The 57,671-nt window shown below is 50.9% G+C and carries 52 protein-coding genes (2 of these 52 cut by a window edge); 39 read left to right on the top strand and 13 right to left on the bottom strand.

Annotated features, from left to right (window positions below; translation table 11 throughout):
• From sigW to glmS, 6 genes are all read left to right on the top strand, one after another.
• A protein-coding gene (sigW, locus tag PJDR2_RS28270; RefSeq protein WP_015847179.1) for an RNA polymerase sigma factor SigW crosses the window boundary here: on the top strand, positions 1-384 show its 3' portion. Its footprint begins 183 nt before the window's first position; the window shows 384 of its 567 coding nt (coding positions 184-567); its start codon lies off the left edge, out of view; it ends in the stop codon at positions 382-384.
• A gap of 137 nt (positions 385-521) precedes the next feature.
• On the top strand, positions 522-1,154 hold the full coding sequence (locus PJDR2_RS28265) for a zf-HC2 domain-containing protein (protein ID WP_015847178.1): 633 nt from the start codon (positions 522-524) through the stop codon (positions 1,152-1,154).
• Between the two features lie 207 nt (positions 1,155-1,361).
• Complete coding sequence (gene cdaA, locus PJDR2_RS28260) at positions 1,362-2,216, top strand: diadenylate cyclase CdaA (RefSeq protein ID WP_015847177.1); 855 nt, start codon at positions 1,362-1,364, stop codon at positions 2,214-2,216.
• Entirely contained in the window at positions 2,209-3,681 is a 1,473-nt protein-coding gene (locus tag PJDR2_RS28255) for a YbbR-like domain-containing protein (RefSeq protein ID WP_015847176.1), read from the top strand. Before cdaA ends, PJDR2_RS28255 begins: the two co-directional genes overlap by 8 nt.
• A gap of 127 nt (positions 3,682-3,808) precedes the next feature.
• Positions 3,809-5,149, top strand: a complete 1,341-nt coding sequence (glmM, locus tag PJDR2_RS28250) for a phosphoglucosamine mutase (protein WP_015847175.1) — start codon at positions 3,809-3,811, stop codon at positions 5,147-5,149.
• A gap of 675 nt (positions 5,150-5,824) precedes the next feature.
• Positions 5,825-7,657, top strand: coding sequence for a glutamine--fructose-6-phosphate transaminase (isomerizing) (gene glmS / locus PJDR2_RS28245; protein ID WP_015847174.1), 1,833 nt, complete (start codon positions 5,825-5,827; stop codon positions 7,655-7,657).
• A gap of 97 nt (positions 7,658-7,754) precedes the next feature.
• Here glmS and PJDR2_RS28240 read toward each other — a convergent pair whose 3' ends face one another.
• Positions 7,755-8,465 carry an SDR family NAD(P)-dependent oxidoreductase gene (locus PJDR2_RS28240; RefSeq protein WP_015847173.1) on the bottom strand — a complete coding sequence of 237 codons (711 nt, stop codon included), beginning with the start codon at positions 8,463-8,465 and terminating at the stop codon, positions 7,755-7,757.
• Between the two features lie 102 nt (positions 8,466-8,567).
• Here PJDR2_RS28240 and PJDR2_RS28235 point away from each other — a divergent pair, with 102 nt between their 5' ends.
• From PJDR2_RS28235 to PJDR2_RS28180, 12 genes are all read left to right on the top strand, one after another.
• Positions 8,568-8,927 (top strand): MerR family transcriptional regulator, encoded by a 360-nt coding sequence (locus PJDR2_RS28235; protein WP_015847172.1) that lies wholly within the window; start codon positions 8,568-8,570, stop codon positions 8,925-8,927.
• 69 nt (positions 8,928-8,996) lie between these two features.
• Positions 8,997-9,863 carry an RCC1 domain-containing protein gene (locus PJDR2_RS28230; RefSeq protein ID WP_015847171.1) on the top strand — a complete coding sequence of 289 codons (867 nt, stop codon included), beginning with the start codon at positions 8,997-8,999 and terminating at the stop codon, positions 9,861-9,863.
• Between the two features lie 17 nt (positions 9,864-9,880).
• Positions 9,881-10,585: an SMI1/KNR4 family protein gene (locus PJDR2_RS28225; protein WP_015847170.1), complete on the top strand. Its 705-nt coding sequence runs from the start codon at positions 9,881-9,883 to the stop codon at positions 10,583-10,585.
• A gap of 28 nt (positions 10,586-10,613) precedes the next feature.
• Positions 10,614-10,961 (top strand): VOC family protein, encoded by a 348-nt coding sequence (locus PJDR2_RS28220; protein ID WP_015847169.1) that lies wholly within the window; start codon positions 10,614-10,616, stop codon positions 10,959-10,961.
• Positions 10,962-11,236: 275 nt separating this feature from the next.
• Positions 11,237-12,088, top strand: a complete 852-nt coding sequence (locus PJDR2_RS28215; protein WP_015847168.1) for a helix-turn-helix transcriptional regulator — start codon at positions 11,237-11,239, stop codon at positions 12,086-12,088.
• Positions 12,089-12,151: 63 nt separating this feature from the next.
• Positions 12,152-13,960 (top strand): cache domain-containing sensor histidine kinase, encoded by a 1,809-nt coding sequence (locus PJDR2_RS28210; protein ID WP_015847167.1) that lies wholly within the window; start codon positions 12,152-12,154, stop codon positions 13,958-13,960.
• Entirely contained in the window at positions 13,960-15,609 is a 1,650-nt protein-coding gene (locus PJDR2_RS28205) for a response regulator transcription factor (protein WP_015847166.1), read from the top strand. The genes PJDR2_RS28210 and PJDR2_RS28205 overlap by 1 nt, the downstream gene beginning before the upstream one ends.
• 111 nt (positions 15,610-15,720) lie before the next feature.
• Positions 15,721-17,319: an extracellular solute-binding protein gene (locus PJDR2_RS28200; RefSeq protein WP_015847165.1), complete on the top strand. Its 1,599-nt coding sequence runs from the start codon at positions 15,721-15,723 to the stop codon at positions 17,317-17,319.
• Positions 17,320-17,361: 42 nt separating this feature from the next.
• Entirely contained in the window at positions 17,362-18,315 is a 954-nt protein-coding gene (locus PJDR2_RS28195) for an ABC transporter permease (protein ID WP_265525217.1), read from the top strand.
• A 14-nt stretch (positions 18,316-18,329) separates the two neighbouring features.
• Positions 18,330-19,217, top strand: a complete 888-nt coding sequence (locus tag PJDR2_RS28190) for a carbohydrate ABC transporter permease (protein ID WP_015847163.1) — start codon at positions 18,330-18,332, stop codon at positions 19,215-19,217.
• 35 nt (positions 19,218-19,252) lie between these two features.
• Positions 19,253-21,268, top strand: coding sequence for an alpha-L-arabinofuranosidase C-terminal domain-containing protein (locus tag PJDR2_RS28185; RefSeq protein WP_015847162.1), 2,016 nt, complete (start codon positions 19,253-19,255; stop codon positions 21,266-21,268).
• A gap of 16 nt (positions 21,269-21,284) precedes the next feature.
• Positions 21,285-23,048, top strand: coding sequence for a glycoside hydrolase family 2 protein (locus PJDR2_RS28180; RefSeq protein WP_015847161.1), 1,764 nt, complete (start codon positions 21,285-21,287; stop codon positions 23,046-23,048).
• Positions 23,049-23,507: 459 nt separating this feature from the next.
• Here the strand turns inward: PJDR2_RS28180 and PJDR2_RS28175 are convergent, their stop codons facing one another.
• Complete coding sequence (locus PJDR2_RS28175) at positions 23,508-25,043, bottom strand: sulfatase (RefSeq protein WP_015847160.1); 1,536 nt, start codon at positions 25,041-25,043, stop codon at positions 23,508-23,510.
• Between the two features lie 105 nt (positions 25,044-25,148).
• Here PJDR2_RS28175 and PJDR2_RS28170 point away from each other — a divergent pair, with 105 nt between their 5' ends.
• Positions 25,149-26,027: a helix-turn-helix domain-containing protein gene (locus tag PJDR2_RS28170; protein ID WP_015847159.1), complete on the top strand. Its 879-nt coding sequence runs from the start codon at positions 25,149-25,151 to the stop codon at positions 26,025-26,027.
• Between the two features lie 87 nt (positions 26,028-26,114).
• Here PJDR2_RS28170 and PJDR2_RS28165 read toward each other — a convergent pair whose 3' ends face one another.
• The 4 genes from PJDR2_RS28165 to PJDR2_RS28150 are packed head-to-tail and all read right to left on the bottom strand — an operon-like array spanning position 26,115 to position 30,250.
• Positions 26,115-27,191: an acyltransferase gene (locus PJDR2_RS28165; protein WP_015847158.1), complete on the bottom strand. Its 1,077-nt coding sequence runs from the start codon at positions 27,189-27,191 to the stop codon at positions 26,115-26,117.
• Positions 27,184-28,035 (bottom strand): D-alanyl-D-alanine carboxypeptidase family protein, encoded by an 852-nt coding sequence (locus PJDR2_RS28160; protein ID WP_150106573.1) that lies wholly within the window; start codon positions 28,033-28,035, stop codon positions 27,184-27,186. The genes PJDR2_RS28165 and PJDR2_RS28160 overlap by 8 nt, the downstream gene beginning before the upstream one ends.
• Positions 27,987-29,156 (bottom strand): alanine racemase, encoded by a 1,170-nt coding sequence (gene alr, locus PJDR2_RS28155; protein ID WP_015847156.1) that lies wholly within the window; start codon positions 29,154-29,156, stop codon positions 27,987-27,989. The genes PJDR2_RS28160 and alr overlap by 49 nt, the downstream gene beginning before the upstream one ends.
• Positions 29,157-29,170: 14 nt before the next feature.
• Positions 29,171-30,250, bottom strand: a complete 1,080-nt coding sequence (locus tag PJDR2_RS28150; RefSeq protein ID WP_015847155.1) for a D-alanine--D-alanine ligase family protein — start codon at positions 30,248-30,250, stop codon at positions 29,171-29,173.
• A 191-nt stretch (positions 30,251-30,441) separates the two neighbouring features.
• On the opposite strand from PJDR2_RS28150, the gene PJDR2_RS28145 reads away from it, so the two are divergent.
• Genes PJDR2_RS28145 through PJDR2_RS28135 form a run of 3 tightly spaced genes read left to right on the top strand, consistent with a single transcriptional unit; the run spans position 30,442 to position 33,275 of the window.
• On the top strand, positions 30,442-31,143 hold the full coding sequence (locus PJDR2_RS28145) for a response regulator transcription factor (protein WP_015847154.1): 702 nt from the start codon (positions 30,442-30,444) through the stop codon (positions 31,141-31,143).
• Positions 31,133-32,263: a sensor histidine kinase gene (locus PJDR2_RS28140; protein WP_015847153.1), complete on the top strand. Its 1,131-nt coding sequence runs from the start codon at positions 31,133-31,135 to the stop codon at positions 32,261-32,263. Before PJDR2_RS28145 ends, PJDR2_RS28140 begins: the two co-directional genes overlap by 11 nt.
• 40 nt (positions 32,264-32,303) lie before the next feature.
• Entirely contained in the window at positions 32,304-33,275 is a 972-nt protein-coding gene (locus PJDR2_RS28135) for a Gfo/Idh/MocA family protein (RefSeq protein WP_015847152.1), read from the top strand.
• Between the two features lie 73 nt (positions 33,276-33,348).
• Here the strand turns inward: PJDR2_RS28135 and PJDR2_RS28130 are convergent, their stop codons facing one another.
• Together PJDR2_RS28130 and PJDR2_RS28125 are read right to left on the bottom strand one after the other, a co-directional pair.
• Positions 33,349-33,690, bottom strand: coding sequence for a nuclear transport factor 2 family protein (locus PJDR2_RS28130; RefSeq protein ID WP_015847151.1), 342 nt, complete (start codon positions 33,688-33,690; stop codon positions 33,349-33,351).
• A gap of 23 nt (positions 33,691-33,713) precedes the next feature.
• Entirely contained in the window at positions 33,714-34,511 is a 798-nt protein-coding gene (locus tag PJDR2_RS28125) for an SDR family oxidoreductase (protein WP_150106571.1), read from the bottom strand.
• Between the two features lie 276 nt (positions 34,512-34,787).
• Between PJDR2_RS28125 and PJDR2_RS33330 the strand changes: the two genes are divergently transcribed.
• The 8 genes from PJDR2_RS33330 to PJDR2_RS28090 all read left to right on the top strand — a co-directional run bounded on the left by PJDR2_RS33330 (position 34,788) and on the right by PJDR2_RS28090 (position 42,493).
• The gene (locus PJDR2_RS33330) at positions 34,788-34,937 is read left to right on the top strand and encodes a hypothetical protein (RefSeq protein WP_015847149.1); all 150 of its coding nucleotides are present in this window, start codon (positions 34,788-34,790) and stop codon (positions 34,935-34,937) included.
• Positions 34,938-35,135: 198 nt separating this feature from the next.
• Positions 35,136-35,513, top strand: a complete 378-nt coding sequence (locus PJDR2_RS28120) for a BlaI/MecI/CopY family transcriptional regulator (RefSeq protein WP_015847148.1) — start codon at positions 35,136-35,138, stop codon at positions 35,511-35,513.
• A 5-nt stretch (positions 35,514-35,518) separates the two neighbouring features.
• The gene (locus PJDR2_RS28115; RefSeq protein WP_015847147.1) at positions 35,519-37,300 is read left to right on the top strand and encodes a M56 family metallopeptidase; all 1,782 of its coding nucleotides are present in this window, start codon (positions 35,519-35,521) and stop codon (positions 37,298-37,300) included.
• Positions 37,301-37,940: 640 nt separating this feature from the next.
• Positions 37,941-38,294, top strand: a complete 354-nt coding sequence (locus tag PJDR2_RS28110; RefSeq protein ID WP_015847146.1) for a CidA/LrgA family protein — start codon at positions 37,941-37,943, stop codon at positions 38,292-38,294.
• Positions 38,287-38,973, top strand: coding sequence for an LrgB family protein (locus tag PJDR2_RS28105; RefSeq protein WP_015847145.1), 687 nt, complete (start codon positions 38,287-38,289; stop codon positions 38,971-38,973). The genes PJDR2_RS28110 and PJDR2_RS28105 overlap by 8 nt, the downstream gene beginning before the upstream one ends.
• Positions 38,974-39,181: 208 nt before the next feature.
• Complete coding sequence (locus tag PJDR2_RS28100; RefSeq protein ID WP_015847144.1) at positions 39,182-40,600, top strand: ABC transporter substrate-binding protein; 1,419 nt, start codon at positions 39,182-39,184, stop codon at positions 40,598-40,600.
• A 60-nt stretch (positions 40,601-40,660) separates the two neighbouring features.
• Positions 40,661-41,635, top strand: coding sequence for a carbohydrate ABC transporter permease (locus tag PJDR2_RS28095; protein ID WP_015847143.1), 975 nt, complete (start codon positions 40,661-40,663; stop codon positions 41,633-41,635).
• Between the two features lie 3 nt (positions 41,636-41,638).
• Positions 41,639-42,493, top strand: a complete 855-nt coding sequence (locus PJDR2_RS28090; RefSeq protein ID WP_015847142.1) for a carbohydrate ABC transporter permease — start codon at positions 41,639-41,641, stop codon at positions 42,491-42,493.
• 90 nt (positions 42,494-42,583) lie between these two features.
• Here PJDR2_RS28090 and PJDR2_RS28085 read toward each other — a convergent pair whose 3' ends face one another.
• Positions 42,584-43,135 (bottom strand): TetR/AcrR family transcriptional regulator, encoded by a 552-nt coding sequence (locus tag PJDR2_RS28085; protein WP_015847141.1) that lies wholly within the window; start codon positions 43,133-43,135, stop codon positions 42,584-42,586.
• A gap of 148 nt (positions 43,136-43,283) precedes the next feature.
• Here PJDR2_RS28085 and PJDR2_RS28080 point away from each other — a divergent pair, with 148 nt between their 5' ends.
• Positions 43,284-44,189 (top strand): ketopantoate reductase family protein, encoded by a 906-nt coding sequence (locus PJDR2_RS28080; RefSeq protein ID WP_015847140.1) that lies wholly within the window; start codon positions 43,284-43,286, stop codon positions 44,187-44,189.
• Between the two features lie 91 nt (positions 44,190-44,280).
• On the opposite strand, the gene PJDR2_RS28075 is transcribed toward PJDR2_RS28080, so the two are convergent.
• Positions 44,281-45,873, bottom strand: coding sequence for a response regulator transcription factor (locus PJDR2_RS28075; protein ID WP_015847139.1), 1,593 nt, complete (start codon positions 45,871-45,873; stop codon positions 44,281-44,283).
• 3 nt (positions 45,874-45,876) lie between these two features.
• The gene (locus PJDR2_RS28070) at positions 45,877-47,622 is read right to left on the bottom strand and encodes a sensor histidine kinase (RefSeq protein WP_015847138.1); all 1,746 of its coding nucleotides are present in this window, start codon (positions 47,620-47,622) and stop codon (positions 45,877-45,879) included.
• A 295-nt stretch (positions 47,623-47,917) separates the two neighbouring features.
• Between PJDR2_RS28070 and PJDR2_RS28065 the strand changes: the two genes are divergently transcribed.
• The 6 genes from PJDR2_RS28065 (at position 47,918) to PJDR2_RS28040 (ending at position 53,877) form a co-directional block, all read left to right on the top strand.
• The gene (locus PJDR2_RS28065; RefSeq protein WP_015847137.1) at positions 47,918-48,847 is read left to right on the top strand and encodes an ABC transporter permease; all 930 of its coding nucleotides are present in this window, start codon (positions 47,918-47,920) and stop codon (positions 48,845-48,847) included.
• Between the two features lie 60 nt (positions 48,848-48,907).
• Complete coding sequence (locus PJDR2_RS28060; protein ID WP_015847136.1) at positions 48,908-49,819, top strand: carbohydrate ABC transporter permease; 912 nt, start codon at positions 48,908-48,910, stop codon at positions 49,817-49,819.
• A 48-nt stretch (positions 49,820-49,867) separates the two neighbouring features.
• Positions 49,868-51,508, top strand: coding sequence for an extracellular solute-binding protein (locus tag PJDR2_RS28055; RefSeq protein ID WP_015847135.1), 1,641 nt, complete (start codon positions 49,868-49,870; stop codon positions 51,506-51,508).
• A gap of 76 nt (positions 51,509-51,584) precedes the next feature.
• Positions 51,585-52,319, top strand: a complete 735-nt coding sequence (locus tag PJDR2_RS28050; RefSeq protein ID WP_015847134.1) for a ThuA domain-containing protein — start codon at positions 51,585-51,587, stop codon at positions 52,317-52,319.
• 35 nt (positions 52,320-52,354) lie between these two features.
• Complete coding sequence (locus PJDR2_RS28045) at positions 52,355-53,404, top strand: Gfo/Idh/MocA family protein (protein WP_015847133.1); 1,050 nt, start codon at positions 52,355-52,357, stop codon at positions 53,402-53,404.
• Between the two features lie 143 nt (positions 53,405-53,547).
• A complete protein-coding gene (locus PJDR2_RS28040; protein ID WP_015847132.1) occupies positions 53,548-53,877 on the top strand; it encodes a hypothetical protein in 330 nt (109 codons plus the stop codon).
• A gap of 219 nt (positions 53,878-54,096) precedes the next feature.
• On the opposite strand, the gene PJDR2_RS28035 is transcribed toward PJDR2_RS28040, so the two are convergent.
• Positions 54,097-54,771: a hypothetical protein gene (locus PJDR2_RS28035; protein ID WP_015847131.1), complete on the bottom strand. Its 675-nt coding sequence runs from the start codon at positions 54,769-54,771 to the stop codon at positions 54,097-54,099.
• Positions 54,772-54,841: 70 nt separating this feature from the next.
• The gene (locus PJDR2_RS28030; protein ID WP_015847130.1) at positions 54,842-55,675 is read right to left on the bottom strand and encodes an alpha/beta hydrolase; all 834 of its coding nucleotides are present in this window, start codon (positions 55,673-55,675) and stop codon (positions 54,842-54,844) included.
• 160 nt (positions 55,676-55,835) lie between these two features.
• On the opposite strand from PJDR2_RS28030, the gene PJDR2_RS28025 reads away from it, so the two are divergent.
• On the top strand, positions 55,836-57,665 hold the full coding sequence (locus PJDR2_RS28025) for a cache domain-containing sensor histidine kinase (protein WP_015847129.1): 1,830 nt from the start codon (positions 55,836-55,838) through the stop codon (positions 57,663-57,665).
• Positions 57,658-57,671 carry the start of a response regulator transcription factor gene (locus PJDR2_RS28020; RefSeq protein WP_015847128.1) on the top strand. It continues 1,528 nt past the right edge of the window, so only the first 14 of its 1,542 coding nucleotides appear in the window; the start codon lies at positions 57,658-57,660; its stop codon lies beyond the right edge, outside the window. Before PJDR2_RS28025 ends, PJDR2_RS28020 begins: the two co-directional genes overlap by 8 nt.

Here is a 57,671-nt window from a genome sequence, read left to right as displayed (position 1 = left end):
CGATACGACGAGTCGCTCAAATTCTCAACGTGGATTTACCGAATTGCGACGAATCTTTGTATCGACCGGCTGAGGAAACGAAAGCCCTCTTATTCACTGGATGCGGAATCCACGGATCATGAAGGTCTGGATGGCTATTCCATGATCCCAAGCGATGACCGTACGCCGGAATCCGAGCTTCTGCTGTCGGAGACTCAGCGCATTATTCATGAATCGATCGAATCGCTTCCTCCGAAGTACAAGACGATTATGATGCTTCGCTATATTCAGGAGATGTCTCTGCAGGAGATTGGCGATGTGCTGGATATGCCGGTTACGACAATCAAGACGCGTGTCCACCGCGGCAGGGAGTTTTTGCGGAAAAAACTGGAGCACAAGCTATAGGGTGAGATATAAACCCGATTAGGAAATAGTTATACAATTTTATAGGTTAAAAAAGTGAAACATCTGATGCGAGCTGTACGTACTCTATAAATGTGAAGAGCTTATGCGCGAGCAAACGAAAGAAAGGACTGGCTGCTATGAATTGCAACGTCGCGGTTGTATGGATGCATGATTATTTGGACGGCGATCTTCCGCGTGAAGATGCGCAAGAACTAAAAAATCATTTGCACTCATGTCCCGCTTGCCTGGCCCGCTTTGAACAGCTGGAGAAAACGGAAGCGATGATGCTGGGTACACTTGAGCATACCGTTTCCATTCCCGATTATGATAAATCAGCTCTGACTGACCGTATTATGGCGCAGCTGCCAAAACCGGCAAAAACAAAAGAGCGTCGCGGCGTGCTCCGGTTCATCTATAAGTATCCGGGTCTTACGGCTGCCGCGTTGTTCGTGCTTGTCATGCTTGGCAGCTTCACTTCGATATGGGAACAGGATTCTAAGCTGATTGTATCCGGAGAAGATCTGCAGCAGGTTGTTATTAACGGAAACACGGTTACGGTACCGGAAGGTGCCCATGTGAAGGGGAATCTGGTTGTCGAGAATGGAACGGCTGATGTGAAAGGCGAAGTGGAAGGCAATGTAACGGTCATCGACGGCAGCCTCAATCTGGCATCAACTGGGTACATTGCAGGACAAAGCCGGACCATTGATCAGGCGCTAGACTGGTTCTGGTACAAAGTGACGGAAACGTTCAGCGGATTGGCTTCTTAGGACGAACTGCCTCTCTTGCAGAGAGGCAGTTATTTTTTTTATGAAAAAAAGGGTTTCGAAGTGCAATTCTAGAAAAGAATAAAGTTGAGTCCAAAAAAACGTATGATGGAGCGCAATACGTTTCGCGGGTGAAATATAGGCGGAAGATAGAGAAATCTTAGACTTACTTAAATGATGAGTTGTCGTCGGCAGTTTGGGGGTTGATCTATGAATTACTTCAATGATTTGACTTGGAATGGCTGGATAAAGGACATTATTGATATCGGCATCGTCAGTTATATTATCTATAAATTGATTTTGCTGGTGAGAGGCACAAGAGCAGTCCAGCTTTTGAAAGGGATTCTAGTCCTGGTTGGTACCTGGGCGATAAGTACCTGGTTTAATCTCTATACGCTGAAATGGCTGATGAACCAGATGTTTACTTTTGGCGTCCTGGCGGTATTTATTATTTTCCAGCCGGAGCTTCGGCGCGCGCTTGAGCAATTGGGACGCGGGAAGCTGTTCGCCCGTACGTCTACGTTGGAGCGGGATATTATAGCCGAACAGGTCGAGAGCGTTATGAAGGCTGTTCAGCATATGGCTCAGCGGACCATCGGGGCATTAATTGTTTTTGAACGAAACACGGGAGTCAGCGAGCTGATTGAATCCGGGATCCAGATGGAATCGCGGATAACGTCAGAGCTGCTCATAAATATTTTTACGCCAAATACGCCACTGCACGACGGGGCGGTTATTATCCGGGGCAATCAGATTATGGCCGCGGGCTGCTATTTGCCGCTCTCGGAAAATCCGTTTATCAGCAAAGAGCTGGGGACGCGCCATCGGGCAGCTATCGGGGTAAGCGAGGTGAGTGACGCCATCGCGGTTATCGTGTCGGAAGAGACGGGACAAGTCTCCCTTGCGATTAACGGAATGATTGTCCGCGATATTAAGGAAGAATCGCTTATTTCCAAGCTGTTTGAAGAGCTGACGCCGAAACAGACGAGCGGCAAGGAGCGGGCAACCGTATCCTCGTTCTCTTTCTCCTCGTTCTGGAAGCGGAAAGGAGGCCGCGATGGATAAGTGGTTAAGTCATCCGACGATACTTAAGATACTTTCTGTGGCGATTGCGCTGGTTCTATGGGGAATGGTCCATTTTGACCCGGAATCGACTCCGGCCACGGTGACTTCCACGATGGATACAAAAGTCATCGAGGCCGCCTCGGTTATTCCGACCGGACTGGATGAAACGAAATATGCACTCGTAAATGTAGAACCTACCGTTGTCCGGCTGGTCGTAGAAGGACGCAAAGCTAATCTGTTGACGATGAAAGACGAGGATTACGCGGTGCATCTGGATTTAAGTCACGTGACGCCAGGCGAGCATGTGGTGCCGCTGACCTATGATTTACCCAAGGGCATTAGTCTGATTGAAATGTCGCCGCGTTCCGCTACAGTGGATATTGTAGAAATCGAGACGAAGACGTTCGAGCTTGGGGTCGCAACGGAAGGGACGCCTGCGAACGGTTATATTGCCGGTACGCCAACGGTGAAATCGGGAACGATCGTAAACGTTACTCTGCCGAAGGACGAGATGGCTCTTGTCGGGGCTGTGCGTACAACCGTTGATATCGAAGGCTCGGAGAAGAACGTTGTGAATAAAAAAGCACAGGTTGTTGTCTACGATACGGAAGGCGAAGCGATGGAACATGCCATAATACGCCCTTCAACGGTAGAGGTTGAAGTGCCGGTAACTCCACCGCTCAAGACGATGCCGCTGCAGATCAGCTACACGGGCAGTCTGCCGGATGGACTAAGCGTCAGCTCGGTAAAGGCGGATATCGATAAAGTCGCCGTATACGGGGATCAGAAGCTGCTGGATTCCATGGATACCTATACCGGCGGCGTGACGGTTGATTTGTCAAAGATCAAGGAATCCGGTACGGTCAAAGCGAAGGTAACGGCGGTTGGCGACGTGAAGATGGTCGAGCCGTCAGAGATTAACGTGGAGGTTGCGGTTGTGCCTTCCCAGACGCTGACGCTGGACCGGAGCGTAATCTTGAATGATTTGCCCGATGGGCTGAAGGCTGCCTTTAAGGATCCCGCAAACGGCCATATTTCGATAACGGTTCGCGGCGCGCCCAATATGCTTGCGGCTATTCAAGCTAATGATGTGCGGCTTATAGCGGATCTAAGCGATGCCAAGATTGGTCAAGCCACGTTTCCGCTTCTTGTGAAGCTGCCGCGGTTTATAGACCTGGCCGATGAATCGCAGAAATTTACACTTACGCTTGATATTGCGGACAAAAACGCCCCTAGCGGGAACAACACGGACGGGGGCAGCAATAATGGCAACGGGGATGTCCCGGCCGGCGGACAGCCGGAGGATACGCCTTCGCCGCCGCAGGATACGAATACGGGAGCAGGAAATGGTTCCGGCAACGGCACCGGAAATGGCTCCGGGAATGGCTCGGGCACGAATACAGGCTCCAGTCCGGATCCTTCCTCGAGTACAGATACCGAGGCCGACCCGGATACCGGCCAATAATGAATGAGAGCATGGAAGCGGGAAAAGCGGTAATTAATAGTAGTTCATAAGCAGCCTCAGATGGAGTAGGATATGGAATAGGCCATTTGCAGCAGCAGATTTAACGACAAAAGGGGCATGAGAAACGATGGGGAAATATTTTGGTACGGACGGAGTGCGCGGAGTAGCCAATCAGGAGCTGACTCCGGAGCTTGCTTATAAAATCGGCCGCTGCGGCGGTTATGTATTAACAGGACAGGCGGATAAGCCTAAAGTCGTTATCGGCCTGGATACGCGGATCTCGGGTCCGATGCTGGAGGCTGCTCTTATTGCGGGTCTTCTGTCGATTGGCGCAAGCGTTATTCGTCTTGGCGTTGTATCGACACCTGCGGTTGCGTACATTACGCGCGAGCTAAAAGCGGATGCGGGCGTTATGATCTCGGCTTCGCATAACCCGGTTCAGGATAACGGCATTAAGTTCTTTGGCGGCGACGGCTTCAAGCTGTCAGACGAGACGGAGCTTGAAATCGAGCGTCTGATTGATGCTGAAGTGGATGAACTGCCACGTCCAATCGGCGGCGATATCGGTACGGTAACGAACGACGATCAGGCGAAGTTCCGTTATCTCGATTACTTGAAAACAACGATTAAAGGCGATTTCGGCGGCATCAAAATCGTTCTCGATTGCGCGCATGGCTCTGCATACGAGCTGGCGCCAAAAGTATTCCGCGAGCTTGGCGCGGAGATTATTACCGTAGGTGCAGAGCCGGACGGGCGCAACATCAATGCGGGCGTTGGTTCGACTCATCCGGAATATTTGCGCGAGCAGGTTCTGGCTCATGGCGCGGACCTAGGTCTGTCGTTTGACGGCGATGCCGACCGTCTGATCGCGATTGACGATAAAGGCGAAGAAGTAGACGGCGACTACATCCTGTGCATCTGCGGCGATGCGATGAAGCGGGCAGGCAAGCTGCATAACGATACGATTGTTACAACCGTTATGGCGAACATCGGATTCTTCAAAGCGACGCAGCGCCTTGATCTGAATACGGCGCAAACGGCTGTCGGCGACCGCTACGTAATGGAAGAAATGCGCCGCGGCGGCTTTAACCTGGGCGGCGAACAGTCCGGCCATGTCATCTTCCTTGACTACAACACAACCGGCGACGGTATTCTGACAGCTCTGCAGCTGGTGGATACACTCGTGGCATCCGGCCAGAAGTTAAGCGGGCTAAAAACGCTGATGAGCAAATATCCGCAGGTGCTGGTGAACGTTCGCGTAGCGGATAAGAGCCTGTACGCGGGAAATGAGGCAATCGTTAACGCCGCTGAACAGATTGAGAAGGAGCTTGGCGATAACGGCCGTGTGCTTGTTCGACCTTCCGGTACGGAGTCTCTAATCCGCGTTATGGCGGAAGGCCCGGATAAGGACCAGATCGAGGAGTATGTGGCGCGAATCGTAAATGTCGTGAAAGAGCAATTAGGCTAAACGTTAGCTGGCTTAAAGCCTTTGCATACAAATGCGAAAGTCTCCACGATTCCGTGGAGACTTTTTCATGCGCGGCTAGGCAAATGAATATATAGGTAATGTAAGGGAATTCATTTTTATGAAAAGTTGGGGCAAATGTATGACAAGGCTTGGGCAATTCGTACGAGAAGGCGGATATTGTTAAGGGAAAATAAGGGCGTTGTTCGTCCTGCGCCTAAAGTTCAGGTTGCGAAACAAGTCGAAAGTGAATATGATAGGAAGTATGATTCAAGCAGGAAAGAGAGGATAGAGGTTAACATTCACGTTTTATAAGCGCCAGAGCTTCAAGGGGGATGACGCCTTCCAATCTTATTTATAAGAATGGGGAAGGGTCACACGAGGAAGCTGACGAGGTGAAGGTGTTCGAATTATTCGGCGGGGACCTTCCGGTTATAGCAAAGCCAACCGAAAGCCGATACGCAAAAAGATTGGGCGACCGATCTCACAAACGTCCGGCAGGCTGCACTTATTGTTCATTTAATATTTCGAGGGTTTTACAAACATGCTCCCGTATGTCTATGGTGCCGCCTGAGAGGCTGGCACGGGCAAAAGGGAAAATAACGCCTGTGCCGCATATAGGCTGGCAGCCATAGTCATAGTGGGGAGACTACTATTGATTATCGGAGGTCTTTATATATGTGTGGTATTGTAGGATATATTGGTAAACGTGATTCTCAGGATATTTTGATCGAAGGACTTAAGAAGCTGGAATACCGCGGTTATGACTCCGCCGGTATTGCGGTATTCACAACGAACGGACTGGAGATCAAGAAATCCAAAGGCCGTCTGGCTGTCTTGGAGGATAAACTGCGTGATGAGCCGCTCGCCGGGTCGGTTGGCATCGGTCATACGCGTTGGGCTACTCATGGCAAGCCATCGGACGTTAATTCGCATCCTCATACGGATAACTCGGCGAAGTTCTCGGTCGTGCATAACGGCATTGTCGAAAACTACCTGGATCTGAAAGATGAGTTGATGGCGAAAGGACATCGTTTTGTGTCGGAGACGGACACAGAGGTTATCTCGCATTTGGTTGCCGACGAATACGACGGCAACATTGTCGAAGCGGTACAACGTGCCGTAAAACGCATGCGCGGCGCGTTTGCGCTTGGCGTATTGACAGAATACGAACCAGAACGTCTGGTTGCGGTTCGTTTTGCAAGCCCGCTTGTTATCGGCGTCGGCGAAGGCGAGAACTTTATCGGGTCGGATATTCCGGCAATTTTGGAGCATACTCGAAATGTATATATCTTGAACGACGGCGAAATGGCTGTATTGACACGCGATAGTGTCGAACTCATGACGACAGAAGGCGAATTTATTTCCAAGGAAATATACCATGTCGATTGGGATCTTGTGACAGCGGAGAAAGCCGGATTTGATCACTTTATGCTGAAAGAAATTTACGAGCAGCCGAAGGCTTACCGTGACACCATGCTGGGCCGCATTGCGGAAGATGGCAAGTCCGTAAACCTGAAAGAGCTGACGATGACGGCGGATTACGTGAAATCGATCCGTAAAGTTCATATCGTCGCTTGCGGCACGGCCTATCATGCCGGCATGGTTGGCAAAACGGTTATCGAATCGCTCGCACGCATTCCGGTTGAAACGGATGTAGCATCCGAATACCGTTACCGCTCGCCAATTATTACGCCGGATACGCTTGTAATCGTAGTTAGCCAATCGGGCGAAACAGCGGATACGCTGGCAGCGCTTCGCGAAGCACAACGCAACGGTGCCCGCGTTCTCGCGATCACTAACGTTGTAGGCAGCTCGGTTGCCCGTGAAGCGGACGACGTGCTCGTTACTTGGGCAGGTCCGGAAATTGCGGTAGCATCGACAAAAGCTTATACATCGCAGCTGATTGCCTTCTACCTGTTTGGTCTGCACTTGGCTACTATCCTTGGCACAAAAGACGAAGCAACCGTTGCCGGCCTCATCGCTGCAATGAACGAGCTTCCGGAACAAGTAGAGAGCATTCTTGAAAATGCTCCGGTTCTGAAGCAAGTAGCAGAGTCGATCTCGCATCATAAGAGCCTGTTCTTCATCGGCCGCGGCGTTGACTATGCAGTCGCGCAAGAAGGCTCGCTGAAGCTGAAAGAAATTTCGTACATTCACTCCGAAGCTTATGCGGCAGGCGAGTTGAAGCACGGTACGCTGGCTCTGATCGAGGACGGTATTCCGGTAATCGCGCTTGTAACGCAAGAAGAGCTGTATGAAAAAACACTGAGCAACATCAAGGAAGTAAAAGCGCGCGGCGCTCATGTCCTGGGCCTTGCAAATGCAGGCAGCGAAGTAGAGGTAGGCAAATCGGTTGACGAATTGTTCGCGATTCCGAAAACGTTGCCGCTTCTGTCACCAGCCCTGTCGGTTGTGCCGCTGCAGCTGATCTCCTACTACGCATCGCTGGCACTTGGCCATGACGTTGATAAACCGCGTAACCTGGCGAAGTCGGTTACGGTGGAATAAGGTTTTACAAGGATGTTTTGAATAATGAAAAGCCAGCAGCCGAAGGGCTGCTGGCTTTTTTGCGATTTTCACGGGCAAGCTGTCCCATCGAATCGGATTACCACGCGATAACGCCTTGCTCATTCAGAAATTCGCCGTTATGCCGCTTACCGTCCGTCGCGTATCCTACGATGATTGCAGCGCCTTCTGCCTTCGATTTACCGCCTTCCGCATTGCCGTTCAGATCGGTCGTCGTGAAACCCGGCGTTACGGCGAACACTTGAGCAACGCTGTTTCTTAATTCATAGGCCATCGATAGGGTCATGGCATTGTTGGCCGTTTTAGACGAGTTATAATCGAAGGCGTTTAACGTGAATTCGGCGTTTTGCATATGGTTAAGGGACGCCATGTCGGTTGATACGTTGACGATCGTGCCTTCGTTATCCTTGATTAACGAAAACAAACGCTGGTTTAAGCGATAGGTACCGAAGAAATTTACTTCAAAAGCGTTACGCAGATCTTCTTCTTTCGTATCCGTAAAGGAGCTGGAAAAAGCGCCCGGCATGCCGGCGTTGTTAATCAGAAGCTTTAACGCCGGATATTTCGTCTTGATTATTTGCGAAGCTGTTTCAATGCTCGTCAAATCAGTCATGTCGATTTGAATCCATTCCGCATCCAATCCTTGAGCGGACAGCTCGGAAACGGCTACATGGCCCCGCTGCGCGTCTCGGGCGCCGAGGACCACCCGCCAGCCTTTTTCGCCCAGCTGTTTGGCGATTTCAAATCCGATTCCTTTATTAGCTCCTGTTACAAATGCGGTCTTTTTCAAAAGTATCCCTCTTTCATGATTGTTTTTTCGTTTCATGATTTAAAGCTTAATATGCTACACTTAGTGTAGGTCAACCAAAAATATATTTACTCGAGGACAACTATGTTTACGATTGGACATGTGGCGAAGGAGACCGGATTGAATATAGGCGCAATTCGCTTCTATGAAAGAAAAGGGCTGTTGGAACCGGCCGCGCGGAACGAACAAAATAATCGACTCTATACCGAGCACGAGCTGAATTGGCTGGTATTCATCAAATGTCTTCGCGAAACCGGAATGAGCGTGGAAGACATTAAGCAATACTATGACATGGTAAAAACCGGAACGGCAACTCTTCCTGAAAGAATTAAGCTCATTCAAGAACAGAAGCAAAAGCTTTTGGACGATATCGAGGAGAAAAAGTCGCAGCTCACTCACTTAGAACATAAGCTTGACCGTTATTATCGCGGTGAGAATTACTAGACGGAGCCCCGGAGATGTTCGAGGCTCATTTTTTATCTGCGGTTATCCTTGGATGATTGGAGGGAGCGAATGCAAGCAGCGTTAAATAGGAAACGGGGGCTTGCCATCGCGGCGGGTTGCCGTCATACGGTTGGTCTTAAGTCGGATGGCACGGTGACTGCCGTAGGCGATCATTCATACGGTCAATGCGAGGTAAACGAATGGCGTGATATCGTAGCGGTTGCGGCCGGTAATGTTCATATGGCGACTAATACGGGGAATGCTCATACCGTTGGCCTTACTTCCGAAGGAACAGTTATGGCTGCCGGGTGGAATAAGCATAACCAATGCGAAGTAAACGACTGGCGCGATATCGTGTCGATAGCGGCCGGCTGGCGTCGTACTTTTGGTCTTAAATCGGATGGTACAGTGATGGCTGTGGGGCGAAATCAGGAAGGCCAATGCATGGTAAGCGCCTGGCGTGATATCTTGGCGATAGCAGCAGGTTACTTACATACGGTTGGGCTTAAATCGGATGGTACGGTAACGACGGCGGGCAATAATCGGTATGGTCAATGCAAGGTCGGTAATTGGCGTGATATCTTGGCGATAGCAGCAGGTTACTTACATACGGTTGGGCTTAAATCAGACGGCACGGCGGTGGCCGCGGGATTGAATAAGCATGGTCAATGCGAAGTAAGCGGTTGGAGCGGGATTGTGTCGATCGCGGCGGGCAGTTATCATACTGTCGGACTTCAATCGGACGGCACGGTAGTAGCTGCAGGAGGGAATGAGCATGGTCAATGCGAGGTAAGCGGATGGCGCGATATCGTGGCGGTTGCCGCGGGTTGCGCTCATACGCTTGGTCTTAAATCAGACGGTACGGTGGCCGCTGCGGGTAATAATGAATACGGCCAATGTGATGTATTCGATTGGAGCGGTATCCAACTGGCGTAATCCAAAGGAGCCTGATTATGATTAATGAGCTTATTGAAAAACTTAATATTACGTTACCCCGTGAAGGATTAGAGGCATTAGAATTTCATCATAAGAAACAAAAAAATCAAAGCTTCTTTTTAAGGTTAATGGATGTAGAAGAAATACTTGAAGTTGTTGACTATATGTCTGACATTGAAGTCCTTCAGGGTCTTGTTCCTTTATGGACGGATGATAACTCGAACTATATTTGCGTCCACGTGCAAGGTGCTTGCAAATACAAGGTAAGTTATATGAACCATGAGGAAACGGATCTATCTCCTAGGTTCAGAAGCATTCGTTCATTTATTGACGAGCTTGAATCAAATTCTGCGTCTGATTGGGATGAATTAAAGAAAGATTATCCGTCAGAGACGGATAACCGGTTGGAGTCGGAAGAAGACTTGAAATGTATATCCGATTTGAACGCATTAATCGGTTCTAACGAGGAATTGAGCGATGAGCTTCGGTGCCAATCTATTTTTGCGATTTTAGCGTTAACGCCGAAAGACCATCTTGATTCCATCGTGAAATATTTAGATGATGAAGATATGTATGTGCAGGAAAGAGCGTGCGAGATCATTGGACATCATAGATATCTCCCGGCTAAAGACAAGCTTACGGAGGTTTCTGAATTCGGAATGCATAATGGGAAAATGGCGGCTCAACAAACATTAGCGAAATTAAGATCAAACGGGAAATAAATCTGATGAGTGACAGGGGATAACTACGATGATCAAAGGTTTCGGAGGAGTATTTTGGAGAACCAAAAATCTTGAAGCGATCAAAAAATGGTACAGCGAAGTGCTGCAGCTTGAAATAGGGGATTGGAACGGGACTATGATCAAAGGCCAACCGGAAAACGAAACGATCTTTTCTTTCTTTTCCGAGGATGACCCTTATTTCCCGACAGATCAACAAGTGATGCTGAATTTCCAAGTCCATGATATGGACGAGACGATTAAGCATCTTGAACAGGTTGGCGTTCCTCTAGCAAAGGAAAAAGAGAGCAGCGAGTACGGACAGTTTATTTGGATTGAAGATCCGGATGGCCGGTTGATCGAGCTTTGGGAGAAGTAATTTAACGCAAGCGATTGTAATTGGGGTTATTAATTGATACGGATAGTAGGTCCAAAGAGGTTGCTCTGATACTCAGAGCAGCCTTTTTTTGTTTCTAAGCGTTAGGATGGTGAAGCCGATTCACTTTAATCGCTGCGAGTAGACGGAAAAAAATATCATTATGTTAGGTTTACGAAATGAAGATCTCATAATATGCTTAGTTATATTGTGGTTCTAATCATTGGACGGAATTATCTATTGTCATTTTGTTAGCTTAAGACGAGGGGATAGCGGACATGAGGGAGTACGATTACGAATATGCGGACTTTATCTACTACACGCCGGGCGAGCTGGACAAAGCAGGCCGGCTGTGGCCGGTAAGGGCGGGAAGATGTCTAGCCAAGCCCCATTATAAGGTTGGGCCAAAACGAATCGAGTGCTACAGCATTCATTTCGTGCGGGAAGGAAGGCTGCGACTCGAATATGAGGGCCGGCAGGTAGAGCTTGCAAGGGGAGACCTCTTCGTCCTATTCCCGGACCGAACGTATTATTACGACATGCTCCCGGCCGAACGGCCGCTCGAGATGCGCTGGCTGGCTATAGACGGAGACCGGGTAGAGGCGCTGCTTCAACTGGCGGGGCTTACGGAGCAAGAACCATTCCGCAGAGGTACCGTCTCTTCTCGGATTGAAGCAGCCGCAGACCGGGCTATCGAAGCGCTGGAGCGGGTTCAGCGCTGGCGGCCGGCAGTGGCCTTGGAGCTGCAAGGGCATCTTTATGGGCTGCTCTCGGCTTTAATGCTGGAAGAGGCCGGGCAGGGACCGGAGCTTGCGAGCTGGATCCACGAATGCGCGGAGTATATGGAGCTCCATGCGACTGAAGGAATTACCGTTCAGCAGGTAGCCGAATTTGCGGGCGTACACCGTTCTTATTTTACTCAAGTATTTACGGAAGAGATGGGGATGCCCCCGATGAAATACATGCAGAAGGTCCGGATGGAGAAGGCTAGACGCCTCTTAATCGATACCCATGCTTCAGTGACGGAGATCGGATTGTCGCTGGGATATCCGAATCTGTATACCTTCACAAGGGCCTTCAAAATGTACTTCAAGGAATCTCCGCTGGCTTTAAGAAAGGCAGAGGCTTAGCCGATTTAGTCCTGTTATTTATGTAAGCGATTGCAATTATCTCCTCAAAAGGAGTTGTCCGAAATGAAGCTGTCCACCCTTAGGCGTTGGGTATCGCCAAGCCTCAGCATTCAAGGCAAAATTTTTCTGGCGTTCAGCCTTGTCGCTCTTCTTTCTATCGTATCGATCTCCGTCATTGTCTATCTCAACATGCGGGAGACGATCAAGTCCAACGCCGTAACTTCGGTATCGGATAGTATCAGGCAAGCCGACGAGTCATTAAACATTATGCTGGAGGAGATTGACCGGCTTAATACGATTGTTGTTACGAACAAAAACACCGTGATCGATACGTTGCTCAGCCCCTCGGAGGAAATCAGCTACGAGTGGTTCCAGGAGCAGAAGCGGATTGAGGAATTCCTGTCGTCTTTAGTCGCGAACAAGCCTTATATTGCTCGGATTGCCGTCGTTAGCCTAAGCGGCAAAGTGTTTTTCACCGGCGGGCCGTGGCTGGACCGAAGCGTACTCGGAACGCCCATGATGGACTATATGCTGCGCAACGGCTCCCGTCATGCCTATTTGAAGCAGACGGGCGTCACGGAGACGATAACGGTCGGCCGCGAAATCCGCTACAACCGCCAGACGATTGGCGTGGTTATGGTCGATCTGAATTACGACTTTATCCGCAAGACATACGGCGTCAGGCCAACCGCAGACAGTATGCTGTATGTGCTTGATCAGCAGGATGAATTCGTGTACCGGTCGGACCACACGCCAAGCTTTGCGCCCTCCGATCAGAAAATCGTCGACATGAAGCGCAAATTTGCGAAGCTTGGCAAGGTTGAGGGCGATGTGGAGGAGAGGGTCATTGGCGGCAGGTCTTATATCGTGGTCAGCCGGCAATCGGACCATACGGGCTGGTCGACGCTGGCGCTTATCCCGACCGATTCGCTGCTCAGCGAATCTGCCCGTCTGCTAAAGCTGATCATTGAAGCTTCGGTGATTGTCCTGCTGGTCGTCCTTATTGGCTCGCTGCAGGTGTCGTCGCGCATTACGATTAATATCCGGCGTCTGAAGTCCATGATGATGCTGGTGAAGGACGGCAACCTGACGTTACCGAAGAAGGAAATCGCTGCAAAGGACGAGGTGGGACAGCTGTACCACGTGTTTATTGGCATGGTGGAGGAGCTGAAGCGGTTATTCGAAGGGATACGCGTAAGCGAGCAGGAAAAGCGGGAGGCAGAGCTGACGGCGCTTCAGGCGCAGATACGCCCTCATTTTCTCTACAATTCGCTTAATACGATCAAATATTTGGCCAAGCTCAACGGGACTCCGAACATAGAGGAGGTATCCGGCTCATTAATCGATTTGATGCGGGGCGTATTGGGCAACTCCAACGAGTATTTGACGGTAAGGGAGGAGCTGGATTACGTGCGCAGCTATATTTCTATCGTCAAATACAAATACATGGAGCCGATCATTGTTCACGAAGAGATTGAAGATCCGTCGTTATTAGACAGCCGCGTGCTGAAGCTTACGCTGCAGCCGATTGTGGAGAACGCGGTTCTGCACGGAATCGGCTCGCGGGAGCAAGGCGGCTTCGTCACGATACGGGTATACGAGGATAACCGCGATCTGATGATCGAGGTGACGGACAACGGCAAAGGAATGACGCCGGAGCAGATGGAGCAACTGCTGGGCGGACAAGGGACAAAGCCGACCTCTTCCCGGTTCAGCGGAATGGGCGTGCGCAACGTACACGAGAGAATCGTCCGTTCGTTTGAAGCCCCTTACGGCATCAGGCTGTATAGCGAGCCTGGCCTGTATACGAAGGTCGAAATTCGTTTTCCCAATATGCGGGGCCAGGCAGGCGCCGAACAAGAGGTGAGCTAATGATGTATCGCGTGTTATTGGTAGACGACGAGCCGCTCGTTCGCAACGATCTGCGGTCTTTATTGGATTTTCGCGCACATGGCTTCGAGATCTGCGGAGAAGCTCAAAGCGCGGAGACGGCATTGGACATGATTGGGGAACAGCGCCCCGACGTGGCGATCCTCGACGTCAACATGCCGGGAATGAACGGCGTGGATTTGAATCGGACGATCAAGCAGCGGTATCCTGCCGTTCAGACGATTATGCTCAGCAGCTATGACGATTACGATTACGTTCGGGACTGCCTGAAGAACGGTTCGGTCGATTATTTGCTAAAGCACCGGCTGGACAAGGATACTTTGCTGGCGATGCTTGAAAAAGCAGTTCAGGCGGGTAAATCATCCGAAGCCGCAAGTGAAGCCGACGAATCATCCCACTTCAATGCCGAGTTGGTCCGGAGCCAAATCTCTGACCTCGCAAGAGGCAAGGCGGAAGCAGCGAGGGAGCTGGAAGGCAGCATCAGGCGTTACGGCATGTACCCGCAGGCGGATTTGTATGCGGCAGCGGTCCTGCAGATCGTACCGTTCCTGCTGCTGACGGAATCCAATACCGACGTGCAGACGAACCGGCTGGTTCAGCAGGTTGTCGAGCTTATGCAGCAAAGCCTGGGAGACGCGCGCGAGCGCACGGCCGCTTACGTGGAGGACGGGCGGATCGCCGTCGTGTTTGCCATACGGGAGCGAAGCGAGCACGCAGCCGCAAGCGAAGCGGCCAGAAGCATGAGTAAGCTTGGCCATGCGCTCGAAATGTACTTGAATTTGAAATCGACCTATGCGGTTGGACATGTATGCAACAGCCTGTCGCAGCTTGGGGGAAGCTACGCCTCCGCGGAACGGGCGCTTGATGCGACAACCCGAGCCGCTAACCCAAATGCAGAACGCGGAAAAGGCACGCGGGAGAGCCGCGTCGCGCTTACGATCGAAGAGCAGAAGCAGCTGCTGCTTGCCATCGAAAGATTGGACGGGCAAGGCGCGCAGCGTTTAATCGCTTCGGTATTCGAACCGCTTCGCGGGCTTCCTTTGCATTCGCACGCGGTGCAGATAACGGTCAGCGAGCTGCTCCATATCGGCGATAAGGCGTTAAAAAAGGGGAACCGGTCTCCGCTTGGGACAACGAAGGATGCCGATCGTCTGCCGCCGCGCGGCGAGCTTAATCGTCTTGGAGGCGTCGGCGAGCTGGAGAAATGGCTCCAGTCGTTTTACGGCGTACTGCTGATTCTGCTTAAGGAGCATCACGCGACGGGCAGCTATTCCCGCCATGTATCCCAGGCGATCGGCTTTATTTTGGAGCGGTATTCCGGCATCGTGACGCTGGAGCTTGCCGCAGGCTTCATCGGCTTAAACGCTTCCTATCTGAGCCGGATCTTCAAGGACGAGACGCAGTCGACGTTCTCCGAATACGTGAACCGGGTACGGGTCGACGCGGCGCGCAGGCTGCTGGAAAGCGGCCAATATACCATCAAGCAGGTCAGCGACCAGGTGGGCTTTACCACGCACAACTATTTCTTCAAGGTGTTCAAGGAAGTGACGGGCATGACGCCGCAGGCGTATTGGAACAGTCTCGGAGACGGCAAGGCAGCGGCAAAGGAAGTCGTAAAATATGTGGAGTAAATAGTCATATAAGTGTAACTCGGCGTAACCGGCCGTATTTTATAATCGAGTAACACCGGCGGTAAACGCTTACAAGAACCGGTGAATTGAAAGTCTGGAGGGTATATTAACATGCGAAAAACATGGGGGAGATATGCTTTCGCCACGATGCTTGTTACCGGATTAATCGTATCCGGCTGCAGCAACGGCGGTAACGGCAATAGCAATGAAAAAGGCGGCAATACGGGGGATTCCAAATCGTCGGGCTCGGCGGAGAATGCGGTAAAAACGGAAGGATTCCCGATCGTGGATACGCCGATCAAGCTGAAGATGTTTACGCGCGTCGCGCCCGTAAACGGTCCGTTTAAAGACATGCCTGTCTTCCAGGATTACGAGAAGATGAGCAACATCAAGGTCGATTTTATCGAGGCGCCGACCGACGGCTTCGCGGAGAAGAAAAACCTCCTGTTCGCATCCAATGAGCTTCCCGATGCTTTGTACCGTTCGGGTCTGACGCAGCTGGAGACGGTCCGCTACGGCTCTTCGGGACAACTGATCCCGCTGGAGAAACTGATTGATCAATACGCGCCCAACTTGAAGAGTCTCATGGATCAATATCCGGAGATCCGCGCGGGCATCACGACGCCGGAGGGACATATTTACGCGATCCCGGGCATTGTCACGCTAGGTTCCGCCCGGACCGACAAGAGATGGATCAACAAGGCATGGCTGGATAAGCTGGGCCTGAAGGTGCCTGAGACGACCGACGAATTGTATGAAGTGCTGAAGGCTTTCCGCGACGGCGATCCGAACGGCAACGGGAAAGCGGACGAAATTCCGATGACCGCGCGTATCGGCATGCCAATCGTCTATCAAATGGCGGGAGCGTTCGGGCTTGATTCACAGCTCGGCTATAACATTAATGTCGAAAGCGACAAGGTGCATATCTGGAGCGGCGACGAGCAGTACAAAGAGCTGCTCATGTATTTGAACAAGCTTTATAAGGAGAAGCTGATCGATCCGGAGATTTTCTCGCACACGGAAGCGCAATATCTTGCCAAGCAAGGTACGGGCAATACGGGCTACTTCTTCGATCAGACGAACAATAACTTCCTGACCATTCAGGATCAATACATTGGCATTGCACCTCAAGCAGGCCCTAATGGCGACCGCCTGCAAAGCCAAGTCGCTCCGGTGCCGCGCGACTACGGAGCATTCGCCATTACGTCCGTCAACAAATACCCGGAAGCGACCATGCGCTGGATCGACTATTTCTACAGCGACGAAGGCTCAACGCTGCTGCGTTTCGGCCGGGAAGGCGAGCACTACGAAATGAAGGACGGTATCCCTTACTACAAGGAAGAGCTTCTGAACGTAGCGGGCGCCCAGGCAAAAATCACGCCATACGCCGGCGGCGGCGCGCCTCATATCATCAGCGACAAAGTAGCATCGTTCATCAACCCGCCTCAAGTACAAGAGGCTTACGAGCAGCTTGAGCCGTATTTGCCGAAAATCCGCTATGCGTCGCCGCTGTTTGACGAAGCGACTGCCCAGAAGGTTAACGTTCTGCGCAATGATATCGACAAATATTTCGAAGAACAAAGCACGAAGTTCATCGTTGGGGCGCTCAGCTTCGACAAGTGGGACGAATTCCAGTCCACGCTGAAGAAAATGAACATTGCCGATCTTGAGAAGCTTTACCAGGATGCTTATGACAAAATGGCCAAATAAATGTGATGTCGCGAAGAGAAGGAGGGGTTGCTCATGGACAGCATGATCGAGAACGCGGGGGCGGCCCCCGTTCCCGGCCGCAAGAAGAGAAGCGACGGGCTGTTGAAAAAAATGGCGAAGCGGTACGATTTGTATCTCATGCTGCTGCCGCCGCTCGCTTTTTATTTAATCTTCCATTACGGGCCGCTGTACGGCCTGCAGATCGCCTTCAAAAACTTCAATCCGGCCAAAGGCATTATCGGCAGCCCGTGGGAAGGCTTCGGCCATTTCGAACGGTTTTTCAACTCGTATTACTTCTGGCGGCTGCTGTGGAATACGGTATCCATCAACTTATTCTCGCTCCTCATCGCCTTCCCGGTACCGATCCTGCTGGCGCTGCTCGTGAACGAAATCAAAAGCCGGGCCTACAGCAAGTGGCTGCAAAATATTACGTACATTCCTCATTTCATCTCGGTTGTTGTCATCGTAGGCATTCTAAACGTGTTTCTGTCGCCGAAGACGGGACCAATCAACCAGCTGATCGAGGCGTTTGGCGGCACGCCGATTAATTTCCTGCAGGAAGCAGCCTGGTTTAAGCCGATCTTTATCGGCTCGAACATCTGGCAAAGCATGGGATGGCAATCCATTATCTATATCGCCGCGCTCAGCGGGGTTAATCCCCAGCTGTACGAAGCAGCCAAGATGGACGGCGCTTCGCGGCTCCGCCGCATCTGGCACGTATCGCTGCCGGGTATTATGCCGGTTATCGTCATCTTGCTCATTCTCGATATCGGCCATTTCATGAACATCGGCTTCGAGAAAATTTTGCTAATGCAGAACAACCTGAATCTGGAATCCAGCGACGTCATCTCCACGTTCGTCTATACGACGGGAATCTTGAAGGGCGAGTACAGCTACACGGCGGCCATCGGTCTGTTCAACTCGGTGATCAACCTTATGCTGCTGCTGCTCGTAAACCGTTTTGCCCGCAAGACGTCGGAGACGAGCTTATGGTAAGGAGGTAACCGCTTATGGAAAAGAGCATAAGTCCGTCGAATGAACGTTTGTTCGACGCAGTTGTATATATCATAGCCGCCATTATTATGATCATTGTGTTATACCCGCTGCTGTTTATTGTCAGCGCGTCGTTCAGCGACCCGTCCAAAGTATTAAACGGCGACGTGTGGCTGCTGCCGCAAGGCCTCAATGTCGAGGCTTACGCCAACATTTTGCAGAACGACAAGATCTGGATCGGCTACGGCAACTCGATTATGTATACGGTCATCGGAACCGTCATTAACATTATAATGACGATTCTCGCGGCGTATCCGCTGTCGAGACCGGATCTACCTTTGCGCAACGGGATTATGGTCCTGATTACGATGACGATGTTTTTCAGCGGGGGTCTTATCCCGACTTATTTGCTGGTCAAAGACCTGGGCATGGTCGACACCATGTGGGCGCTGATCGTGCCAGGCGCTATCGCGACTTACAATCTTATCGTTATGCGCACGTATTTTCAGAATAGTATCCCTTGGGAGCTGCAGGAGGCGGCCCACATGGACGGCTGCTCCAACTGGAGACTGCTTGTCAGCATCATCCTGCCGCTCTCGAAGCCGATTCTGGCCGTCATGGTGCTGTTCTACGCGGTTGGCCACTGGAACTCGTTCTTCAACGCACTGATTTATATTCGCGATGAAGGCAAATATCCGCTTCAGCTGGTGCTCCGCGAAATCTTGCTGATCAGTCAATCTGCCCAAACGGACGGCGGAAGCGTTGGCCTGGAGAAGCAAATTTTGCTGTCGGAGAGCATTAAATTCGCGGTTATCATTGTATCCAGCCTGCCCGTGCTGGTCATGTATCCCTTTGTGCAGCGGCATTTCGTCAAAGGCGTCATGATCGGCTCCATCAAGGGATAAGGCGACTATACTAACGATTTCTATGGAGGTTCATTTTGACTAACAAAGCTAACATAACCGTCGATTGCGCCGGAGCGAGCCGGCATGCCGTCAACCCGTTCCTGTTCGGCCACTTTGTCGAGGATATCCGGGACCATATGGAAGCCATGCTGGCCTTCCCGCTTAAGGATATGGATTTCGAGAGCGAGTCCGAAACGAAGCGGGAAATATCCGGAAGCTGGCAAGCCTATACGAACGGACGCAATACGAAATACGCGCTGGAGGCGCCCGCGCCCAAGCATTCGGGACGGGCGCAGCGCATCCGCTTGTTAAGCGATGATGAGGCCTATGCCGGGATTGCGCAGAAGGCCGCCCTCAAAGGGCCTGCCGATTATAAGTTGAAAGTCGTTGCCCGCGCGTCCATAGAGCTGAAGCGGCTGGTCGTGGAAGCGGTAGACCGGCATACGGAGGAAACGCTTGGTTCTGTGATTATCGAGCTCGCCGGCCATAACTGGCGGGAATACGAAGCGGACTTAGCCGTATCCCGTGCTTGCGCCGACGCCGAGCTTCGCGTCTACATCCCTGGTGACCATCCACGCTGGGCGGATCACGTATCGACCGGTATGCTCTGGCTCGATCATGTATCCCTGCTTGCAGCCGACAGTATCGCCCTGGTGAAGCGCGAGGTCGTCGATATGACCAGAGAGCTGAACGCCGGCATGATGAGACTGGCGGGCAACTACATCAGCGCCTACCATTGGGAGCATGGCGTTGGTCCCGTGCTGGAGAGACCGGTCATGTACAACGAGGCATGGGGCGGCTGGACGAGCAAATATTTCGGCACGGACGAATTTATCGCCTTCTGCCGGGAGCTGCAGGTAGAGCCTCTCATTTGCGTGAATGACGGATCCGGAACGCCCGAAGAGGCGGCGGCATGGATCGAGTATTGCAATGGCTCGGCCGATACGCCGATGGGCGCTTTGCGCGCCGCGAACGGATATCCCGAGCCATATGGCGTGAAACATTGGGAGATTGGCAACGAGGTATGGGGAGGCTGGCAAGTAGGAACATGCTCCGCCGAGGAGTTCGCGGCGCGTACGGTGTCGTTCGCCCAAGCGATGAAAGCGGCGGACCCTTCCATCGTGCTGCTGGCCTGCGGCCATTACGACCAAGCATGGAACAAGCCGGTGCTGGAGCAGGCAGGCGAGCTGATCGACTATTTGACCCTGCATATCTACCATGGCTACGGACCTTTCGGTATGAACAGTAGCACGCCTTCGGAAGACCGGTATAAAGCAATTGCTGCTTATCCGGAATTCACGCGGCATTACTTGCGGGAGACGACGGACAGCATTAAGGCAAGCCCGAAGCATGCCCATGTCAAAATCGCTATTACGGAATACAACACGATGTATTATCCGAATACGATCCGCAAAGGGCTGCCGAACGAGCATACGCTTGGCGCGGCGGTTGCCAATGCCGCCAATCTGAACGAGATGCTTCGTTCAAGCGATATGGTTCATATCGGCAGCTTCTCCGATCTGGTCAATGGCTGGCTCGGCGGCTGCATCCGGGTTGGCGATCATTATGCCGACCAATATTGCGGCAAAGAGTCCGGCTGGAGCAATCGGCCGCTCGACGTGTACGGGACGCCGACCTATGAGGTCATGAAGCTGTACGCAAACCGCAACCTGCAGCATATGCTTGCCGTGCAGGCGGACTGCGCGACATTTGCCGTGCCGTCGCAAAAGGAGACGCCGGTAGAGCTGAACGGGCTGCCGGAGCTGGACATCGCGGCGGGCATCAACGGAGCCGGCGATACCGTTACGGTATTTATCGTTAACCGCGGGCTGAACGAAGTGAATGCCGTGCTGGATCTGGCTGCCTTCGACGCAGCCGGAGAGATGGTACTGCACGAAATTACCGGCGAAGGCTACGATGAGATCAACAGCGTTTTCGAGCCGGGGAACATCGTGAGCAAGAGCCGGACCATGCAGGCAGCCGAGTGGCAGCGCGGCGTTCCGCTTCGCCCGTCTTCCATCTATGCGGCGGTATTTCAAGGCAAGGTATAGGAGCAGGAGGTACAGCATGACGACGAAATCATATAGCAAGGACTATCCTAGACCCCAGCTCGTGCGCGGCGATTGGCATAATCTGAACGGCGAATGGGACTTCCGCTTCGACGACGCAAACGCCGGCGAGCGCGAGAAGTGGCAGGAAAGGTTTACGGCAACACACCGGATTAACGTACCGTTTACGTACGAAACAAAAGCCAGCGGCATCGGAGAGGAAAGCTTTCATCCTTACGTGTGGTACAGCAGAGAGATCTCCGTTCCGGCGGAAGCGTCGGGCAAGCAGGCTATCCTGCATTTTCAGGCGGTAGACTACGATGCCAAAGTATGGATTAACGGCGAGCTGGCCGGAAGTCATCAAGGCGGCTATGCGGCATTCTCCGTCGACATGACGCCGCACTTCAAGTTCGGAGCCGATAACCGGATAACGGTGAAAGTAACGGACAGTAACAGCTGCTATCAGCCGAGAGGCAAGCAGCGCTGGGTGCCGGATAATTTTGAATGCTTCTACGTGCAAACGACGGGCATCTGGCAGACGGTATGGATGGAATACGTAGAAGAAGAGCGGCTGGAATCGGTCAAAATTACGCCGGATCTCGACCGTCATGTCGTTCGGTTCGATTACGAAGTGAACGGTGTCCGGCCCGGAGGCGATCTTCTGCTGGAGGCCATCGTTACATTCAAGGGGCAGCCCGTGAAGCGGGTTGCGCTGGGGATTGACCGTCCGTGCCTTACGGTTGAGGTTGATCTTCACCATGAAGCAAACGGACCGTGGAAGCGGGCGTATTGGACCCCGGCCCGTCCGAATTTGTACGATGTGGAGTTCGTCCTGACCTCGGGCGGACATGTTGTCGACCGTACGCTTTCTTATTTCGGCATGCGGAAAATATCCATCGAGAACGGAAAAGTGCTGCTGAACAACGCGCCGATCTACCAACGGCTTATTTTGGACCAAGGCTACTGGACGGACAGCCATCTGACGCCTCCAAGCGAAGAAGCTTTGATAGAGGATATCGACCTGATCCTGGCGATGGGCTACAACGGCGTGCGCAAGCATATGAAGATCGAGGACGCCCGTTTTCTCTATTGGTGCGACGTAAAGGGGCTGCTCGTCTGGTCGGAGATGGCGGCGACCTTCGAGTTCCATGACCGCGCGGTCGAGGCTTTCACGAGAGAATGGCTTGAAATTATCAAGCAGCAGCATAACCATCCGAGCATCATTACGTGGGTGCCGTTCAACGAGTCGTGGGGCATTGGCAACATCCTTCGCGACAAGCGGCAGCAGAAATTCACGGAAGGCATTTACCATCTCACGAAGTCGTTCGATCCGAATCGCCCGGTTATCGTCAACGACGGCTGGGAGCATACCGTGTCGGATATCGTGACGCTGCATGATTACGTCCAGACCGGGGACGGATTCCTGAAGCGGTACCGGGATAACAAGGACGGCATCATGTCAGGCGAGACAACCTGCAACCATTGGAAATATGCTTTCGCCGAAGGCTACGGCTACCGGGGACAGCCGATTATCATCAGCGAGTTCGGCGGCATTGCATTCCAGTCGGACAAGGGCTGGGGCTATGGGGAGCAGGTGGATTCGGTCGAAGCCTTCACGGAACGCTTCAAGGGGCTTACGCAAGCCATCAAGTCCGTCGATTACATTTGCGGCTATTGCTATACGCAGGTGGCCGACGTGCAGCAGGAAATTAACGGTCTGCTCACGGAGAATCGCAAGCCAAAGATTCCGCTGGAAGAGATTCGGGCTATTAACTTGGGCTGATTTCCTCCGTAATATCGCAAAAGAACCGAGTCTGCAGCGTGCAGGCCCGGTTCTTTGCGGTCATAACAGGCTATAAACGCTGGAGTTCATTCATAGATAACGGCATGTAATCTATCTTCATGGCGGAGTCCCGTACGCTGGATTTCCTCCAAGAAAAATACGAGTAAAAGGGAGCATCCAGCGGCTACGTTGGATTCACTACAGTAAAAGGAAGCAGAATGAGTAACTATAGTCCATTTGAGCTGATTATACTGTAGGCAATCCAATGTAGATCGAGTTAGGGGGCATAAACTGCCCATTACGATGGACGAAATCCAACGTGGTTCTTTTTCATGTCGGGGAGAGGGCAGAAGTGTCCAATGGTCATTGTTGACCTGGCCGCTAAGCATGGGGAAATGCAGCAATGAACAAGGGCTATTCCACGTCCTTTATGACTGGGATAGCCCTTGTTCGTTGCGCCTACGCGCCCGAGATGCGCGGCATCGGCATCGGCTCCTTGCCAAGCTCCGCCCAGATGTACTTGAGCAGAAGCTCGGATTTCAGCGCCGCGTATGCCGGATCGTCCCACAAGTTGTTAAGCTCGCTTGGGTCATCCTGCAGATCGAAGATTTCCCCGTAGGTTTGGTTGTAATAGACCGTGATTTTATAACGCTGGTCGACGTACGTTTTCTGATGAATGGTTGTTGGCTCGTGACGGAATTCGCAGATGGCATGATCTCTGGCAGCGGATGCCGTGCCTCTCCATACCTCGCTTTGATCGACGCCGGTTATCGCATGCGGAACCGGAATGCCGCTGAGCGACAGGAACGTTGGCGCAAGGTCAACCAGCGATTGGATCGCGTCTGACGTTACTCCCGCCGGAACCTGTCCCGGATAACGCACGATAAAGGGCAGGCGAATCAGGTCTTCGTAATGGAAGCCGCCTTTGGCCTGCAGACCGTGCTGGCCGAAGAAATGTCCATGATCCGTCGTAAAGACGACGACAGTATTGTCCGCGATGCCAAGCTCTTCGAGCTTGTCGAGGATGGTTCCGATATATTTGTCCATCATGCTGATCATGCCGTAATAGACGGCGACCAGCTTCTTCTTGTCGTAGTCGGTAAGCTTCTTCTTCTCCCCGTATTCATAGTAATGGTGCGAACGGTAACCGTGAATGCCATTACCCGTTTCCGCCCAAGGGGAGAAGTCCGGATTGTCCTCTTGCGTGAGGCCGAAATGAGGCGGGTTTTTGTCGTGCTCGCCCGGCACGATATCCGGAATCGTCAGGGAATCCGGATCGTACATTGTATCCCAAGGTTCCGGCACCAGGTATTCCGGATGCGGGTCGAAGAAGCTTGACCAGAGGAAGAACGGTTTGTCTTCTTCGGCGTATTGCTCCATAAGCGCGTTCGTGCGCTCCGCGATCCAGGTGTTGTAATGATATTTTTCGGGAATCGGCCACTTGTACGTAATGGCGGGATCCATGTTGCCTGTTGGAGGAAGGAAATAATCGCGCCAATTGACGCAGCCTTTCTCCTCCATCCATAAGGCATAGTGCTGGCCTACATGAGCTTCGTTGGTATGATTGCGCGTTAGCTCGACATGCTCGAAGCCGTAGAAAGGACCGTTGAATTGCTTCCACATCTCCAAATCCTGCAGGACCGGATAAGCCTCAAGCGACGGGTACTCCTCCGTTGAAGACAACGGCTGAAAATGGGCTTTGCCAACAAGCGCGGTTTTGTAGCCGGCAGAATTAAAATCTTCCCCGACGAAGTGCCGGTCTTCCAGAAGCTTGGTTCCAAGCGTCCAAGCGCCATGCTGGCTTGGGTATTGGCCCGTAATAATGGATGCACGGCTTGGCGTGCAGGTCGGATTCGGACAGTAGGCTCTCGTAAAGGTTGTGCCGGCCTTAATAAGACGGTCTAAATTGGGCGTGCTTAATTCGTTATTGAAATAACCTAGCGTATTCCAGTGCTGCTGATCGCTTGTAATCAACAAAATGTTTGGTTTTTTCAAGAGAAAATCGCCTCCATGCCAATCATTGTAATGGATATGAGGCAGTCGTAAAATAGCATCATGTATGGTTGATTTACCAATTTGTCAGGTAGGGGGCGGATTGTGATGAATAGCAATAGTTCGGGAGGCTTCGAAACCGCCGAGTTTCTGTTTCATGCGATAAGCGAGCTGGATAAGCAAGGCTCGATATGGCCCGTAAGAGGGGGGATGACGGAGACCAGGCAAGGTTACAGTGCCGGACCCAAAAGGATTGAGAGCTACAGCCTGCATATCGTAAAGGAAGGCTTCGTACGGGTAGAGTGGGATGCGGATAATGGCGTAACGCTGTCGGCAGGGGATCTCTTCTGCTTGTTCCCTGCGCGTACCTATACGTACTATGCGATAGAAGGGGAAAAGCCGCCCCGGATGAGCTGGATTGTGATGGATGGTCCACGGGCAGCAGAGATGCTGGCGCTTACCGGCATAAGTTGCGAAAGGCCGTTTCTGGAGAACGCATGGACGCAAGAGGCGGAGCGGGCGCTTCTTGGCTTGCTTGATTGGATGCGGAGCAGGGAGACGGAGAGCGCCCATGTTCGTTCACTCGATATGCAAAGCCTGCTGTACCGTCTATTGGCAGCCTTATGCCGGACGGCTCCCCATGCGTATGCCCTGAATGCCACGGATTGGGTCAAGCAAAGCATGTCCTATATCCGGCAGCATGCCACGGAAGGCATCACGGTCCAGCAGGCAGCCAAGGCAGCGGGAATGAACCGGACGTATTACTCTGTTGCTTTTTCGGAAAAGGTTGGAATGCCGCCAAGCGAGTTCATCACGCAGGTAAGGATGGAATCCGCCAAGCGGCTTCTTGCGGAGACGGATGCCTCCATTACGGAGGTCGCTTATACGACGGGATATTCTTCTTTGTATGCTTTTACGCGAACGTTTAAAAATCGTATGGGGGAGACGCCAACAGCCTACCGGGAAGCGATTTGGAAACGAAAATAGTCATATAAGCCTACGCGACATACGTGTTGTCCACAGTTATTCACAAAGTTATACACATATTAAGAGCGCTTTCTATCGGACAACTGTTCATTTTCGAAGTGTTATCCACTTGTCCACAGGAGTTGTTATCCACATCCGGATAGGAGCTTTGAGTTTCCGGATGATTGCCAACAGCCATACGCTAAACGCGGACAGCCCAATCGACAGCAGACAGACGGCGGCGAAATGAAGCAGACTATTCGAGATAAACAGCCGCTCCAGATGCGCGGCTTCGGCTGCTCCGCGGACAAGCACAATGGCCAAGGGATGCAGAATATACACCCAAGTCCGCCACTCCCGGAACCTTTTGCTGGCCGGAACCTTCCACTGCATGGACCATTGGAATAAGAAATAAGTAGCGGGAATCGCAAACACGTACATGCTGTCATGCCGCGGAATCCCCGAGGAGTGAAGGAACATGCCTTCGGCGAACATTAGCCCGAGCAATCCCGCAAACAAAGCTGCGTTCACGAGCGGCTTTCTGGCCGGAGGTGGCTGTTTGGCTGCCCAGGCTCCCATCGCCAAATAAAGAGGGGCATAGAAAAGTCCGTTGCGGGTGTAATCAAACCCCTTAAACATCCCTTCGTAGATAGAGGCCAGCCCTGCGTTGCTTTGCACAATGCCATAGTAGCTGTCTCCAAGCAGCCCGACGATGTACAAAAGCCCGGCCGAAGCCAACACCGCGTTTATCGGCATGAACCGAATCATCCCATAAGTTATCAACAGGCCGATTATTAACGCCGGCATATACCATAGGTGATAAAAGGTTCCGTCAAACACGATGTCCTTGATGACGGAATACGCCGTTAAGGATTCGGAAAAATAACCGGTATATAGGTTCAGCGGAATGTACAGGACAATGGCAATCGCGTAGAGCTTTAAGATTTTCAGCAGGTAACCTTGAACAGCTTTTCGGTCCGTTAACGGATTGCCGGACAGCTTGCGGAACAATAGGAATCCGGCTGTCATAAAAAAGACGGGAACGGCAATACGCGTAAGCAGATTGCTTGCAAGAAAATCGGCGTCAGCGCTATATGACAGAAGAGGGCTCGTATGATTGGCGACTACGAGCAGAGCGGCCGCGAATTTAAGCCAATCGAGTCCGCCGTATCCCGTTCTAGACATGGGATCGCCTGCTTTTATCGCTGAACGCGGTCACGATAAAACCGTCAACGTTATTCCCGGACAAGTTGAAGCGGTCGCATGGGATAAGGGGAATTGACGTCGAAGCTCCCGTGTCTGCCGCCACGAAATAGATTTCGACCAATGCATGGTCATCCTCGAATAAAAGATGTTCGTTACCGTAGGAAAAGCGTCTAAGCGCGTCGATATATTCCTCCAGGCACCAGCCGCTCCGCTCCATTATCTCTGCATGAGGGTAGCCGATATAACGAAAATGCCAGGGCTCGCACGAGATACGAGTGATTGCTTCCTTGCCTTCCTTATAACGCTGAATGAAACCAAAGCTTGCGGCAAGCTGCTTGAAGATCTTATAGACAGCGGTGTCCGGAAAAGCCGGTGCGATAAAATCGATATCCTTGCTGAGCCGGCCAACGTCGATAGCTAGTCCCGTTTGATGCTCGCTCCGGTCGGGCAACGCGACATAACGTGCTGTGTAATCCGCGCCGTTGTCGGCTAAGGAGGAACTATAAATCTGCTCCTGGTCGTGTTTGGTCCGATAGCCGCTGACCGCGATAATATCGTCCATCCCTTGGCTGGCCGCAAGAAGCTCAGCCAACTGGCGTAAACAAGTTCGTTCTAACCGCATGCCATCCTTAAGCGTGTGGATAGCCGGGATCGAACGGATTGGCGCTAAACGGTCCGATGAAGGGATTTGACGTATTGGATTTTCCCGATTAATCAAGACCAGATGCCCTTTGTAAACACCGGTATTGGCGGTTTGAATGGTTGTGTGAAACGTTATATGACGGCCTGACTGATGTCGTCTGGCCAAGTTGTTTTGTCCCATCTTGTACGTACCTCCTCGATATCTTTATAGGTTCTCGTTATCCGGCCGCCAAGAGAAGTGGATACCTCCTGCGCGACGCTTCCGATATGGACGGCAAGCTCGGCAAACGTAATCCGCTGCCCGCCTTGTGTGCCGATCAAGGTAACCGGAGTGCCTTCCGCACACGGTCCCGGGAGCTTGATCATCAGCTGATCCATGCAGATTTTTCCCGCTATAGGGGTGCGATGGCCTCCGATCAGCACATCAGTGCCTTGCATCCGCTGCGCCCAGCCGTCGGCGTAACCGATCGGCACCGTTCCGATCCATTCCTCCTCTTCGGCCCGGTAAGAATTGTCGTAGCCGATATATTCGCCCTTAACCAGCTTTTTCACCTGAATCAGGCGGCTATGAAGACTTAAGGCCGGCTCCAGCTTAACCGGACAAGCAAGCTTTGCAGGGTAAAAGCCGTACATCGCCGCCCCGATCCGGACCATATCCATCGCCAAATGAGGAAATCTCAGCGCCGCAACGCTGCCCGCGCAATGATAATGACGGATCGCGAGTCCTGAAGCGCGTGTCCATTCTTTCATATCGAGGAAGCGGGCAGTCTGCTGCTCCAGAAAGCCGGTATCCTCTTGCCCGGCCGTCGCAAAATGCGTATAGAAACCGTCCACGTCAACATCTTCAGCCTGCAGCCACGGAACAAGCTCATCCCATTCTTCCTTGGTCCGGATGCCGATTCGCCCAAGTCCCGTATCCATTTTCACATGAACCCTAAGCTTGCCCGCGGGGCAAGGCTTAAAGATCCGCATCTCGGAAAACCATTTGGCGCTTGTTACGGTTAAGGAGAGGTCATGCCTCAGAGCCAATTGCACAAGCTCCGGCCGGATAGGCGTTAATACGAGAATAGGCAGCTTTAATCCGGCATCGCGCAGCCGAATGGCTTCTTCCAGGTAGGCAACCGCCAAATAATCCGCGCCGGCCCTCATCGCGGCCTTAGCCGACTCGATGTCGCCATGCCCGTAGCCGTTCGCCTTCACGACAGCCATCAGCTTCACCGAAACCGGAAGAGACCGGCGAATGTTCAGCATATTCTCTCGAATACGGCTCAAACTAATTTCAGCCCAAGTATCTCTTAACATAGGGCTCACCTCGCTTATTTTGTATATTGAATCGTTTGTTTGTTTTGGTGACGGGCGATGGCATGTCCGATTAATTGTTCGATCAGTTCGGAATAGGTCGTTCCGTTCGTGCGTTCCCACATGACCGGGTACATACTGAAATTCGTAAAACCGGGAAGGGCGTTTATCTCGTTCAGATACAATTGGCCTTCTCCGTCAAGGAAGAAGTCAACGCGGGCAAGGCCCTCGCAGCCATGGGCTTGATAGGCGCGGACCGCCAGCTCGCGGATTCGCGGAGTGAGGCCGTCCGCCAGATTGGCGGGAATTTGCATGGTAAGCCGCTTGTCCATGTATTTGGATTCGTAATCGAAGAAAATATGGTCATGGATGAATTCGCCGGGCAGCGAGGCAAGAGGCCTCTCATTGCCGATGACGGCGACTTGAATTTCTCTGCCGCTCACCTCACGCTCGATGACGAGCTTTTTATCGTAAGAGAAAGCTTCGCGAATACCGGCGAGGAGCTCTCCGCGGTTCGTGCACCGGCTGATGCCGATACTGGAGCCAAGAGAGGCTGGCTTCACGTAGCACGGATATTCAATGGAATCCTCCGCCTTGCGCAATACGGATTCCTCATCGGTTATCCATTCCTCGTAGCGGTACACCCTATATTCCGTCTGGTTAATGCCGGCTTGGGCCAGCACCTGCTTCGACATGGCCTTGTCCAAGGTTAACGCAGCCGATAGCACGCCATTCCCCACATAAGGAACGTTCACGAGCTCCAGCAGGCCTTGTACCGTACCGTCTTCTCCGTTGGGACCATGCAGGAGCGGCAAAACGACTTTTGGGCCGGGCAGCGCCATGATGCCGGACAGGATCTCGCCGATGGAACGGGCGGGGTCCGGAAAAGTTGGCGTTGCAATTAACCGTTCAATCGTGAGCTCATCCTTGGCAATAGGCCCGGGCGGCGTACACCACAAGCCTTCGCGTGTAAGGTAGACGGGATAAGCCTCGTAGCGGCTCTCATTAATGGATTGAAGGACGGTTACGGCTGTTTTTAACGACACTTCATGTTCGACGGATTTACCGCCGTATAGCACGTATAACTTTGTTCTCATCTATTTCTACCTCCGGTATCATTCTTGTCCGTTGCTCTATATCCAAGATAACGCGCAGGGCGGAAGAGGTTCGTAAGACATCCTGAAGGAAACCTTAAGAATTTCTTATTTGTGATTGGGGCTGTCCGCTCCGGAGAATATTTCTGATACACTATAGCCACATTCATTAACCAAATAGATAGGGAGATCTCATGAATACCATTCAAATTCTGATCGCGGACGATGACCTGGAAATCGCGGAGCTGATCAAAATCTATCTGACCAATGAAGGATACCAAGTTCTTATAGCCGGCAACGGCCGGGAGGCTATGGAGCTAATCGCCAAGGAATCCGTCCAATTAATGATTCTCGACGTGATGATGCCGGAGATGAACGGCCTGGAGGTTGTCCGGGCGGTACGCGCGGAGTACGGCATTCCGATTCTAATGCTAAGCGCCAAGGCGGAGGACATGGACAAAATCATGGGGCTGACGACAGGCGCGGACGATTACATGGTGAAGCCGTTTAACGCTCTGGAGCTGATTGCCCGGGTGAAGTCGCTGCTCCGCAGGTCCATTTATTTGAATACCCAGCTCCAAACGGCGCAGGATCAGGACATTATTCAGATTCATTCTCTGAAAATAAGCAAGAAATCGCATACCGTTACGGTAGAGGACCGGGGGATTAATCTGACTTCAACGGAGTTTGATATTTTGTACTTGCTGGCGAGCCATCCCGGGCAGGTATTTAGCGCGGAGGCGATTTTTGAAGCGGTGTGGAAGGACAGGTTCCTGGAATCCAACAATACCGTGATGGTGCATATAAGCAAGCTTCGGGATAAATTGGAGAGCGAGCTGGGCGGCGTTAAGCTGATTCAGACCGTCTGGGGAGTAGGGTACAAAATTGAGCCGTAAACCGTGGAAAAGCCTTCGTTTTAAAATGCTGTATCTGTTCGGGCTTAGCGCGCTTGGGGCATTCTTCACGACGGGGTTGCTATATCTGGTCGCGGTCTCCGCGTATAGCACCGATATTTTTAATCTCTCTCCTCTGCTGAGGGAGGTCTTTGATAAGTTTGGACTTTTAACGACGTATATTACCGTAAGCCTTTTCTTTTTTCTCGTTTATTTCTTTGCCCTCAGCCGTTCGACAATCCGTTATCTGATGCGGATCTCGCAAGGAATCGAAAGGATTGCCGGCGGGGATTTCGAATCCCGGTTACCGGTGCGAGGCGGGGACGAGCTTGGGGCATTGGCGGAAAATATCAATAAAATGACGGCTCAGCTTAAGCTCTCCATTGAGGAGGAACGGCGCACGGAACGGACAAAAGCCGAGCTTGTGACGAACGTGTCCCACGATTTGCGCACGCCTTTAACGTCTATTGTCGGGTACCTGGGCCTGATCGAGGAAGACCGTTACAGAGATGAGGTGGAGCTGAGGCATTACGTTCAAATCGCTTACCAGAAATCGACTCGTCTGAAAACGATGATTGACGATTTATTCGAATATACGAGGACAAGCGGCGGAATAGGGCTTCGGCTGTCCCCCATCAATCTGGTCGAGATGATTGGCCAATTGGCGGCTCAATTCCGCTTGCAATTCGAGCAGGCAGGGATGAAATGCCGGTTGGCTCTTCCGGATCATTCGATCCTCATTGACGCAGACGGGGACAAGCTTGTCCGGGTGTTCGAGAACCTGATCGTTAACGCCATTCAATACGGAAAAGAGGGCAGGCAGATCGATATCGCGGTCTGGAGCGAGAGGGGGCTGGCCGTCGTTGAGATCGCGAATTACGGAGAACCTTTGCCGGCTTCGGTTATTCCGCTATTGTTCGAACGGTTCTATCGCGGCGAGCAGTCCCGTTCCCGGAATACCGGCGGCTCGGGTCTAGGCCTCGCGATCGCGAAGAACATTGTCGAGCTGCATCATGGCATGATTTCAGCGGCGAGTGCCGAAGGGAAAACCTCGTTTAAGGTCGAGCTGCCGCTTGGCGGCAAAGAACTCCTTGACATCCACCGGGAGGCGGGTAAACATTAGGGGGAAGGCATAAAACTACGACGTAAGGTGGGAATGTAGAGTGACTCTTCGAATTGGTATTGCGGGAACGGGTTGGTTTGGACGGATGCATGCGGAAAAGCTTGCTGCGCTGGATGGGGTAAGCGTCAGCGCGTTTTGCGGGACAAGCCTCGAAAAGGCGGAAACGGCGGCGAGGCCTTATAGCGACGCTCGCGGTTACGACACGATTGAAGCGATGCTTGAGGACCGCAAGCTGGATGCGGTTTATATTTGTACGCCGCCATTTGCTCATGGCGAGATCGAATTAGCGCTTGCGGAGCGGGGGATTCCTTTCCTCGTCGAAAAGCCGATTGGCGTAGACGAGGAGACACCGTCCCGGATCCGTCAGGCGATTGCAGATAAAGGACTTATTACGTCGGTTGGTTATCATTTCCGTTACATGGACAGCACAAACCATGCGAAGGAGCTTCTTGCGGACCGCACGCCGCTGATGGCTTTGGGTCAATGGATGGGCTCGATGCCGGGCGTATACTGGTGGCGCAAGATGGAGACCTCCGGCGGGCAGTTTGTGGAGCAGACGACGCATATCGTGGATTTGACCCGTTATTTGCTTGGCGAAGTCAATGAAGTCTATGCGGCGTATGGCAGCAGACATATGGCTCAGATAGAAGAGGGCGTTACGGTGCCGGATGTGGGTACGGTAACGATCAAGCTGGCGAGCGGGGCCGTTGCAACGATCAGCAATACTTGCGCGATTCCGGCTGGTGGCCATGCCGGGCTTCAAATCTACACCAATACAGGTGTACTGCAAATTACGGGCGAAGCCCTGGCGGATATCGAAGCCGATAAGAAGACCGAGTACAAATCCTCTAATAATCCGTACGTACGGGAGAATGAAGCTTTCCTTCATGCCGTCAGAACAGGCGACAGCAGCCAGATTCTGTCCACTTACGAGGATGCTTGGGAAACGCATCGCGTAACGATGGCAGCTAATGAATCGGCAAGAACGGGCCTGCCTGTTAAGCTGAGATAGCTCTACAAACAACATGCAAACGACCGCCGCCTGATCCTAACAGGCTAGCGGTCGTTTATTTGCATTAACGGGATTAAGGGAAAGAGATATGCAGCTCTTCGATCTTTTCGTTGGCAATGAGAAATTCATGCTTCATGAGGAGAGGATCGGGCAGATTCGTTTTATCAAACTCGCCGTCTACCGCCACCGTAATGATATAACGGTTATCCTTCTCCCGGGCATCCTTTATTTCAAAGCGAACCTTCGGTTCGAATATTTCCGCTTTGCTCCACTTGGCAATGGCTTTCCCGCCGACAAATTCTCTTTTCATATCCAGTACATAGGCCTGCTCATCAAAAGCTTCAAGAAAACGTCCGGGTTCACGTTCATTCACCGCATTAAAATAATGAACCACAGCGGCTGGCATTACGATCATAAAATTAGCCTCCTTTAGGGAAATTAAACGGTAGGTATGGTTCCGCCATCAATGACGTATTCGCTGCCGTGTATAGAGGCTGCTCTGTCGGATGCCAGGAATGCGGCAAGCTCGGCGACCTCTTCAGGCAATCCCGGACGTCCGAACGGAATGCCTCCAAGGGAATCCATGAGCTGATTAAGCGCTGCTTCGCGGCTTCCTGCAGTAACGGCAAGGCGGTCAATGAGACGGTTGGCCGCTTCGGTTTGGATAAAGCCGGGAGCGATTGCGTTGACGCGAATTCCTCGTGGCGCGAATTCGTTGGACAAGCCTTTGCTGTACGTGGCCAAAGCGGCTTTTGCCGCTGCGTAAGCCAAAGTGGATTCGTACAAGGGCAGCGTTCTTTGGATAGAGCTGACATGAATAATGACTCCTTTGCCTTGTCCCAGCATAATCGGAAGCAAGCTGCGGTCCAAACGAATAGAACCAAGCAGATTCATGTTTAGTTCCTCAAGCCAATGCTCATCGGTTAATGCCAACGCTCCGCCTGCGGGCGAGCCGGAGCCGCCAACCGTATTGATCAGGATGTCGATTCCGCCGAGCTTTTCTTTTACGGCATCAAAAATAGCTTTGGTTCCCTCCGGCTTTGTTATGTCTGCTTGTACAAAATGAACGTTCGGAATATGGTATTCCGACGGAATATTCCTCGCTGTCGTTAGCACTGTCGCGCCAGCGTCTGCCAATCTTTTGACAATCGCGAGCCCCATGCCCTGCGTTCCTCCCGTAACCAAAGCCCTTTTGCCTTGAAATTCTTTATCGTAAGATGAAAAGTTCATTTTCATTTCCTCCTTGTGTGTGAAGTAAGGTTTCTTTTACGTGCTTAAGTGTACGCTTGAACTTAAAATAAATAAAATCTATATTATTAATTGTTTTAATGAATAAAATTTATGTATGAGCAAGTAGCCTGCCATTCTATTAATGAAGCCGTAAGACGAGCCTGGAGTTCAGATGGCTTCTATATGAATTTGATTTATGAATACGATGAATAATACAAATTTTACGATTATACCTTATGGAGTTATCCTCATTACAGGAGAGTGAGGAGAGGGGACAATTCGATGAAGGCTTACGTTGTTTTTATCCGGGAGAAGACGGTTGATCCCGATGAACTAAAGATTTATTCCTCGAAAGCCCCAGCCGGACTGAAGGGCGGAATCTACAGAGGGATCATGGTGGAGGGGAATAAGGCTGCTACTAGCCGAAGTTAACATAAGATGCCTATCGTTATTTTACGATAGGTATCTTTTTTTATGTGATTTATTTGCGGGGTTGAATGTTAATCGCATGGAAGTCTAGCTTGCTTACATGCATCGCAGTAGGCTTGACAACGCTTGATTACAATTGTAGTATTGACTACAGTCGTAATATTGATTACATATGTAGTCGAGAAGTGGAGGCAGGAACCAATGAAAGAGATGTCGCGAATCTCCGATGCGGAGTGGGAAGTCATGAAAGTGTTATGGACGAAATCGCCGATGAGCGCAAGCGAGGTGATTGAGGCTTTGGCAGGCGTTAACGATTGGAGCCCCAAAACCATTAGAACCCTGCTTACCCGGCTGGTTCAAAAAGAAGTCATAACCTTGGATTCAAACAGCAAACCCTATGTCTATTCTCCATTGGTTACGGAAGATGAAACAACAAGGGCCGAAACGGAATCCTTTTTGAAACGGCTGTACGGAAGCGTTGCTTTGAAGCCGATGCTGGTTAACTTTTTAAAATACGAGAAATTGTCTAAAGAAGATATTGATGAGCTGAAAAGCATTCTGGACGAAAGAAAGGAATAAGAAAGATGACCGTTCGTCTTTCCGACTTTTTTGCCTGGATCCTGTCTGCCTCGCTGATGGCCAGCGTTCTGGTCGTTCTTATTTTAGCTGCGAAATGGTTGCTTAGAGATAAATTAAAGCCCAGATGGGGTTATCTGCTGTGGCTTCTCTTGATTCTGCGGCTAGTGCTGCCGTGGACACCCGAAAGCTCGTTCAGCATGTACAATATCTTTCATCTATTTGCAGAGAGGAATCATTTTGCAGCCGCGAACGAAACGGCAATCACTCCTGCAGTGAAACCGGAAATTGAAGGAGCAAACCCAACGCAATTAACTCAATCGCCCCAAGATGCATTAACAACTGTTCAAAGGGATCCGACGATTAAAAAACCGGCATCACCCCTGCAAGTCGCCTCAGTCGTTTGGCTGGTTGGTACCGTTATGTTTCTTGGTATTATGTTCAGGGCCAATCTACGGTTTGCTAAGAAGTTAAAAGGCGAAAAGGCCATAACGGATCCGAACATTGCTGCATTGTTTGAGAGCTGTAAAGAAGAAATGAGCCTGCGTCGAAGGATCACGTTAATACAGACGAATCGAGTATCCAGTCCTACCTTATTCGGGTTACTTAAACCAAAGCTGTTATTGCCCAACATGGCTTTAACAACGTTAAGCGATGCGCAGCTGCGGCATGTGTTTTTGCATGAGCTGTCGCATGTACGCCGAAATGATATTGCCATGAATGGGGGCATGAACATTTTGCTGGCGCTGCATTGGTTTAATCCGTTCCTCTGGTATGCCTATCACAAAATGCGGGTAGACCAGGAATTAGCCTGTGACGCATTGGCTTTATCGAGAGTTAAGCCGGAGGAGTCCAAGGAGTACGCCTTAACGATAATCAAACTGTTAGAGCTGTTTACTAAACCCATTCATTTGGCAGGGGCTGTAAGTATATTGGGGAATAAAAAAGAGCTTAAGAGGAGACTGATTATGATCGCTTCACCCGTAAAAAGCTCTTATAAGTGGTCGTTTGTTGGGGTTATCGTGCTCTTGTTATTAGGGGGTGCCGCATTAACCAATGCAAGCTCGGAGGAAAAGCATAAGGAAGAAGCCACGCACGCAACGGATGCCGCGATAGAAAACCTCACTACGGTTTGGGCGGATGCGCTTAAGTCGCGGGACGGGAAACCCCGTTATGACATGATGTCCGCAAATGCGAAAGAAAAGTTCGTACAGGAACAAATCATCAGAGGCGGCGAGGACTGGAATTATAATATAGGGGTTTCGAGCCCTTGGGTGATCGATTACCGGAGCAGAGTCGACGGAATGAATGCCGTTATTACTTATGTCACGCTAACCAGCGAACCGGCCTATTATAAGACGGTGGAATCTGTTACATTCGTCAAGAAGAAAGGTAAGCTTGTTGTAGATGACTATGAGACCCTTCTTGAGGGGGAGTTGATTCCTACAAACACGAATATATCAAAAACAGACTATGAGAAAATGAGCAACATAATTATTGCAGTTAATAAAGGAGAGCTTCCTGTATCTGCTCTTAAAGACGCCGGACCATTACTTAAAAGAGAAGGTCGTTTAATCGACTTATCTATTTCTGTTAGAGAGCAGTATATGAAAGGGCCGGATTACCAGCTTATTTCAAGAGACGAGTACACGAAAATGTCTCATATTATCAGCGAAGTTAATGCCGGAAACTTGCCGGCTGAGGCTCTTAAGGATGCTGATCTGTTGCTCGAAAGAAGTCCAAAGATGATCACACCGGAGACTCGGGCAAAATATTTAGCTTTTAAATAAATAGGAGGTTCACGAAAGAGGGGCTGTCTCGTTAGTCATTAAAATGACGTTGGGACGGCCCCTATTTATTTGGTCCAAACTTGGAACCCGCTATAATCGGCGGAAAACCTCATTATTTATGAGGCTTTCCGCCGAATGGCTTGGCTAAATCGTCTCACTTCCAGTTATAGTGAGGTTTTCCTCCTTATTCGCACGTTCACCCTCACTAACTATGAGTCTAGCTTCACTATTGCATCGGTATGAGCTCAAATCGCACGTTTTTCAGCGATATGACTCACTATTTTATGAGGCAGCTTCACTCTCTTTTGATCGCACCGGTTTACAATATCACTGGCTCCTTAGAGCCATGCAGGCGAAATCAGCCGCAAATAAGGGGGTCAGAAACCAGCATTGCAGACGCAGGTTATGGGAGTGAAGAAAATTTTGCTTATCTGGACGCTTGCCCACAATTTGCTGAAGAAAGCTGTAAAGGAGCAAAATCGAAAAATAGCGCTGCAGGGATAACCCTCTGCAGCGCTAATTCACTAAGGCGAGCGTCTCTCTAGCAAGCGAACCCCTTTTGAGACGGTCCCTCTTTATCGTTAAACACCTTGCTGGTAAGCTAGTAATTAGCACTTATACGAAAAAGGGGAACTAACCTATGAGAGGATTAGCTATATTGCTGGGGTACACGCTATTGGGCAACGCGATACATTCCCTGCTGTCCGTGCCAATCTCGGGGAACGTCATCGGAATGGTATTGCTTGTCATCAGCCTCTTTGCAGGCTGGGTGAAGCTGGCCTGGATTGAAGAGACGGCACAATTTTTTCTGAAGCATATGATGATCTTTTTTGCGCCCGTTATCGTGGGCACGATGATGTTCTTTGGCGTGATCGGAGAAGAGTGGCTAGCCATAGCGGTTGCACTCTCTGCCAGCACATTGATTGTCATCCTGGTCACAGCCGGCATTACAGCATGGCAAACCGGAAAAGGGAAGGAACGCACCTATGAATGAAGCCTGGTTCCAACAGCCGTTGTTTGGCATTACGATCACCGTATTATTTTATGTGGGAGCTCAGCTTCTTAATAGCCGCTATAAATGGTTGAACCCTTTGTTTGTTACCTCGGGAGGCATTATTCTACTGCTGCTGCTTACTGATATTCCTTATGAGGCCTATCAAGCGGGAGGGGATATCATTACCTTTTTCCTCGGGCCGGCTACGGTTGCTCTAGCTGTTCCCTTTTACAAAAACTTTCAAAAGCTGAGAGATCAGCTCATGCCCATTGTTATAGGCGTGAGCGCCGGATTGATATGCGGGCTGCTTGCGGTATGGGGGATCGTTAGTCTACTTCACGGTTCCAAACAGATCATGCTCACCATGCTGCCAAAATCGGTCACAACGCCTATTGCGATAGAAGTTGCGGATTTGCTAGGCGGAACGCCTGAGCTGGCTGGCGTATTTGCCGTACTGACGGGTCTTCTTGGCAGTATGATTGGACCTATGATACTCAAAATGTTGAAGTTCCGCAGCGATCTAGCGATTGGTGCGGCAATGGGGACGGCGGCACACGGCATCGGCACGGCGCGCATAATGCGCGACTCCGAAATCCAGGGCGGCATCAGCGCCTTTGCCATGGGGCTGTCGAGCATCCTGACGCCGCTGTTTTGCATACCGTTGATCTATTGGCTGTAACTAAACATGACAAGGTACCTATCGTCCATTCGACGGGGGTACCTTTTTTATTACCGCGTTCCTACTACTTTGGGAACAAAAACCAATAAAAGTGGAATTTTTCCCAATAATGGATTCCTTACGCCTGCCATTTATTGGTCCTATAATTATGAATGCGGTTACAAAATAACGCACAAAAAAACAAGGATCATTAAAAGGGAGGCAAAGTATGAAACGAATGAAACGTGCTTTAATGGGGATCTCCACACTGCTTGTGATGACAACGGCTCTCGCGGCATGCGGCGGAAACTCAAATTCAAACTCGAATTCGAACGCAAACTCATCTAGCCCAAGCCCGACAGCATCTGAGACAGCATCAACGGAACCGGCGAAAAGCGACGGCAAGAAAGTCACGATCAATCTCTGGAGCTTCACGGATGAGATTCCGAACATGACCAAAAAGTATCTCGAAACTCACCCAGACGCAAACGTAGAGTTCAAAACAACCGTAATCGCAACAACCGACGGTGCTTATCAGCCTGCGCTTGACCAGGCTCTGGCCGGCGGCGGCAAAGACGCTCCGGACATTTACGCTGCTGAAGCGGCGTTTGTACTGAAATACACGCAAGGCGACGCCTCCACTTATGCCGCTAACTATGCGGACCTGGGGTTGACTGATCAAATGGTGAAAGACGGGGGTATTGCCCAATACTCCGTTGATATCGGCTCGAAGGACGGCCAGCTGAAAGGTCTTGCTTACCAAGCAACCGGCGGCGGCTTTATTTATCGCCGTTCGATTGCCAAGGACGTATTCGGAACGGATGACCCGGCAGCAATCAAGAACGAAGTTGGCCCGGGCTGGGATAAATACTTCGCGGCAGCTGATAAGCTGAAAGCTAAAGGCTACGCGATTGTATCCGGCGACGGCGACATCTGGCATCCAATCGAGAACAGCTCCGACAAAGGCTGGGTTGTGGACGGCAAGCTGCACATCGATCCTAAACGCGAGCAATTCCTTGATTTCTCCAAAAAGCTGACAGACAACGGCTACAGCAACGGAACGCAGGACTGGCAGGAAGCTTGGTACGCGGATATGTCCGGCGCGGGCGCAAAACCGGTATTTGGTTTCTTTGGTCCGGCATGGCTTATTAACTACGTTATGAAGGATCAAGTCAAGGATACGAATGGCGACTGGGCAGTTACCGAACCGCCAACAGGCTTCTTCTGGGGTGGCACATGGCTGCTCGCCAACAAAGACGTAACGAAGGACGACGCGAAGAAGAAAGCGGTAGCGGACTTCATCAATTGGGTTACTCTTGATACTTCCGAGACAGGTCTCCAATACTACTGGGCGAACGGCACGATGAAGGAAGGCGAGCAAGGCACGAAGGATAGCGTAGCTTCCTCCGTCGTTATGTCGAAGTCGAACGGCGAAGTGGCGTTGCTCGGCGGACAAAACATGTTTGACGCCTTTGTTCCGGCTAACGCAAACGCAACGGGCAAAAACCTGACTCAATACGACGAATCGATCAACCTGATCTGGCGCGACCAAGTCCGTGCGTACGCTTCCGGCAGCAAGAGCCGCGAAGCCGCGCTGAAAGACTTCAAGCAAACGGTTAAAGACCAGCTCGGTATCGAAAGCGAATAATAGGCGCCAAGGGGCGGGAGCATGATCCCGCCCCTTTATATCAATTGATGGGGTGAGAGCATGCGCCGCAAGGGAGTCAATTACTCGAAATACGGCTATATTTTCAGTATTCCTTTTATACTAGCGTTCCTTATTTTCTCTTTGTATCCTACGCTGTACACGGCCTTTATCGGTTTCACGGATATGAAAGGGGTTATCCCAAAGCCGGTTCATATTCTGGATAATCCGTTTGGGAATTTTAAAGACCTGATTCTCAACAACGTTTCGTTCAAACAGTCTCTTGTGAACACCTTTGTCCTCTGGATTGCAAACTTCATTCCGCAGATCGGCCTTGCGCTCTTGCTTACGGCCTGGTTCACCAATAGACGCCTCAATGTTAAAGGGCAAGGCGTCTTTAAGGTTCTGCTCTACATGCCGAATATTATCACGGCGAGTACAATCGCCGTGCTTTTCAGCACCTTGTTCGCTTATCCGATGGGCCCTGTCAACAGCTTGTTCCATGCACTGGGGTGGAGCGACGCACCGATTCAATTCCTGCAGGATAAGAACACGGCAAGGGGCATTGTTTCTTTCATCCAGTTCTGGATGTGGTACGGCAATACGATGATTATTCTGATCGCAGGCGTAATGGGGATTAACCCGGCACTCTTTGAGGCGGCGGCCATTGACGGAGCAACGGGTACGCAAACCTTTTTCCGCGTGACTCTGCCAAGTCTCCGGACAATCCTGCTGTATTCGCTTGTTACTTCCATGATCGGCGGACTGCAAATGTTCGATATTCCACAGCTGTTCATCACTCCCGCGGGCGGTCCGGACAATGCCACGCTGACGACATCGGTGTTCATCTATGGGCAGGCGTTCAAAGGAGCCTATATGTACAACAAAGCCGCAGCGGCAAGCATGATTATGTTCCTCATAGCGGCCGTATTGTCCGCGCTCCTGTTCTATCTGATGCGCGACCGCGGCGAAGCGAAGCTTAGAAAGCAGCTAAAGCTGCAAGAGAAAGCTGCAAAAGCAGCGGCAAAGGGGGTGTGAGGGATGGCGAAAATAGAGAGAACAGCAACGGTCTCCCGGGGCATTAACAAGACGATTATCTATATTGTCTGCATTGGCCTTGCGCTGCTTAGCATCCTTCCATTCTGGGTGATGTTCGTGAATGCAACGCGTTCTACGGCGGAGATTCAAAGCGGCCTGTCACTGATTCCATCCACGCATCTCAAGACCAACTGGGACGTGTTGACCAGCAAAAGCTTCGATCCGTTAAAAGGGTTCCTGAACTCGTTCATTATTTCGGCTACATCAACCGTCTGCGCCGTATATTTCTCTTCTTTGACAGCCTACGGGCTTGTTGTGTACAACTGGAAATGGCGTCAAACGTTCTTCACGTTTATCCTATGCGTGATGATGATTCCGGCGCAGGCAAGCGCGATTGGCTTCTATCAATTCATGTACCAGCTGCACTGGACGAACAGCTTCCTGCCGCTGATTCTGCCTGCGATAGCAGCGCCGGCCATTGTGTTCTTCATGCGCCAATACTTGCTCGCAACCCTCTCGCTGGAGATTGTTGAAGCATCGCGTATTGACGGCTCCGGCGAGTTCGCAACCTTCAATAAAATCATCATTCCGATTATGATGCCGGCGGTTGCGACGCAAGCGATCTTCGCTTTTGTGGCAAGCTGGAACAACCTGTTTATGCCGCTCATCCTGCTCACGGATAAATCAAAGTATACGCTGCCAGTCATGGTCAGCTTGCTCCGGGGCGATATCTACAAGACGGAGTTTGGCTCGATCTATATGGGTCTGGCGTTAACGGCTTTGCCGCTATTCGTCATTTACTTCCTGCTATCCCGGTATATTATCGCGGGCGTAGCGCTTGGCGGGGTTAAGGAGTAATTTGATTATAAAAACGGAAAGAGGCTGCCTCATTTGGCAGCCTCTTTGTTGTCTTAACGATGCGCCGCACGCTAGTTTTGAATGACAGACTCATTTTTTTAAATAGGGGTTAATCCCGCTTGAATACAGGTTCTCCACTAACTTGAGAAAATCTTCTGACGATAAATCCTTTTGACGCTGGAGCCAAAGACGAAATAAGGAAAGGGAAGTTGTCAGGTAAAACTCAATGAAGTATGGCGTTAAGGAATCGTTTGGCGGAACGTTTAATTCCAATTGATCCAAAGAGATTTCTTTTTTTAAGCGTTTTAAGAAACGGGCACTTCCGTAATCGCCCAAAAGGGCGTTAAGAACCAGGAGATGTTCTCTTTTGTCCAGACAATAGAGCGTTTCTTGAACCGTATGCATCGATAGCTCTTTATTCGCCAGTTCTTTTTTTAAGTCATTCAATAAATCATTTTCAACAGAGTCCAACAATTCGTAAATGTCGGTAAAGTATTGATAAAAAGTGCTGCGGTTATATCCTGACTTCTTCGTAATTTCCTGAACCGAAATTTTCTCAATCGGCTTTTGGCTATACAACTCGCAAAAAACCTCTACAAACTTTTGTCTTGTTTTCTCCGTTATTAGGGGTTGCTTTTTCATGGTTCCCTCCTGCTAGCGAATAAGAATATCATCCGACAAATCATAAAAAACTGATGGTTGATCAAGGAATAATAAAGATTTATGATCACATCATACAACACGTTGTCTGATAATCAAAAAGGAATGTTAATAAGTAGGGGTGGTTTTAATGTCAGCAAAACAAGGTAGAATTTTAATTTTTGGTGCAGGCGTCATCGGGAGCATGTACGCAATTAAGCTTATTGAAGCAGGGTTTGACGTTAGCCTGTTTGCACATTCCAATAGATTTCAATCATTAAGAGAAAATGGTCTGCAATATAAAGAAAAAGGTACAGTTAGATCGATAAAAGTGAATGTTATTGATAAGCTCGAAAATAACGATGTATACGATTTTATTTTCGTTACCGTTCGTTATGATCGGTCCGAATCAGCATTGTTAGCGCTAAAAGATAATCAAAGCAAAAATATAGTTACGATGACTAGTAATTCAATTGGATTTTCTTCGTGGCTGGATATCGTAGGGGATAGACTATTGCCAGCCTTTCCGGGATTCGGCGGACAGATTAAAGACGGAGTATTGCATCCCCGATTCCTACCCAAGATTATAGCGGCAACTGCATTCGGAGAAATGAATGGCGTAGTGACAGAACGCATAGAAAACCTAGCAAAAATATTTAAAACAGCAAAGCTTCCCTACGTTATTAAAAAGGATATGCAAGCGTATCTAATCACGCATTCCGTATCAGACATTGCCATGCTGAGCTTTTTGCATGCTGAGAATAAGATTATTGACAAAAAAACAGCCGGAACCAGAAAGACGGCACGCAAAATAACAGTCACTTTAAAAGCGTATCTAAGGGCCATACAAAAAGCTGGCGTTTCAATTGACCCGCCAATGCTTAAAATGGTTCTTAAATTTCCAAACTTATTGCTGGATCTTTTCTTTATGGCATGGCTACGAACTAAAATGGTGAGGGATATGATGTTGCCGGATTACGCGAATAACGCTAACAATGAGATTGTGCAGCTGAGTAATGATTTAATGAAATTTTTAAGCCAAAACGGAGAACGATAGTTCAATAAAAACAGCGACAGTCTAGGACTTTATTTTCTCGTCCATGGCAGTCGCTGTTTCAATTTCAAGGGTAAGTCGTTCACGCGATTCCTTAACCGTCCTGCTTATATTCGTTAGGCGTAACGCCAGCCTCTTGCTTAAAGACCTTTGCGAAGTACGAATAGTTGGCATAGCCAACCTTCTTCGCCACGGCGAATACCGACAGATTGGTCGTGCGGAGCAGCTGTTTAGCTGCCTCCATTCGGGCACTAATGACATACGTACCCAGGGAAACGCCGGTCTCTTTCTTGAACAGTCTGGCCAGATAATCGGGATGAAGGTAGACGATTTCGGCCAGGCTGATGCGGGTCAAATCCTCCCCGTAATGAGCATGGATATATTGTTTGATGTCATCGGCAACGGATTTAGGCTGCTCGGCGAAATCGCGGTATTCCATGGCCGTGTGGACCAGATACTTCAAGTAAGCCTCCAAATCCTCAATGGAATGGAGGGAATGGGCGAGCAGCCGTTCATTGGTTTTACCCGTATACAACTGATGCGCCTGAATGCCCTTTGACTTTAGGAAGGCATATACAAGCTGCATCATATCAAGCCGGAACAAGCTAAGAATTGAGGTGGAGAAAAGATTCTGATGCACCGACTCGTTTAAATACCGGGTTGTCTCTTGCAGGAATTCATCCGGCAGGTTCCGCTCCAGCAGCTCCTCCAGCTTGGTCAGCTCCGGCGGTTGATACGATTCATCGGCTTGCCGAAGACCATGCTCCACGAAAAAAATATGATTGCGCCGCTTGGCGATATCCTGATTGCGCTCCAGCAGCTGGCGTATGACCGGGCTAATGCCCTCAAGTCTGCCGGACATGGCGACGATGCAGCAGGCATCGCATTTCAGCGAGCGATTCGCCTGCTGGATAAAGGCGGCGCAAAGCCCGTCAAGCGTCTGCAAGTCGGAGGCTTCCTTCCATTTGAGCACGGCGATCCAGTTATAAGCGCTGTATTCCAGTACCGTTTCCACTGAAAATTGAGGATGCTGAAACAGCTCGTATAGGACATTAAGCAGCGCGAAGTCGAAAAGATTTTTCTCCTCAACGCCCATACTGCCGTCATAAGGAAACAGATTAAGCAGGACGGGCTGAATGAGATCATTACGGTCATACGAAAGATGCTGCTCCTCAACGGCAAGCAGAATATCCGATGCCTTAAGAGGGAAGGAGACGCTGCCGCTGATCAGCTTGCGCCAGAAGTGCTCAAGCATCTTCGCTTGATTGCGCTGCCAGTAATAACCCTCTTGAATGGCTTTTTCCTGCTGCTGCTGTTCTTGCGCCCGTTCAACGGCTTTTCGGATAATAAGCATCAGCTTATCGAATTGGATCGGCTTCAGGAAATATTCGAAGCTGCGCAGCTCGATCGCTTTTTGCGCGTAATTGAAGTCGGCGTAGTTGGTTAAGAAGATCGCCTGCACATTGTAGTTCTCCTCGCGAATCCACGCCAAGAGCTCCAGACCGCTTCCCTGCGGCATTTCGATATCGGATACAAGAATTTGAACCTTATGCTTCATCAGAATCTCCCGAGCCTGAGCGACGTTATGAGCCGTATAGACACCCTCGATGCCAAGCGAAGCCCAGTCAATCTTCTTCTCCAGCGCGGTTACGACAAAGTAATCGTCATCAACAAGCAATACATTCATGAGCTACACTCCCGTTTCATTCGAATTGGCCGGAAGCTCCGGAAGATAGAGGGTAACGGAGGCTCCGCCGTTAAGCTGATTATCGAAGTCGATCTGCGCAAGCTCTCCATACAGGTATTTCAACCTCTGAACGGTATTCATAATACCGATTTGCGTGCCAAGCGTCTGATCAAGCGGCTCTCCCAGCTGCAGCTTCTCCAAGATCTCCGGCGGAAAACCAGGCCCCGTATCCGTAATTTGGATGACGGTCATCCTTTGCTCCTCCGTCATCCGCCTCTCAACGGTCAGCGTAATAAGCACCTCGTGTTCCCGCGACACCGCGTATTTGATCGCATTCTCGATAAAGGTCTGCAGCACGAGAGGAGGGATCGGGACATCCCGCGTCGACTCCTCTTGTTCAATCCGGTACAGGAACGAGCTTCGGTAGCGGTTCCTCTGGATTTCGAGATAAACCCGGACATGCTCGATTTCGTCCTCCAGGCGGACAAAATCCTGACCGTTCTGGAAAATATAGCGGAAGTACACCGAGGTGGACAAAGCCATCTGCTGGATTTCCTCGGTCATATCCATCTGCGCCATGCTGTGAATCGTCGTCAGGCAGTTCAGGAAAAAATGCGGCTTGATCTGCAGCTTCATATAATCCAGCTGAATACGCTGCTTCTCCAGCTCGCGTTCGTAAATATCGATCTTGTAGGTTTTAATCTGGTTAACGAGCTGAGCAAATTGTTTATTGGCTTTCTCCAGTTCCACAATCTTGCTGCCCGTACTGTCGAGCGGCTCCCCATCCTCCGCCCAGAAGGCAAGATTGTAGGAGAAGCTCTTGATCGGCTGCAGCACCTTGTTCTTGAAGTACAGCATGATGAAGCTCAGGCTGCAGGCGACTATAACGGCCAGCAGCATAATAAGCAGCTGAACGATCATGATTTTCTCAAACGCGCCGAATTGGATCACAAGCTTCACGAAGAAAGAGGCGTTATCGAACTCGCCGTTAACCGTCGTTCGGGTCTGGAGAGTGTTCATGACGGAGGAACGGTCCTGCTCCCGCGCGATGTTCAGCAGCTTGCCTTTATTCGAGATGGGGCTGGTTACTAGACTGCCGTCTTCGGCACGCAGGGAGGCGTATCCATTCTCGCCCAGATTAATCTGGCGGAGCGGGCGGATCAGATCGTCCGCCGCGATCAGGCAGATCATATAGCTGTCGTGGTAAGGCACGATATTAACGATATAAAATTTTCCGGCCAGCTGAATGGTCGACCAACGGGAATAGAACTTCTCATAGATGACCTTATCTTTGATGAAGACATTAATCTGATGCTGCAATTGCTGGTATTCCTTGTAGGTCGCCTTCATAGGCGCAATGTTGAGCATCACGTTCTTCTTCTTGAAGAAGATAAAGAAGTTATAGCTCTTGTCATAGCTGGTCTGAAGCTCGACGAACCGCCTGTACAACGCGTCGTTTGCTTTGATGAATTCCGTTTCGTTCGTGTCGTGGGTTTCCATCATTTTGACGTTCTCGTCGTTGGCCAGCGTCCAGCCCATGAAATGATTAATGTAGGAAAAGTCGCTGTTAATCCGGTTGATGTACAAATAAGCGGTATCCCTCAAATCCCTTGCGGACTGCTGCTTAACGATCGTGATCGACGCAAAGCTGATGATAAAATCCAAAATCAGCGCGGTAAACGAAATGACGAGAATGATTTTGACGTAATGCTGAATCGGATACAGCTTGTTCTCCGACGGTTTGGTCATATGCCTCGCAACTCCCCGCTATCAACCTCTATGAAAGCAAAATCATGTGTCAGATAATTATAGCCTTGGGTTTCGAAATTGCAACCGGTTGCATCCCCTTAAAAGAGCGAAAGTCCGAATAGTTACAGCAAAAAGTCTGGATTGTAGGTCAGCCCAAGCGGTGAGTCTCCATTAAGACAGAAATCGGTCCTTTTTGCATCCGAATGTCCGGAATTTGCATCCATGAAGTCCAAATCCCGTTATCGTCAGCACGTATACTGAAGTCAATCACAACAGCAAAGGGAGGTACACATTCTTGATAAACAGTTCATCGAGCGGTAATCTGCATCGTTACGTAACGAGAATCAGCAGAAACTGGGGTTTATACCTGCTCTTGCTGCCGGCTGTCGTGCTGCTGCTCTGTTTTACTTACAAGCCGATGTACGGGGTCATTATTGCCTTTAAAGATTTCAAACCGGCGCTTGGCATTATGGATAGTCCCTGGGTAGGGTTCAAATATTTCGAGAAGTTTTTTCATTCCTACCAATTCACGGTCACCATTAAGAACACGGTATTCATCAGCTTGTACAGCTTTGTCACCTTTCCTCTTCCGATTGCATTCGCCATTCTCGTGAATCAGCTGCGGCAGAACCGGTTCAAACGGGTATTCCAGACGATTACGTACATGCCGCATTTTATTTCCACTATCGTTATCGTGGGTCTCATGATGATCCTGCTGTCGCCGGGGAACGGACTGATCGGCAACATCTACCGGTTATTCGGCGCCGAAGCGCCAAACCTGATGGGCTCGGCCAGCATGTTCAGCAGCCTGTATGTATGGTCGGACGTATGGCAGCATACGGGATGGGACAGCATCATTTATCTTGCTGCGTTATCCTCCGTTAGTCCAAGCCTATACGAAGCGGCAACCGTGGACGGAGCCAGCCGATGGCAGAAAATCCGCTACATCGATATTCCGATGCTTATCCCGACAGCGGTAACCTTATTGATCCTGCGGATCGGCGGACTGCTGGGCGTTGGCTTCGAGAAGGCGTATCTGCTGCAAAACAACCTAAATATAGGCGGCAGCGAAGTCATCTCTACTTACGTGTACAAAATCGGGCTGCTCAGTTCTCAATACAGCTTCTCGGCGGCCATCAATCTATTTAATACGGTTATTAATTTCACACTGTTAATTCTGGTCAACTGGATATCGAAAAAATACTCCGAGAACAGTCTTTGGTAAGCGGATGCTTACGAAGTATGAATGGTTTCGCCATTCATTTTAGAAAGGAGCCGAACAGCTATGGAGGCTGCCGCGAATTTAGCCATTCAACCGAAAAAATCGGGCAACAGCGATAAACTGCTGGAGATCCTGCTCTATATTTGGGCCGCGATTGTCCTTATCATTGTGTTATATCCGCTTTACTTTATTATCATCGCTTCCTTCAGCGATCCCTCGGCTGTGGGGAACGGAAAGGTATGGTTATTTCCGAAAGGGTTTACAGTCGATGGTTATAAGGAATTACTGAATCATTCGAATATATGGATCGGCTACCGGAACACGATCGTTTATACGGTTGTGGGTACCTTGATTGGCCTTATCGTCAACGTGTCGGCAGGTTATGCCCTGTCGAGAAAGGATCTGGTCGGACGCAAGTTTTTGTCTCTCTTCTTTATTTTCACCATGTTCTTCAACGGGGGACTAGTGCCTACGTTTCTGACGATCCGCGATTTTCATCTGTACGATACGTTTCTGGTCATGGTGCTGCCTTTCTCGGTTGCCGTCTTTGATATTATCGTAGCGCGTACGTTCTTCCGGACGGGCATTCCGACGGAGTTATGGGAAGCCGCGCAAATCGACGGCTGCGGGAACCTGCGCTTTTATGCTCAGATGGTACTGCCGCTCTCGAAACCGATTATTGCCGTATTGGCCTTATGGTTTGCCGTTGGTCAATGGAATTCGTATTTTAACGCGCTAATCTATCTGCAAGATAAGAATTTATACCCGCTGCAGCTGATCTTAAGAGATATTCTGGTCACCAATCAGATGCAGACCGCGCTTGGTACGGGGGAAGCGGCCCAAATCGCGCTGCGCCTTGCCAATCTGCTGCGGTATTCCGTCATTATCGTCGCTACGGTTCCGATTATGTGCATCTACCCGTTTGTGCAAAAGCATTTCAACAAGGGGGTGATGATCGGCGCCGTGAAGGAATAAGCAAGCTGTGGATGAATGGCCATTATCCTTTTAGAGGGGGATTTATACATGACAACCATTTCGAAGAGAAATACGAGAAAAATGCTGTCCGGCCTCGCTTTGATTTCCGTATTGGGCACCACGGTGCTTGCGGGCTGCAGTAGTGGTAAGGAGACCAATAATGCCGCCGCATCCAATAACACGGGTAGCGGCAAAGCGGGCAGCAACTTTCATGCGGAAGGCCTTCCGATTGTAGATAAGCCGGTAACGCTGGACGTTCTTACGATCCGTTGGGGCAACATGGGAGATACGTTCAAGAAGAACGCCTGGCTTCAGGAGCTGGAGAAGAATTCGAATGTCAAAATCAATTGGCAGGTCATTTCCTCGAGCGATTGGGACGCCCAAAAGTCGGTTATGCTGGCAAGCGGAAAAATGCCGGATGTTATCATCGGCGACCTGGCGTTTGGGGATTCCGATATCGTGAATAACCTGAGCATTTTCCGTCCGCTTGACGACTATATCGACAAATATATGCCGAATCTGAAAGCGGCCATGGCCGAAATGCCGGAGCTGAAGAAGCTGAGTACGTTCCCGGACGGCAAAATCTACTCGCTGCCCGCAAGGCTGCCATCGCGGCCGTATTCTTCCGTACAGCCGGTTATCAACAAAGAGTGGCTGGACAAATTGGGACTGAAGGCGCCTGAAACGCTTGATGAATTATATACGGTGCTGAAGGCGTTTAAGGAGAAGGATCCCAACGGCAACGGCAAGGCTGACGAGATTCCGTACAGCGATCAGAAGGACCTGGACATGAACCTGTTCGCGCCATTCGGCATTACGGATATCCGCGGCAACCATATGGTGCTGAAGGACGGCAAGCCGGAATATTTCCCGACATCGGAAGCCTATAAGGCGGCTATTACCTGGGCGAATAAATTGTATTCCGAAGGGCTGATCGATAAAGAAACGTTCACGCAGGACGATACGATGCTGACGGCCAAGCGGCAAAATCCGGACGCCGCGCTTGTTGGATTCTCGTACCAATGGACGCCGGACGCGGTATTTGGCCAATGGAGCAAGCAGTATGAGACCATCGCGCCGATTACCGGGCCGGACGGCAAGAAATATCAGATTGGCGATCCGAACGGATTAAGCATTCGCCGTAACGAGGTGCTCATTACAACCTCGAACGAGCATCCGGAGGTTGCGGCGCGTTGGGCTGACCAGTTCTATACCGGAGAAGCAAGCATCCAGAACTTCTGGGGCGCGATTGGCACCTCCGTTGAGAAAAACGCCGACGGTACCTATACGCTGATGGATCCGCCGGACGGCACTAGCGCGGACGCTTGGTACTGGGACAGCTCCCTGCGGGATTTTGGACCGAAATACGTCAGCCCCGAGTTCGAGAAGAACATCAAGCTTGATCCAACAAGCGGTGACGGTCTGAAGCTTGAGCTCGACAGCTTGGGCAAGGAATATGTCACGCAGCCGTTCCCGGACGTGATGTACACCGAGGAAGAATACGCCGAGCTGCCAACGCTCATTACGGATATCGAGAGCTATATCAAGAGCACCCGCGCCAAATGGGTGACCAAAGGCGGCATCGACCAGGAGTGGGATGCTTACGTCAAGAAGCTGAACGATATGGGCCTTGAGAAGCTGATCAAGATTTACAATGACGCTTATGAACGTTACATGAACATCAAATAATGTTTTGCTGCTGCCCTGCGTACGGACTGCAGGGCAGCTTTAGCTTTTTTATAGATCATGCTGGGAGGAACAAGAGATGACTGACAAACTGCGAGTAACCGTATGGAACGAGAATCGCCATGAACGGACGAACCCCAAGGCGAAGGAGATTTATCCGGATGGCATCCATCAGGCTATTGCGCGCTTTTTGACCGAAGCGGGGATGGAAGCGGGAACGGCGACTTTGGACGAACCGGAGCATGGACTTACCGATGAATTGCTGGCGAATACCGACGTATTGATCTGGTGGGGCCATCTCGCGCATGACGAAGTACAGGATGAGATCGTCGGCAAGGTGTACCAGCGCGTGCTGGACGGCATGGGGCTTATCGTTCTTCACTCCGGTCATTATTCTAAAATTTTCAAAGCTCTGATGGGAACAAGCTGCAGCCTGAAATGGCGCGAGGCCGACGAGAAGGAGCGTCTCTGGGTTGTTGCGCCGGGACATCCGATCGCCGAAGGAATCGGGGAATATATCGAGCTGCCGGAAGAGGAAATGTACGGCGAGCATTTCGATATCCCGGCACCGGATGAGCTTATCTTCGCAAGCTGGTTCGAGGGCGGCGAAATCTTCCGAAGCGGCTGCGCTTATACGCGCGGCAGCGGCAAGGTGTTTTATTTTAGACCCGGTCACGAAACGTATCCGACCTACCATAACCCGGCGATTCAGCGCGTCATCGTTAATGCGGTTAAATGGGCGCAGCCGGTTCGGCGGGAGCTGCCTATACGCGGCAACGTGCAGCCGCTTGAGCCGATTGGCGTGAAGGTCTGACATAAGGTCAAGTCATGAGGGGAGAAGGGATTACGATGAAAAAGTATCGAATCGGATTGATTGGTCTTGGCGGCATGTCGCATTCGCATATCCGTTGGATGGCCGAGGAGGGCCGCTTTGCTATTATTGCGGTGAGCGATGTCAATGAAGCAGCTTTGACGGAGAAAGGCGATTTGCTGGGAATAGCGCCTGACAAACGATACGGGGATTTTGTACAGCTGATTAACGACCCGGATGTGGATGCGATCGTATCGGTGACGCCCAATAACGTCCACGCGGATATCGTTCGCGCCTGCCTTCAGGCGGGCAAGCCTTACCTCGCGGAGAAGCCGTTCACCCGCGTATTCATGGAGGCAGCGGGGCTGCTCGAGTTATACGAGCAACAGCCGGTTAACGGCATGGTTGGATACAGCTATCGTTATACGCCCGCATTCCGTTATGCGCGGGAGCTTGTGCGGGAAGGGAAGCTGGGCAAGGTGCGGAGCTTTGCGATCCAATACCTGCAAGACTGGGGAGCGGTTCCGAACCAGACGCCGTATATTTGGCGCTTCAACAAGGACATTACCGGCACGGGAACGCTTGGCGATCTAGGCTCGCATATGATCGACATGGCTCGTTTTCTCTTTGGGGAATTCAAGGAGTTGTCCGCGCAGATGCGCACGCTGGTTCCGGAGCGTCCGGATCCGGCTACGGGCCAGATGGTGAAGATCGAGGTCGACGACTTCGTAAGCTTCCAGGCCCGAATGTCCGGCGATGAAGTCGGCATCTTCCAGTCGTCGCGGAATGCGATCGGCTCGGGCAACCAGCACGAAGTATCGATCTATGGAGACACCGGTACGCTGCACGCGTCGACGCTGAACCCGGATCAGATCATCTGGATTCGCGAGGAAGCGCCCGGCCAGCTGGCAAGAGCGGTAATTAACGTGCCGGAGAGATGCCGGGTAACTCAGTACGGCGACTTCCTGTCGCTGCTGGACGGTACGGCATCGGAGAGCCTTCCCGGCTTTATGGACGGCTACCGCAACCAGGAGATTATCGACGCGGTCATTCGCGCGAGCGAAGAGAAGCGTACGATTGCGATTTGAGTTATTGGGGATAAAGGTATCTGCGTTTAATGGACGCAGGTACCTTTTTTTATTTTCAGGCAACAGATTTAAATTCCATTATAAGGTATTATTTAAGTGGTAGTATATTTATTTTTTTTAGAGAGGAATGAACTCGTTAAGCTATGAAAATGCGGCAAATTTGGGTTTCTGCCGTTATTCTGCTTCTGCTTGCAGCCTCGTTCTATTTTCTAAATACTAGAGTGTGGGTGGATAAATACGAAATTAGAGGCGACACCATCGTGTTTGAGGATAATCGTTATGCCTATGAAGGATCGAGCGCCGACCATCTTGGAAAAACAATCGGTATAGCTTACACCGAGGGAAGGAAAAGAGGAATCACCGATTACATTTGGCCGGAATGGGTGTACGCGTACAAAGGGGATAAAGCTCATAAGCGTATTTTCGTAAGAGGGCTGATGGATATGGGGGATACTTATATTAGGCAGCAGTAATAAGACAATTCTACGACCGTATTCAGAAAGCGGAAGAGAAGCTTTATGTTTACGCTAATAGAGAAAACATTTTTGATCATTTAACAGCCTATATTGAAGCTAATAAAAAGGGATTAATTAGCGAGATAGCTGTTTATTTGTAAAACAATCGGCGATCTGGAGTGAAATGATCGAAGAGCCCGTTTCGCTTTGCGGCGAGACGGGCTTTTTAATCATGCCTTATTGCGCATTTTGCGTATCGTCCAAGACGTCGGGATACACGACCGTATTAAACACTTCCTTCGTGTCCGCATCCTTGTAATGAATCGTAATTTTGTACTTATCTTGAGCAACGCCGCTGAACGCTTGATACATCATTGCGCTTACCCCGAGGCCAAGCCCGGCGAAAGCGTCGAAGCTTGATTCGAACGCTGCTTTGTCTACGGTAACGGTAAACTCGGAGAGGGCCTTGTTATGGTCGACACTCTTGATCGATTGGAACGTCGTGCCGTCCGTCATTTTTTCCGTGTAGTCGAGAACGCCTTTTTCCGTTTCTTTCAGCATGTCGTTATAGACGGATTTGGACATTTTGTACGTGTACGAGCCGTCCGCATTAGCCGTAACTTCCTTCACGCCTTTGCTCTTTACGTCCGCAATGATTTGATCGCTTGTTCGCTCATCGCCCTCGAAGAAGCTGGCGGGCAGCGTGAGCTCCGTGTTTAACAGCCCCTTGTCCACCTCGATCTGTCCACCGTCCGTTTTCGTTTCCGCGTTGCTCGAATTTGCCGGGGTTGCTGCTGTTCCTGCGTTCGAGGAAGCGTTGTTCCCTGTCGCGGCTTCATTTTTATTCGCACCGTTCGAGCATCCTGCTAGCAGCAAAGCGGCGAGCGCGGTTAGCGCAATTGTCTTTTTCATTTTCTCTATCCCTCCCTATTCTAACTATATCGGTTGGATATGGATGGGGTATTAGGATTAGATTTCCTGTTTATGGCTGCAGCAGCCAACGGTATACCTCAGGGAACAGCTTGCTCCAAGTGGCTTCGTTGTGCTCTCCGCCGGGAATAAAATCGAATCGTACGCGGCTTTCCGGAACCCCGGCTGCTATGATCGTGTGATGGGCGAGCGCAACATGTTCATTGGCGAGTTTGTTAAAGTCGGGAGTGTCGGTTTCCAGTTCTCCAATGCTTAGGTAAACGCGGAGCGAAGGGGAGAGGGCTGCCTGTTGGATCAATTGAATAATCGCTCCGTTGTCCTGCCACATGACGAAGGAAATCCCGCCCACGCGGCCAAAAAGATCCGGATAGCGGATGGCGGTATACAGGGAAATGTAGGCGCCGAACGAGCTTCCGGCAATCATCGTATGCCCCGGTTCAGGGAGCGTTCGGTAATGGCTGTCGATATAGGGTTTGAGCGTCTCCGCCAGGAATGCGGCGTACCCTTCTCCTTGGCCTCCAAAGCCGTATTCGGCGTTAACCGTGAAGTTATACTCATTGTTGCGCTTATCGCCGCCATGATCAACGGCGACTACGATAGATTCGAATGCGGAATCCTCCGGCGCCATCTGCTCCAACGTCTCGTCAACGCCCCATTCGCTGCCCCAGGATGTTGCTTGATTGAATACATTCTGGCCGTCATGCATGTAGAGGACAGGGTAGCTGCGATCCCCTTTGTCATAGCTTTTCGGCAAATAAATCCAAACTCTGCGAACCGTCTGCAGCTGCGGAATCGGGAATTCTTCGATAATCCGGACATCCCCGGTAATCGTGTGAGCAGCTTCGTTTGCAAGCACTTCTCTCCAAGGCAAAGGTACGTTAATCATTAAGGGTGACTCTCCTAGTAAATGTATTTACGAAAATCTTAACGCGGGGACCTTCCGGAATGCAATGGACTTTATGTTTCTTCCGGTGTTAGGCGCGGCTCCGTGCTTAATGTTATAATGGCGGCAAATCCTAACTATCGACGAGAGAGGGCACGGGCGTTTGAGATTCCGGAAAATCTACCGAAACTATATACAGAACAACCTGTTCGTCAAAGTCATTCTCGTCTTCGCGCTTATCGTGAATTTGACGATCATCACGCTCTCGTACCTGCTCTTCGGTCTCATATCCGATTCCATCGTGAACAGCGAGCTGAACAATCAGAAGCAGGCCATGGAGCGGGTGAACCGCTATATGGAGCAGAAGTACGACTGGGTACAGAACACGGTACAGGACATCTACCGCAACAGCCTGCTCGCGAGCAATGCCTCTTACTTTCTGCGGCATTCCTACAGCGAATACGCTCAGTACATGCTCGACCAGAATTACGCGGGCGGCAACGAAAGCGCGGTTGATATTCTGAGCTATCTCGCGGACCGGATGGATGCCGATCCCGACATCCAGAATATCCTGCTGTACAGCACGGACATGCAGCAGCTGTACGCTTTTAATCGAAACGGCCCGCGGCGTCTGTACAAAACCAATCCGACCCGCTCGTACATTCCCGAGATCATGGCGGCGGAAGGGCCGGCGGCTGCGACGCCGAACATTTGGATTCGCGGGCTGATCGGCCAATGGAACTCGCAGCTGTATTCCATGCGCGTCCAGGTAAACGATAAGAATACGCTCAAGAACATCGGACAACTGCTCGTATATTTCGATTCCGGCATGGTGAACCGGTCGCTTGATCAGCAACGGACCCCTCTCAAGGGCGAGATTCTGGTACTGTCGCAGGATGGGCAGGTGCTGTCCGATTCCGCGAACCGATACTACGGACAGATCTTTCCGTACATGAAGCAAATCGGCTCCCTGAAGGAAACCGGCATGCTCGACGAGCCGTCGTACATCTCCACGCTGACGCAGAACAAAGCCGGCTATTTCGTTGTTGGCATTACGCCCAAGAGCGCAATGGCCGAGGCGTACGCCGGCCTCAAACGGACAATCATTCTGATCAGTTCGATCTGCATTGTCGTTGCGGTGATCATTCCGTCCATCGTGATCGTCAATATCTCGAGGCGGACGAACCGGATCGTGCATTTCATGCGGAAGGTGGAGGGCGGCAATCTCACCGCCCGCCTGCAGGATGCCCGCGAAGACGAGCTCGGGCAGATCTCCCAGAGCTTTAACGAAATGCTCGACGAGCTGGGCCGGCATATCGACCGGGAATACAAGGCGGAGCTGAGGCATAAGCAAACGGAGCTTGCTGCCTTGCAGGCGAGGATAAACCCGCATTTTCTTTACAACACGCTGGAGGTTATCCGGATGCGGGCGATGTCCCAGGGCGCGGTCGACGTCGGCGAGATGATCTACAGCCTCGCGGTGCTGTTCCGCAACTCGGTCAGCGCGAAGGCGGAGAACACGCTTGGCGAAGAGCTTGAGATGTGCAGGCTGTATCTGGAGCTTTTCCGGATCCGCTACAAAGACAAATTCGCCTACGAAGTCGAATGCGAGGAGGAGCTGCTGCGCGTTCCGGTTGCAAAGCTCCTGCTGCAGCCAATCGTGGAGAACTATATCGTGCACGGGATGGATTCCCGGCGTAAGAACAACCGCCTGACTATCGAAGCCGCGCAAGAGCACGGCCTGATCCGGGTTCGGATACGCGACAACGGCAAAGGCATTGATCCTGAGCAGCTCGCGCATATCATGCGCCGTCTAAAGATGCCGGAAACCGAGGAACAGCAGTCCTTCGGGCTGCGCAGCGTGCACGAGCGGATTGAACTGGTGCACGGACCCGGCTATGGGTTAAGCATAGAAAGCACGCCCGGGAAGGGAACATCGGTGACGGTGATCTGGCCCGCGGCTGAACAACAGGAGGAAACTGGCGATGTATAAAGTTTT

It is taken from the genome of Paenibacillus sp. JDR-2 (assembly GCF_000023585.1).
Classification (GTDB): domain Bacteria; phylum Bacillota; class Bacilli; order Paenibacillales; family Paenibacillaceae; genus Pristimantibacillus.
This window is presented reverse-complemented; position numbering and strand designations above follow the sequence as displayed.

Coding starts and splice junctions, on each gene's coding strand:
- PJDR2_RS28130 (WP_015847151.1), bottom strand. CDS start 33,690: ATGATCGTAATGCCAGCCGCTGTGGTTCATTATTTTAATGCGGTGAAT.
- PJDR2_RS28205 (WP_015847166.1), top strand. CDS start 13,960: ATGATGTATCGCGTGTTATTGGTAGACGACGAGCCGCTCGTTCGCAAC.
- glmM (WP_015847175.1), top strand. CDS start 3,809: ATGGGGAAATATTTTGGTACGGACGGAGTGCGCGGAGTAGCCAATCAG.
- PJDR2_RS28145 (WP_015847154.1), top strand. CDS start 30,442: ATGAATACCATTCAAATTCTGATCGCGGACGATGACCTGGAAATCGCG.
- PJDR2_RS28030 (WP_015847130.1), bottom strand. CDS start 55,675: ATGATTAACGTACCTTTGCCTTGGAGAGAAGTGCTTGCAAACGAAGCT.
- PJDR2_RS28170 (WP_015847159.1), top strand. CDS start 25,149: ATGAATAGCAATAGTTCGGGAGGCTTCGAAACCGCCGAGTTTCTGTTT.
- PJDR2_RS28070 (WP_015847138.1), bottom strand. CDS start 47,622: ATGACCAAACCGTCGGAGAACAAGCTGTATCCGATTCAGCATTACGTC.
- PJDR2_RS28120 (WP_015847148.1), top strand. CDS start 35,136: ATGAAAGAGATGTCGCGAATCTCCGATGCGGAGTGGGAAGTCATGAAA.
- PJDR2_RS28075 (WP_015847139.1), bottom strand. CDS start 45,873: ATGAATGTATTGCTTGTTGATGACGATTACTTTGTCGTAACCGCGCTG.
- PJDR2_RS28165 (WP_015847158.1), bottom strand. CDS start 27,191: ATGTCTAGAACGGGATACGGCGGACTCGATTGGCTTAAATTCGCGGCC.
- PJDR2_RS28055 (WP_015847135.1), top strand. CDS start 49,868: ATGACAACCATTTCGAAGAGAAATACGAGAAAAATGCTGTCCGGCCTC.
- PJDR2_RS28225 (WP_015847170.1), top strand. CDS start 9,881: ATGATTAATGAGCTTATTGAAAAACTTAATATTACGTTACCCCGTGAA.
- cdaA (WP_015847177.1), top strand. CDS start 1,362: ATGAATTACTTCAATGATTTGACTTGGAATGGCTGGATAAAGGACATT.
- PJDR2_RS28235 (WP_015847172.1), top strand. CDS start 8,568: ATGTTTACGATTGGACATGTGGCGAAGGAGACCGGATTGAATATAGGC.
- PJDR2_RS28220 (WP_015847169.1), top strand. CDS start 10,614: ATGATCAAAGGTTTCGGAGGAGTATTTTGGAGAACCAAAAATCTTGAA.
- PJDR2_RS28090 (WP_015847142.1), top strand. CDS start 41,639: ATGGCGAAAATAGAGAGAACAGCAACGGTCTCCCGGGGCATTAACAAG.
- PJDR2_RS28195 (WP_265525217.1), top strand. CDS start 17,362: ATGATCGAGAACGCGGGGGCGGCCCCCGTTCCCGGCCGCAAGAAGAGA.
- PJDR2_RS28060 (WP_015847136.1), top strand. CDS start 48,908: ATGGAGGCTGCCGCGAATTTAGCCATTCAACCGAAAAAATCGGGCAAC.
- PJDR2_RS28230 (WP_015847171.1), top strand. CDS start 8,997: ATGCAAGCAGCGTTAAATAGGAAACGGGGGCTTGCCATCGCGGCGGGT.
- PJDR2_RS28255 (WP_015847176.1), top strand. CDS start 2,209: ATGGATAAGTGGTTAAGTCATCCGACGATACTTAAGATACTTTCTGTG.
- PJDR2_RS28050 (WP_015847134.1), top strand. CDS start 51,585: ATGACTGACAAACTGCGAGTAACCGTATGGAACGAGAATCGCCATGAA.
- PJDR2_RS28100 (WP_015847144.1), top strand. CDS start 39,182: ATGAAACGAATGAAACGTGCTTTAATGGGGATCTCCACACTGCTTGTG.
- PJDR2_RS28265 (WP_015847178.1), top strand. CDS start 522: ATGAATTGCAACGTCGCGGTTGTATGGATGCATGATTATTTGGACGGC.
- PJDR2_RS28190 (WP_015847163.1), top strand. CDS start 18,330: ATGGAAAAGAGCATAAGTCCGTCGAATGAACGTTTGTTCGACGCAGTT.
- PJDR2_RS28200 (WP_015847165.1), top strand. CDS start 15,721: ATGCGAAAAACATGGGGGAGATATGCTTTCGCCACGATGCTTGTTACC.
- PJDR2_RS28110 (WP_015847146.1), top strand. CDS start 37,941: ATGAGAGGATTAGCTATATTGCTGGGGTACACGCTATTGGGCAACGCG.
- PJDR2_RS28080 (WP_015847140.1), top strand. CDS start 43,284: ATGTCAGCAAAACAAGGTAGAATTTTAATTTTTGGTGCAGGCGTCATC.
- PJDR2_RS33330 (WP_015847149.1), top strand. CDS start 34,788: ATGAAGGCTTACGTTGTTTTTATCCGGGAGAAGACGGTTGATCCCGAT.
- PJDR2_RS28035 (WP_015847131.1), bottom strand. CDS start 54,771: ATGAAAAAGACAATTGCGCTAACCGCGCTCGCCGCTTTGCTGCTAGCA.
- glmS (WP_015847174.1), top strand. CDS start 5,825: ATGTGTGGTATTGTAGGATATATTGGTAAACGTGATTCTCAGGATATT.
- PJDR2_RS28105 (WP_015847145.1), top strand. CDS start 38,287: ATGAATGAAGCCTGGTTCCAACAGCCGTTGTTTGGCATTACGATCACC.
- alr (WP_015847156.1), bottom strand. CDS start 29,156: ATGTTAAGAGATACTTGGGCTGAAATTAGTTTGAGCCGTATTCGAGAG.
- PJDR2_RS28160 (WP_150106573.1), bottom strand. CDS start 28,035: ATGGGACAAAACAACTTGGCCAGACGACATCAGTCAGGCCGTCATATA.
- PJDR2_RS28180 (WP_015847161.1), top strand. CDS start 21,285: ATGACGACGAAATCATATAGCAAGGACTATCCTAGACCCCAGCTCGTG.
- PJDR2_RS28085 (WP_015847141.1), bottom strand. CDS start 43,135: ATGAAAAAGCAACCCCTAATAACGGAGAAAACAAGACAAAAGTTTGTA.
- PJDR2_RS28210 (WP_015847167.1), top strand. CDS start 12,152: ATGAAGCTGTCCACCCTTAGGCGTTGGGTATCGCCAAGCCTCAGCATT.
- PJDR2_RS28095 (WP_015847143.1), top strand. CDS start 40,661: ATGCGCCGCAAGGGAGTCAATTACTCGAAATACGGCTATATTTTCAGT.
- PJDR2_RS28150 (WP_015847155.1), bottom strand. CDS start 30,250: ATGAGAACAAAGTTATACGTGCTATACGGCGGTAAATCCGTCGAACAT.
- PJDR2_RS28040 (WP_015847132.1), top strand. CDS start 53,548: ATGAAAATGCGGCAAATTTGGGTTTCTGCCGTTATTCTGCTTCTGCTT.
- PJDR2_RS28115 (WP_015847147.1), top strand. CDS start 35,519: ATGACCGTTCGTCTTTCCGACTTTTTTGCCTGGATCCTGTCTGCCTCG.
- PJDR2_RS28215 (WP_015847168.1), top strand. CDS start 11,237: ATGAGGGAGTACGATTACGAATATGCGGACTTTATCTACTACACGCCG.
- PJDR2_RS28045 (WP_015847133.1), top strand. CDS start 52,355: ATGAAAAAGTATCGAATCGGATTGATTGGTCTTGGCGGCATGTCGCAT.
- PJDR2_RS28125 (WP_150106571.1), bottom strand. CDS start 34,511: ATGAAAATGAACTTTTCATCTTACGATAAAGAATTTCAAGGCAAAAGG.